The 57,671-nt window shown below is 37.5% G+C and carries 48 protein-coding genes and 3 pseudogenes (2 of these 51 only partly in view); 42 read left to right on the top strand and 9 right to left on the bottom strand.

The annotated features are described in order from the left end of the window. Positions 1 to 594 carry the 3' portion of an ABC transporter permease gene (locus tag C9J35_RS02450; RefSeq protein WP_107923280.1) on the top strand. It extends 171 nt beyond the left edge of the window, so 594 of the gene's 765 nt are visible here — the last part of the coding sequence; its start codon lies off the left edge, out of view; it ends in the stop codon at positions 592 to 594. 141 nt (positions 595 to 735) lie between these two features. Here the strand turns inward: C9J35_RS02450 and C9J35_RS02445 are convergent, their stop codons facing one another. Beyond that, on the bottom strand, positions 736 to 1,176 hold the full coding sequence (locus tag C9J35_RS02445; RefSeq protein WP_054767055.1) for a winged helix-turn-helix transcriptional regulator: 441 nt from the start codon (positions 1,174 to 1,176) through the stop codon (positions 736 to 738). Between the two features lie 126 nt (positions 1,177 to 1,302). On the opposite strand from C9J35_RS02445, the gene C9J35_RS02440 reads away from it, so the two are divergent. The 8 genes and pseudogenes from C9J35_RS02440 to ssuE all read left to right on the top strand — a co-directional run bounded on the left by C9J35_RS02440 (position 1,303) and on the right by ssuE (position 11,405). Next, positions 1,303 to 1,821: a DUF4242 domain-containing protein gene (locus C9J35_RS02440; RefSeq protein ID WP_107923279.1), complete on the top strand. Its 519-nt coding sequence runs from the start codon at positions 1,303 to 1,305 to the stop codon at positions 1,819 to 1,821. A gap of 133 nt (positions 1,822 to 1,954) precedes the next feature. Then, positions 1,955 to 3,013, top strand: a complete 1,059-nt coding sequence (locus tag C9J35_RS02435) for an acyl-CoA dehydrogenase family protein (RefSeq protein ID WP_107923278.1) — start codon at positions 1,955 to 1,957, stop codon at positions 3,011 to 3,013. A gap of 506 nt (positions 3,014 to 3,519) precedes the next feature. Continuing rightward, on the top strand, positions 3,520 to 5,586 hold the full coding sequence (locus C9J35_RS02425; protein ID WP_107923276.1) for a catalase: 2,067 nt from the start codon (positions 3,520 to 3,522) through the stop codon (positions 5,584 to 5,586). Between the two features lie 269 nt (positions 5,587 to 5,855). Next, positions 5,856 to 7,052, top strand: coding sequence for a polysaccharide deacetylase family protein (locus C9J35_RS02420; RefSeq protein WP_107923275.1), 1,197 nt, complete (start codon positions 5,856 to 5,858; stop codon positions 7,050 to 7,052). Positions 7,053 to 7,305: 253 nt separating this feature from the next. Then, positions 7,306 to 8,643 carry a dihydrolipoyl dehydrogenase gene (gene lpdA / locus C9J35_RS02415; protein ID WP_107923274.1) on the top strand — a complete coding sequence of 446 codons (1,338 nt, stop codon included), beginning with the start codon at positions 7,306 to 7,308 and terminating at the stop codon, positions 8,641 to 8,643. A gap of 276 nt (positions 8,644 to 8,919) precedes the next feature. Further along, positions 8,920 to 9,966: pseudogene (locus C9J35_RS02410) on the top strand (LLM class flavin-dependent oxidoreductase). A gap of 11 nt (positions 9,967 to 9,977) precedes the next feature. After that, positions 9,978 to 10,727 (top strand): annotated as a pseudogene (locus C9J35_RS02405) (ATP-grasp domain-containing protein); the annotation flags it as partial. Between the two features lie 144 nt (positions 10,728 to 10,871). Then, on the top strand, positions 10,872 to 11,405 hold the full coding sequence (gene ssuE / locus C9J35_RS02400; protein ID WP_107923272.1) for an NADPH-dependent FMN reductase: 534 nt from the start codon (positions 10,872 to 10,874) through the stop codon (positions 11,403 to 11,405). A 104-nt stretch (positions 11,406 to 11,509) separates the two neighbouring features. Here the strand turns inward: ssuE and C9J35_RS23450 are convergent, their stop codons facing one another. Further along, positions 11,510 to 11,674 (bottom strand): hypothetical protein, encoded by a 165-nt coding sequence (locus C9J35_RS23450; RefSeq protein ID WP_167395907.1) that lies wholly within the window; start codon positions 11,672 to 11,674, stop codon positions 11,510 to 11,512. A gap of 223 nt (positions 11,675 to 11,897) precedes the next feature. On the opposite strand from C9J35_RS23450, the gene C9J35_RS02395 reads away from it, so the two are divergent. The 7 genes from C9J35_RS02395 (at position 11,898) to C9J35_RS02365 (ending at position 24,484) form a co-directional block, all read left to right on the top strand. After that, entirely contained in the window at positions 11,898 to 13,286 is a 1,389-nt protein-coding gene (locus tag C9J35_RS02395; RefSeq protein WP_107923271.1) for an aldehyde dehydrogenase, read from the top strand. 600 nt (positions 13,287 to 13,886) lie between these two features. Beyond that, complete coding sequence (locus tag C9J35_RS02390) at positions 13,887 to 15,353, top strand: UDP-N-acetylmuramoyl-L-alanyl-D-glutamate--2,6-diaminopimelate ligase (protein ID WP_107923270.1); 1,467 nt, start codon at positions 13,887 to 13,889, stop codon at positions 15,351 to 15,353. A gap of 187 nt (positions 15,354 to 15,540) precedes the next feature. After that, the gene (locus C9J35_RS02385; protein ID WP_107923269.1) at positions 15,541 to 17,118 is read left to right on the top strand and encodes a peptide chain release factor 3; all 1,578 of its coding nucleotides are present in this window, start codon (positions 15,541 to 15,543) and stop codon (positions 17,116 to 17,118) included. A 320-nt stretch (positions 17,119 to 17,438) separates the two neighbouring features. Further along, entirely contained in the window at positions 17,439 to 20,492 is a 3,054-nt protein-coding gene (locus C9J35_RS02380; RefSeq protein WP_107923268.1) for an efflux RND transporter permease subunit, read from the top strand. Positions 20,493 to 20,511: 19 nt separating this feature from the next. Then, positions 20,512 to 21,597, top strand: coding sequence for an SDR family oxidoreductase (locus C9J35_RS02375; RefSeq protein WP_107923267.1), 1,086 nt, complete (start codon positions 20,512 to 20,514; stop codon positions 21,595 to 21,597). Positions 21,598 to 22,141: 544 nt separating this feature from the next. Beyond that, a complete protein-coding gene (locus tag C9J35_RS02370) occupies positions 22,142 to 22,906 on the top strand; it encodes a TerC family protein (protein WP_107923266.1) in 765 nt (254 codons plus the stop codon). 222 nt (positions 22,907 to 23,128) lie between these two features. Next, positions 23,129 to 24,484 (top strand): TrkH family potassium uptake protein, encoded by a 1,356-nt coding sequence (locus C9J35_RS02365; protein ID WP_107923265.1) that lies wholly within the window; start codon positions 23,129 to 23,131, stop codon positions 24,482 to 24,484. A gap of 649 nt (positions 24,485 to 25,133) precedes the next feature. On the opposite strand, the gene C9J35_RS02360 is transcribed toward C9J35_RS02365, so the two are convergent. Beyond that, positions 25,134 to 26,873, bottom strand: a complete 1,740-nt coding sequence (locus C9J35_RS02360) for a B12-binding domain-containing radical SAM protein (protein WP_107923264.1) — start codon at positions 26,871 to 26,873, stop codon at positions 25,134 to 25,136. Between the two features lie 235 nt (positions 26,874 to 27,108). On the opposite strand from C9J35_RS02360, the gene C9J35_RS02355 reads away from it, so the two are divergent. Further along, complete coding sequence (locus tag C9J35_RS02355; RefSeq protein ID WP_235616175.1) at positions 27,109 to 28,551, top strand: PAS domain-containing sensor histidine kinase; 1,443 nt, start codon at positions 27,109 to 27,111, stop codon at positions 28,549 to 28,551. A gap of 118 nt (positions 28,552 to 28,669) precedes the next feature. Next, positions 28,670 to 29,116, top strand: a complete 447-nt coding sequence (locus C9J35_RS02350; protein WP_107923262.1) for a MarR family winged helix-turn-helix transcriptional regulator — start codon at positions 28,670 to 28,672, stop codon at positions 29,114 to 29,116. A 218-nt stretch (positions 29,117 to 29,334) separates the two neighbouring features. On the opposite strand, the gene C9J35_RS02345 is transcribed toward C9J35_RS02350, so the two are convergent. The 3 genes from C9J35_RS02345 to C9J35_RS02335 all read right to left on the bottom strand — a co-directional run bounded on the left by C9J35_RS02345 (position 29,335) and on the right by C9J35_RS02335 (position 30,961). Beyond that, positions 29,335 to 30,012: a DUF8580 domain-containing lipoprotein gene (locus C9J35_RS02345; protein ID WP_107923261.1), complete on the bottom strand. Its 678-nt coding sequence runs from the start codon at positions 30,010 to 30,012 to the stop codon at positions 29,335 to 29,337. A gap of 62 nt (positions 30,013 to 30,074) precedes the next feature. Then, entirely contained in the window at positions 30,075 to 30,692 is a 618-nt protein-coding gene (locus C9J35_RS02340) for a CPBP family intramembrane glutamic endopeptidase (RefSeq protein WP_054767059.1), read from the bottom strand. Between the two features lie 80 nt (positions 30,693 to 30,772). Then, positions 30,773 to 30,961, bottom strand: coding sequence for a YkvS family protein (locus C9J35_RS02335; RefSeq protein WP_010858198.1), 189 nt, complete (start codon positions 30,959 to 30,961; stop codon positions 30,773 to 30,775). 125 nt (positions 30,962 to 31,086) lie between these two features. Here C9J35_RS02335 and ykzS point away from each other — a divergent pair, with 125 nt between their 5' ends. The 3 genes from ykzS (at position 31,087) to C9J35_RS02320 (ending at position 32,727) form a co-directional block, all read left to right on the top strand. After that, positions 31,087 to 31,275, top strand: a complete 189-nt coding sequence (gene ykzS, locus C9J35_RS02330) for a protein YkzS (RefSeq protein WP_054767060.1) — start codon at positions 31,087 to 31,089, stop codon at positions 31,273 to 31,275. Positions 31,276 to 31,368: 93 nt separating this feature from the next. After that, positions 31,369 to 31,563 carry an aspartyl-phosphate phosphatase Spo0E family protein gene (locus C9J35_RS02325; RefSeq protein WP_010858200.1) on the top strand — a complete coding sequence of 65 codons (195 nt, stop codon included), beginning with the start codon at positions 31,369 to 31,371 and terminating at the stop codon, positions 31,561 to 31,563. A gap of 297 nt (positions 31,564 to 31,860) precedes the next feature. Further along, positions 31,861 to 32,727: an NAD(P)-dependent oxidoreductase gene (locus tag C9J35_RS02320; RefSeq protein ID WP_107923260.1), complete on the top strand. Its 867-nt coding sequence runs from the start codon at positions 31,861 to 31,863 to the stop codon at positions 32,725 to 32,727. 174 nt (positions 32,728 to 32,901) lie between these two features. Here C9J35_RS02320 and C9J35_RS02315 read toward each other — a convergent pair whose 3' ends face one another. Then, positions 32,902 to 33,294: a DoxX family protein gene (locus C9J35_RS02315; RefSeq protein WP_107923259.1), complete on the bottom strand. Its 393-nt coding sequence runs from the start codon at positions 33,292 to 33,294 to the stop codon at positions 32,902 to 32,904. Positions 33,295 to 33,451: 157 nt separating this feature from the next. Between C9J35_RS02315 and C9J35_RS02310 the strand changes: the two genes are divergently transcribed. The 6 genes from C9J35_RS02310 (at position 33,452) to C9J35_RS02285 (ending at position 42,370) form a co-directional block, all read left to right on the top strand. Next, a complete protein-coding gene (locus C9J35_RS02310; RefSeq protein WP_054767061.1) occupies positions 33,452 to 33,769 on the top strand; it encodes a winged helix-turn-helix transcriptional regulator in 318 nt (105 codons plus the stop codon). A gap of 377 nt (positions 33,770 to 34,146) precedes the next feature. Next, positions 34,147 to 35,469 (top strand): MFS transporter, encoded by a 1,323-nt coding sequence (locus C9J35_RS02305; RefSeq protein ID WP_107923258.1) that lies wholly within the window; start codon positions 34,147 to 34,149, stop codon positions 35,467 to 35,469. 68 nt (positions 35,470 to 35,537) lie between these two features. Then, the gene (locus tag C9J35_RS02300; RefSeq protein ID WP_107923257.1) at positions 35,538 to 36,440 is read left to right on the top strand and encodes a chemotaxis protein; all 903 of its coding nucleotides are present in this window, start codon (positions 35,538 to 35,540) and stop codon (positions 36,438 to 36,440) included. A gap of 171 nt (positions 36,441 to 36,611) precedes the next feature. Beyond that, positions 36,612 to 38,165, top strand: a complete 1,554-nt coding sequence (locus C9J35_RS02295; protein ID WP_107923256.1) for a Ppx/GppA family phosphatase — start codon at positions 36,612 to 36,614, stop codon at positions 38,163 to 38,165. Beyond that, positions 38,155 to 40,311, top strand: a complete 2,157-nt coding sequence (locus tag C9J35_RS02290) for an RNA degradosome polyphosphate kinase (RefSeq protein WP_107923255.1) — start codon at positions 38,155 to 38,157, stop codon at positions 40,309 to 40,311. Before C9J35_RS02295 ends, C9J35_RS02290 begins: the two co-directional genes overlap by 11 nt. 52 nt (positions 40,312 to 40,363) lie before the next feature. Beyond that, positions 40,364 to 42,370 (top strand): putative bifunctional diguanylate cyclase/phosphodiesterase, encoded by a 2,007-nt coding sequence (locus tag C9J35_RS02285; RefSeq protein WP_107923254.1) that lies wholly within the window; start codon positions 40,364 to 40,366, stop codon positions 42,368 to 42,370. Between the two features lie 59 nt (positions 42,371 to 42,429). Here C9J35_RS02285 and C9J35_RS02280 read toward each other — a convergent pair whose 3' ends face one another. Continuing rightward, the gene (locus C9J35_RS02280) at positions 42,430 to 43,056 is read right to left on the bottom strand and encodes a TetR/AcrR family transcriptional regulator (RefSeq protein WP_107923253.1); all 627 of its coding nucleotides are present in this window, start codon (positions 43,054 to 43,056) and stop codon (positions 42,430 to 42,432) included. Between the two features lie 234 nt (positions 43,057 to 43,290). On the opposite strand from C9J35_RS02280, the gene C9J35_RS24010 reads away from it, so the two are divergent. From C9J35_RS24010 to C9J35_RS02260, 6 genes are all read left to right on the top strand, one after another. Next, positions 43,291 to 43,572: an NAD(P)-binding domain-containing protein gene (locus C9J35_RS24010; protein WP_235616174.1), complete on the top strand. Its 282-nt coding sequence runs from the start codon at positions 43,291 to 43,293 to the stop codon at positions 43,570 to 43,572. 181 nt (positions 43,573 to 43,753) lie between these two features. Continuing rightward, positions 43,754 to 43,945 carry an NAD(P)-binding domain-containing protein gene (locus C9J35_RS24005; RefSeq protein WP_235616173.1) on the top strand — a complete coding sequence of 64 codons (192 nt, stop codon included), beginning with the start codon at positions 43,754 to 43,756 and terminating at the stop codon, positions 43,943 to 43,945. After that, entirely contained in the window at positions 43,942 to 44,124 is a 183-nt protein-coding gene (locus tag C9J35_RS24000) for a hypothetical protein (protein ID WP_235616172.1), read from the top strand. The genes C9J35_RS24005 and C9J35_RS24000 overlap by 4 nt, the downstream gene beginning before the upstream one ends. 49 nt (positions 44,125 to 44,173) lie before the next feature. Next, positions 44,174 to 45,694: a CoA-acylating methylmalonate-semialdehyde dehydrogenase gene (locus C9J35_RS02270; protein WP_107923252.1), complete on the top strand. Its 1,521-nt coding sequence runs from the start codon at positions 44,174 to 44,176 to the stop codon at positions 45,692 to 45,694. A 345-nt stretch (positions 45,695 to 46,039) separates the two neighbouring features. Continuing rightward, positions 46,040 to 46,801 carry a 3-hydroxybutyrate dehydrogenase gene (locus tag C9J35_RS02265; protein ID WP_107923251.1) on the top strand — a complete coding sequence of 254 codons (762 nt, stop codon included), beginning with the start codon at positions 46,040 to 46,042 and terminating at the stop codon, positions 46,799 to 46,801. 16 nt (positions 46,802 to 46,817) lie between these two features. After that, positions 46,818 to 48,002, top strand: coding sequence for an iron-containing alcohol dehydrogenase (locus C9J35_RS02260; RefSeq protein ID WP_107923250.1), 1,185 nt, complete (start codon positions 46,818 to 46,820; stop codon positions 48,000 to 48,002). A 363-nt stretch (positions 48,003 to 48,365) separates the two neighbouring features. Here C9J35_RS02260 and C9J35_RS25025 read toward each other — a convergent pair. Next, positions 48,366 to 48,549, bottom strand: a pseudogene (locus C9J35_RS25025) (transposase); the annotation flags it as partial. Positions 48,550 to 48,751: 202 nt separating this feature from the next. On the opposite strand from C9J35_RS25025, the gene fadH reads away from it, so the two are divergent. The 9 genes from fadH to C9J35_RS02210 form a co-directional block, all read left to right on the top strand. Next, positions 48,752 to 49,519, top strand: coding sequence for a 2,4-dienoyl-CoA reductase (gene fadH / locus C9J35_RS02250; protein ID WP_054767062.1), 768 nt, complete (start codon positions 48,752 to 48,754; stop codon positions 49,517 to 49,519). A 70-nt stretch (positions 49,520 to 49,589) separates the two neighbouring features. Continuing rightward, positions 49,590 to 49,829: a short-chain dehydrogenase gene (locus C9J35_RS02245; protein ID WP_107923248.1), complete on the top strand. Its 240-nt coding sequence runs from the start codon at positions 49,590 to 49,592 to the stop codon at positions 49,827 to 49,829. Positions 49,830 to 50,026: 197 nt separating this feature from the next. Next, on the top strand, positions 50,027 to 50,470 hold the full coding sequence (gene cbpB, locus C9J35_RS02240; protein ID WP_107923247.1) for a cyclic-di-AMP-binding protein CbpB: 444 nt from the start codon (positions 50,027 to 50,029) through the stop codon (positions 50,468 to 50,470). A 66-nt stretch (positions 50,471 to 50,536) separates the two neighbouring features. Next, positions 50,537 to 51,424 carry a transcriptional regulator CcpC gene (gene ccpC / locus C9J35_RS02235; RefSeq protein ID WP_107923246.1) on the top strand — a complete coding sequence of 296 codons (888 nt, stop codon included), beginning with the start codon at positions 50,537 to 50,539 and terminating at the stop codon, positions 51,422 to 51,424. Positions 51,425 to 51,625: 201 nt separating this feature from the next. Next, entirely contained in the window at positions 51,626 to 54,019 is a 2,394-nt protein-coding gene (locus C9J35_RS02230) for a DUF8725 domain-containing protein (RefSeq protein WP_107923245.1), read from the top strand. After that, entirely contained in the window at positions 54,016 to 54,951 is a 936-nt protein-coding gene (locus C9J35_RS02225; protein ID WP_054767064.1) for an ABC transporter ATP-binding protein, read from the top strand. Before C9J35_RS02230 ends, C9J35_RS02225 begins: the two co-directional genes overlap by 4 nt. Further along, entirely contained in the window at positions 54,948 to 55,793 is an 846-nt protein-coding gene (locus C9J35_RS02220) for an ABC transporter permease (RefSeq protein ID WP_107923244.1), read from the top strand. Before C9J35_RS02225 ends, C9J35_RS02220 begins: the two co-directional genes overlap by 4 nt. A gap of 12 nt (positions 55,794 to 55,805) precedes the next feature. Then, positions 55,806 to 57,239, top strand: a complete 1,434-nt coding sequence (locus tag C9J35_RS02215) for a DUF8809 domain-containing protein (protein ID WP_107923243.1) — start codon at positions 55,806 to 55,808, stop codon at positions 57,237 to 57,239. Positions 57,240 to 57,250: 11 nt separating this feature from the next. Then, positions 57,251 to 57,671 carry the 5' end (the start) of an AAA family ATPase gene (locus tag C9J35_RS02210; protein ID WP_107923242.1) on the top strand. The gene runs 575 nt beyond the window's last position, so only the first 421 of its 996 coding nucleotides appear in the window; its start codon is at positions 57,251 to 57,253; its stop codon lies beyond the right edge, outside the window.

Below are 57,671 nucleotides of genomic sequence, written 5' to 3'. Positions count from 1 at the left end.
ATTCAAATTAGTCTTTTTCGTTTTTTTAGTGGTTATTTGTTAGCAGTTATCGTGGCCGTTGTTCTAGGCTTGTTTTTGGGCAGATGGCTAAAGATTTGGGCTGTTATAGATCCAATAGTGCAGGTGTTACGCCCGGTATCACCAATTGCTTGGTCGCCATTCATCGTACTTTGGTTTGGAATTGGCAACATGCCAGCCATAGTCATTATTTTTATTGCAGCATTTTTTCCGGTACTCTTATCGACAGTGTCAGCCGTAAAAAAAGTCGATGCTGTATATTTACGCGTGGCAGCTAATTTTGAAATGTCACAGTTTGATTTATTGCGAAAAATTGTTTTTCCTGCTGCATTTCCGATGATTGTAAACGGATTACATATGGCATTAGGTAGTGCGTGGATTTTTCTTGTAGCAGGAGAGATGGTTGGTGCGCAGTCAGGACTTGGTTTTTTAATAGTCGATGCCAGAAACTCACTAAGCCTTGATTTAGTAATGGCTGCCATTATTGTCATTGGTGTACTCGGTTTACTATTAGATAAAGCAATACGCTATTTTGAGACCTGGGTTGCAAAAATTTGGGGCGGTCAAGGAGTCTAGTTACAATTAATGGCTACTTGAGTAAAGGGGTATTAGTGAATGGTTCTACGAGCTGTAAGAGGGATGATAATAGCGCTGTTGAAAGTTTTATTGATGAACTTGCATTATTATTGTCTGTACAAAAAGAACTGCTCCAATAAATTATTGGGCAGCTCCTTTTTGTATCGCACGTATTTGAATTGCTTCGCTACGCTCGCCTGTATTTTTCGAGTAGTAACCTAATTCTACTTTATCACCAGTCTTGGCATCGACGATTTCTTTATAGCAAATATCTAAGTGTTCACTGCCCCATAAAATCATGGCGTTAAATACGGGTTCCAACGCTTTACCAGACTCAGTCAAGGAATAGGCATAGCGGGGTGGATGAGCAGAATAGAGCGTCGATGCCACAAGCCCTGCATCTTCTAAGGATTTTAAACGAGCAGACAATAAGTTTGCAGAGAGTCCCGGCAAATTTAATTTAATATCATTAAAATTTGTTTGTCCGATTAGTAGCTCATGTACAATGAGCAAAGTCCAACGATCACCGATAATATTCAATGTTTGTGCAATATTGCATGGTAAGTCATAACGTGTTTTCATAATACTTCCCTCCATGCAGTAGTGTAGCACAAAATATAATTTTTAGTAAATTCAGTTGTTTTTGTTAAGTGAGTATAATAAAATAACTAACATAAAGAAAAAACAAACTATTCGGAGGTATTTACTATGGGTTTATTTTTAGTAGAATCAACAGTAAGTGATGTATCGAACAAGGAGCAATTTGCAGTATTAGTAGAGCGTGTAGGTCAAAAGCAAAATGTTTCAGTAATTGAAGTACAGGTTGCAAAAGATTTTAGCCGTGCGTACTTTATTGTGGAGGCGAATGAAGTGACTCAAGCAACAGCCGCCTTAACGGAACAAAAAATTCAAGCGGATTTAGTAAAAGAAGTTCGTCTTGTTGGAAAAGAGCTTGAAGATGTGAAACAAAATCAAGAAGTTGTTAACTACTTAGTGGAATGGGAGATTCCAGCGGAAATTACAATGGATCAGTATCTTGCTCGTAAAAAGAAAAACTCAGTGCTTTACGAAGAAGTACCTGAAGTGCATTTCTCTCGCACATATGTATGCGAAGATATGACGAAATGCTTATGCTTTTATGATGCGCCAGACGAAGCTGCAGTGAAACGTGCACGTGATGCAGTTCAAACACCAATTACGTCTTTAACAGAATTAGCCGATAAATAGGAATTATCATCGGTGGGTCTCGATAGATATTTAGTTGAACTGATGGAACATTTGCGGCTGCAAGACTTCTCGTTTTAGCGCAAGAATCTTAGCACTCGGTAGTAATGCGGAAAAAAGGATTGGAGTGGTAACCATGGCAGTAGATGCAGAAGTTTTACAAGCTTTAATTGATGAAAAATTAAAACCGTTGGTAAAAAAGATTGATGAGGAAGCTTATTATGCGGAGGATTTTTTATACGCGCTAGGTAAGGCTGGATTTTTTGCTTCAACACAAAAGGATGAGCAGACAACGCTACTAGATGAGCTAACTATTGTACAAGAGACGGCGAAAGTTTGTATGACAACTGCATTTTGTTTATGGTGCCACCTTGCCGCATTAACTTATATACGTAAAACGGATAATGAACAATTACGTGCTAATATTTTGACACTACTCGAAAGTGGTGATGTACTTGGTGCGACGGGATTATCAAATCCGATGAAATACTATGCTGGCTTGGAGAAGATACATCTATCAGCAGAGCGTGTAGAGGGTGGCTATGTCATAAATGGCGTGCTACCAGCAGTGTCCAACTTAGGGGAAAATCACTGGTTCGGAGCCATTGCACTTAATGGCGAGCAGGAAGTAATGGTGTTCGTCAGTACGGACAATGCAGATATTACGTTAAAAGAGAAAATACACTTTTTAGGCGTCAATGGCAGTGCGACCTATACATGTAAGTTTGACAATGTGTTTGTTGCGGATGACTATGTCGTTACCCATGAAGCGAGCTCCTTTGTCGATATCATTCGCCCGACATTTGTCCTGTATCAAATTCCCCTTGGCTTTGGTGTAGTTGCATCTTCGGTTGAAGGCATTGAAAAGGTCAAAGCCAAACAAAATGGTTGCAATGAATATTTGCAGATACAGGCTGAGGAATTGACAGGGAAATTACAGCATCTGCAAACGACCTTGAAAAATCTCATACAATCGGGTGAGGTAAATTTACAAGCTATTTGCCAAATTCGGTTACAAGCGGTTTATGATACATTAGCAGCGGTGCAAGCGAATATGCTTCATAATGGCTCGGCTGGCTATATTGCTGGCAGTACCCCTTCTCGTAAACTTCGAGAGGCATACTTTTTCGCAAATTTAACGCCAACAGTAAGACAGCTTGAGAAAATGACACAGATCTTAAAGAAAGCTGAATAGAGTAGCAGCAAGGTTTCAGACTGTCAACAAACTTAGAGATTGAGTTTGTTGACAGTCTTTTTCTTTTAAATATAGAAGTATCTATAATGAACTCGTTGATTTTCACTGTGGCGGATGCTTTTCGCGGGCATGGCTTCAGTCTCCTCGACGCTACGTTCCTGCGGCTTCTTTAACTCATGCTATTTCTGTAGAAAGCTTTACTCTGTAGCGAAAACTCGGGTACAAGCAACAATCGCTCAGGTACAAGCAACAATCTTTAAGGTCAACTGTAAGGCTTTAAAAAGTCCATACAGGCGTGTTTCCTGTTGCTGCCATGAATATAAAGAGGCTCAAGTATTTTTGGCAAGTTAGGAGCAGCATAGGTCAGGAAGCTATACAAGTTGATTGGAGTGAACGGCGCGATACTCTTGCAGGAACAGCGGAAGAAAAAAATTCAAGCATGTTTGTTCTAGCGAAACATATAGTGTGTATAGAGCGTAATTAGTACTGGTACGAAAGGGGATTGCGTGGATAAATCTTGGTCAGATCAGCGCAAAGATGCAGATGGCAATGCAAAGGATAAGCAACTAGAACAGTTTCGTATCAATAATGATGGAAAAAAGATGAACACCAATCAAGGTATTAAAGTTTCAAATGATGAGGATTCATTAAAAGCTGGTGTGCGTGGTCCAACCATCATGGAGGACTTTCACTTTAGAGAGAAAATGACACATTTCGATCATGAGCGGATACCAGAACGAGTTGTGCATGCAAGAGGCTTTGCAGCACATGGAGAATTTGAACTATATGAGTCCATGAAAGAGTTTACGAGGGCCAATTTTTTGCAAGACACAAGTAAGAAAACACCGGTATTTGTAAGGTTCTCTACGGTAGTCGGAAGCTTAGGTTCAATGGATACCGCTAGAGATGTTCGAGGATTTGCAACGAAATTTTACACTGAAGAAGGCAATTACGATTTAGTCGGCAATAATATACCTGTATTTTTTATACAGGATGCCATTAAGTTTCCTGATTTAATTCATGCGGTCAAACCCGAGCCACACAATGAAATGCCACAAGCAGCCTCCGCTCATGATACATTCTGGGATTTTGTTGCAAATAATCAAGAAATAGCTCATATGATTATGTGGCATATGTCTGATCGAACGATTCCTAGAAGTTTTCGTATGATGGAAGGCTTTGGCGTTCATACGTTTCGCTTTGTGAATGACAAGGGAAGGTCCCGATTTGTTAAATTTCATTGGAAGCCTGTATTAGGTGTACATTCACTTGTTTGGGATGAGGCGCAAATCATTGGGGGTAAAGATGCTGATTTTCAACGACGTGATTTATGGGAATCCATTGAAATTGGTGATTATCCAGAATATGAGCTTGGAGTACAAATGATTAACAAAGAAGACGAATTCAAGTTTGATTTTGATATTTTAGATGCCACGAAGCTTTGGCCAGAAGAGTTGGTGCCAGTTAAAAAAATTGGAAAAATGACATTGAATCGCAACGTGGACAATGTTTTTGCAGAGACAGAACAAGTCGCTTTTCACCCCGGAAATGTTGTGCCGGGCATTGACTTTACGAACGATCCACTTTTACAGGGACGATTATTTTCTTATATAGATACACAGCTTATTCGTCTAGGTGGTCCAAATTTTGCTGAAATTCCGATAAACAGACCTATTTGCCCAATTCATAACAATCAGCGCAACGGCTTTAGCCGACAAACCATTAACTTAGGGAAAGTGAGCTATCATAAAAATTCACTGGCAGGTAATACTCCCTCAACATCTACCGAAAAAGAGGGCGGTTTTGTCCATTACGAAGAAAAGGTCGAGGGACGTATTACGCGAGCAAGAAGTAAATCATTTGATGACCATTTCTCACAAGCAAGACTCTTCTGGAATAGTATGTCACCACCTGAAAAACAACATATTATCGATGCCTTTAGCTTTGAGGTAGGGAAAGTGAAAAGTAAATCTGTTCGGCAACAGGTAGTTGATATGTTCGTCCATGTGGATAAAGTGATGGCGACCACTGTAGCTGAGAATATTGGTGTTAATCGACCAACTGGTGAACAATCAAAGGTCACAGCCTCATCCCCTGCACTTAGCCAGGCAAATACAATAAAATTACCGCAAACACTAAAAGTGGGTGTACTAATTGGTGATGGATTTGATGCTAATGAAGTGGGAGAGGTACTGAAATTTTTAACTAGGCAGGGTGTTCGATATAGCATAATTTCTGACAAACTTGGTGTAGTTACAGGCAGTAATGGCGTTCAGTTAATGGCAAGTGAAACATTCATCACAACGGATGCAGTGTTATTTGACTCGTTATATGTTGTAGGCGTTCGAGCTGACAATCAGGCGAAATTTAATACACATATTGTAAATTATATAAATGAAGCATATCGACATTATAAACCGATTGGTATTGCCGCTTCAGGTATGACATTTTTTAATATGTCTAATGCGAATGTAGGATCAGGCATAGTAATGGCGACAGGCAACACCAATTTTGCTAAAAAATTTGTAGAAGCTATTGCACAGCAACGTTTTTGGCAGAGAAATATCTATTAGCTCTTTATGACGTTAAATGCTTCATTTTAAAAAAAGTTACGACGAAAATAATGTTTCTAGCAGTGATATAATGTCTGGTCCTATTATTTGATGTGGATGATGTTATAAGGTATCAGAGATAATATAAAAGGGACTATTCGACACTGAACAGTCCCTTTTATAATGACTACGATTTCACCAAAATAATAGGATAGTAAATCTTCCCTATGAGTCTCTACCCATTTCGTATATACTTGTATTGACTATATTTTGAGAAAGGGACCAATATTATGCAATGCGTTAGGAAAGTATTTTTTTATATGGCAGCGCTCTTCTTTTTTGTAGCCATATCTGATCAGGCTCTCGCAGCCAAATCGACAAATTTTTATGAATATAGTAATGCTAAGGGTGTTACGGTCATTAACTATCATTCGTTTGGCGATTACAAAGAAATTGCCAACATTAATATTACAGCAAAGTTATTTCGTGAGCAGTTACAAATGCTAAAGGACAGTGGCTATACGACCATTACTGAAGCGCAACTAATTGCTTATTTACAGGGGCATGGACGCATTCCTGAAAAATCAGTATTTTTAACGATTGATGATGGCTATGAAAGTGTATATACGATAGCTTACCCTATTTTAAAGGAGATGGGCATGCAAGCAACATTATTCGTGATTGTGAATGATGTGGAAACGGGCTTAAGAAAAGGCGTACCCATGTTGAACTGGCAACAAATAAAGGAAATGTCCGACTCATCGATTATTCAAATAGGTAATCATACATATGATTTACATTGGCGTGGCAAAAATGATGCGCCAAAGCACGAGGCTATGATTCTAAATCAAACGAAAGAGGGCAAGTCGCTAACAAATGATGAACGTCGACGTTACATCCTTGAGGACGTGACAAAAGCGCATCAATTAATAGAGAAACATACAGGGAAGGCCCCTACATCCTTTGCCTACCCATATGGTGTATATGATCGAGTGGCTGAGCAAGCAATTAAGGCTGCTGGTTATCAAATCGACTATTCAACACAGGGTGGTTTTAATATGTTCGGTGATGGAACCGTCCATATTAAAAGAATTGATTCTAGTAATCGTGTAAGTGCACAAGACTTAAAAAGGATTTTAGAAAAATATCAGAAACAGGCAGAGCAACATTATAAAAATCGCGATATTCAAGTCGAAGCACAAGTAACAGCCGACAAAGTAGCACTGAAAGCATGGTTGAAGAGTGATATGAAGAATAGTACACTTCAGGCACAAGAAACTCGATTTGAGCTCTATAAAATGGTGAAGGGTGAACGCCAACTACAGCGTAATTTTGGCAGTTATCTTGTAAAAGCGAGTAACAATACAAGGGTCATGTCAACAGAAGAGAATGTAACAAATTACGAAGCTGGTGGCTACTCTGTAAAGATAATTATGTTAAAGCAGAACGGAAGTAAAGAGGTTTTTTGGATTAATTTTAATCGATAAACCAGAAAGGAGAAGTCTCTTATTCGTCTTTTTCAAAGGTGATGAGAGACTTTTCTTGTGCTACTGGATTGTAACCTTGTTAGTGGTCGCTAGATTCTTACAAAATCTGCATGACCAATGCAAAGATAATGCCATTTTGGAGACTAATCAATGTAGTGTTTGCTTTAGACAATCTAAAAGAGGTAGTCATACAAATGGCATCCCATTGCATTGAAATTTTGGAAATGTTAAGGTGAGAGATGAGGTGAATTTAGTGGAAAAGTTTTATATAGCAATTATTGGCGCAGGTCCAGGGGGATATGTAGCAGCCATTCATGCAGCAAAAAGTGGCATGAAGGTCGCTTTAGTTGAACGTGGTAAAGTGGGAGGGGCTTGCTATAATGTTGGCTGTATTCCGTCCAAAATTTTATTAGAGCATAGTAAGCTAGTGCAAGAAATAAAGCGCGGCAATGATTGGGGTATTGAAACAACTACGGTGAATGTGAATTTTGCGCGTTTAATGCAACGCAAAGATATTATCATTGGTGAACTACTAGCGAATATAGAGCGTTTCATTGCGAGTAATGATATTACATTTTATCGCGGCGAGGCAACTGTTGCGAAGGATTTAACGGTAACGGTTGGAGCAGAGACGTTTGCAGCTCATGATGTTATTTTAGCAACAGGCAGTAAACCTTTTGTACCACCGTTGGAAGGCTTAGATTCCTCAACATATTATACGACAGATACCTTTTTTGATATGAAAGAGTTACCTAAGCAATTAACCATTATCGGTGGAGGTGTAATCGCAGTAGAAATGGCATTTAGCTTGGCACCACTCGGAACGCAAGTAACAATGCTGAATCATAGCGCAGATATTTTACAAACGGAAGAATCGGATGCACGACCAATTATTCGTGAAAAGATGAAAAAGCTTGGTATTAAGCTTGTGACAGATTTTCAATTTGAGCATGTTGAAGGCAATGAAATTCACACGTCTAAAGGAATCTATACATACGAAAATTTATTATTTGCCACAGGGCGTCGTCCAAATACAGATATCGCCCAGCAGTTAGCACTTGAATTTGATGGGCGATTAATTGCTGTAAATGAGCATCTTGAGACGAGTCAGCGGCATATTTACGCAATTGGAGATTTAGTGGGTGGTTATCAGCTAGCACATGCTGCGAGTGCGGAAGGCATTCATGTTATTGAGCATATTTTAGGAAACAGACCTGCATTGATTGACCAAGCATTAATCCCACGTTGTGTTTATACACATCCTGAAATCGCCACATTTGGTTTGCTAGAACAGCAAGTTGAAGGAGAATACACGGTAACAAAAATGCCGATTCAGACAAATCCGAAAGCATTGATGGAAGGCAATAACGAAGGTTTTGTAAAGCTAATTGCAACACAAGAAAATGGGCAAATTCTTGGTGCATGTGTAGTTGCAGATGGAGCAACAGAAATGCTGAATGCCATTTTAGCTACGAAGCATGCAGGTGGTTCAGCACGAAACTTAGCTGAAATGATCTTCCCGCATCCAACGGTATCTGAGCATATCGATGATGCAGCGAAAGCTGTATTTAGAAAGGCAATTCATCAATAAAAACAAGAGATTGTTCAAAAGGTCAGCTGTGAATGACTTTGGTGGCGGCCTCTTTTTTATTTTATGAAATGATAATTTATCTTACATCCTTTAAAATATCATGAATACCTATTGACTTTGTAGGATATTGTGATAAATTAAGTTTATAAGATTACTTGGTTTTAGCGTAACGAAACAGGCTGACTAGTCATCTAGAGGCATCTATTTTATACAGGGAATTCCCCTCTATGTATAAAATAGATGCCTCTTTTTTAGGTAAAGGAGGAAAGAAAAACAATGAAGCTAGGATTTTGGCTACCGATTTTTGGCGGATGGTTACGCAATGTAGAAAATGAACATATGCCGGCAACATTTGATGATGCAAAACAAGTAATACAAACAGGTGAAAAGCTTGGTTTTGATGTAACTTTAATTGCAGAGTTATACCTCAATGATATTAAAGGTATTGATGCAGATGCACTTGAAGCATGGTCAACAGCTGCAGCACTGGCAGCAATTACTGAAAAGGTAGAAATATTAGCGGCAGTTCGACATAGTTGTCATAATCCAGCTGTAACAGCAAAAATGGCTGCAAATATCGATCACATCGCCAGAGGTCGTTTTACATTAAATATTGTGTCAGCTTGGTGGGAACAAGAGGCGAAGCAATACGGTGGTTTTTTTACAGAGCATGGTGAACGTTATGATCGCACAGAGGAGTTTGTCACTATTTTAAAGGGTTTATGGACAGAACAATCATTTAGTTATAACGGTAATTATTACAACCTAGAAAATGCACATTTAGCGCCAAAACCAGTGCAAAAACCATTTCCAAAACTGTATGCAGGAGGCGAAAGTGAACGCGGCAAGCAGGCAATTATAAATCAATGTGATGCCTATGTAATGCATGGTGGTACAGTCGGTGAGGTAGCTGAAAAAATAAAAGATATGATAACACGCCGAGAGTCTGCAGGGAAAGCATCATTTGCAACATTTGGAATGGCGGCATATGTCATTGTTCGTGATACAGAGAAAGAAGCACAGGCTGAGCTAGCACGAATTACCAATGTACAAAATACGGCAGGCTATGTAGGCTTTGGCGATTTTACAAGTAAATCAAAACTGGAACAGGAAATTACTTTACAGGATTACTCAGTATCCAACAGGGGCTTACGGCCAAATTTAGTTGGTACACCACAGCAAGTCGCTGAGTGAATTTTAGCGTATGAGGCTGTGGGCGTTAACTTACTGTTACTACAATTTTCACCACAGTTAGAGGAAATGGAACGTTTTGCAAGGGATGTTATGCCTTTAATAAAAAGCAAAACAGCGATCTTACAGTAAGGAGCGACAATATGACGGCCAAAATTTATATACTCCATGAAAATGATGCATGGACAATGCATTTAGTTAAGCGTTTAAAGGAGCAAAATCTTCCTTATGAGACATGGCATCTTGCAGAAGGTTTCGTCGATTTGTCAGAAGAGCCGCCAAAAGGCATATTTTATAGTCGTATGAGTACCTCATCACATACTCGGGGACACACTTATGCACCTGAATTAACAGCAGCACTTCTTGCTTGGCTAGAATTCCATGGTCGAACAGTTATTAACGGTAGTCGCGCGTTACGATTAGAAATTAGTAAAATTCATCAATATACAGCGCTTGAAGCTGCAGGTATTCAAACGCCGAAAACGATTGCAACCGTCGGTAAAAATCAGCTCGTAGCAGCGGCTGAAAAAATTGGTACAACATCGTTCATTACAAAGCATAATCGTGCAGGTAAAGGGCTTGGGGTACAGTTGTTTCATTCAGTAGAAGCACTAGAAGCTTATGCGCATAGTTCTACGTTTGAACCGCACGTAGATGGTATCACGCTAGTACAGCAATATATAAAGGCGCCTGAGCCCTACATTACTCGTTGTGAATTTGTTGGAGGCAAATTTTTATATGCTGTTCGTGTAGATACATCAGATGGTTTTGAGCTTTGCCCAGCTGAAGCTTGTCAAATCGGTGACTTCTATTGTCCTGTGGGAGATTCTTTGCCGCATAGACCAAAATTCAGTATTGTGGATGATTTTTCGAGGGAACTAATAGAGCAATATGCAACATTACAGCAGTATGAAAAATCATTCCAAAGCATGTAAAGATGACTTTTAAAGACAATGCCATCAACAATCAAGTAAATATTTTTGGCATTGGGGAAGACAAGGAAAACAACAAACTTAAATACAAAGGGAGTGGCTAAAGTGACAAAAGTAGTCATTATTAATGGTAGCAATACAAGAGATTCACGTGTTACAGCGATACATGAAAAGGTAGAGCGTTTTTTCAAGGCACAAAGAGTAGCGATACATGCCAATTATGTGCATGAATTACCGACAGCAGATTTAATTAAGGCCAATTTTGCTAGTGAGGCGATTAAAGCGGAAAATAAACAAGTAGAGGAAGCAGATATTGTCGTGATTTTAACGCCGATATATAAAGCCTCTTACACGGGTATTCTAAAAACTTATTTAGATTTATTGCCTCAAAAAGCGTTGGAAGGTAAAACGATTTTACCCATAGCAGTTGGTGGGTCAATTGGACATTTGCTTGCTTTGGAATACGCCCTTAAGCCGGTTTTAGCCGTATTAGGAGCTACAGATATTGCACATTCTGTCTACATTGTTGACAGACAAATTATTCGACTAGAAGACGGAGGCTTTGCAATTGAGGAAGACGCTATTAAACGTCTAGAAGTAGAATTGCACAAGTTACAGCAGATTGCTACCGTTAATTAGCAAAAGTGTGTCTAACATATCCATAAACATGTATCTATTGGATCATGTCTGTGAAATAAAAAAGTAGCGCATCATAGGAAAAATTATCCATGATGCGCTTACTATTAATTTGTTTCAGGTTCATCCAGTAAGGTTTCCTTGTCCAACGTTGTTGTAGAAAGGTATAAGAAAGCTTCATCTTGTAATAACGAGATTTTCTCCTCACAAATACCATGCGCTAATGGTCCTGAAAAAATTGATTCCCACCATGTTCCTGTTGTTGTTGACATTATCTACGCCCCCGTTTCAATTCATCATATGTAATTGTATATTTCCCGAGATCAAAAAAAGTAAAACATACCTTACACAACTTCATTTTTAAATTTTTACACCAACATCACCCATTGCCAAAAGAGGAATTTTGCTCTTCGATGTTGTATCGTATAGACAATGATAGTTTGTTTCAAAAAGACAAAACTATGTATGCCATTATAAAAAAAAGGGGTGTTTTTTATGAATTTTACAACACAAGATGTTGAAAATATGATTGCAGAGCAACGCACATTTTACTTCTCACGCGCGACAAAAGAAGCAAAGTTTCGAAAAGATCAATTAATGAAATTAAAGAAAACCATTTTAAAATATGAAAAAGATGTATTGAATGCTTTGTATTTAGATTTACGAAAAAGTGAGTTTGAGGCATATGCAACAGAGGTTGGTATTGTTCTCGATAGCATTTCATATATGGTGAAGCATGTGGAAGAATGGATGAAGCCGGAAGCTGTAAAAACCCCAATTCAGTATCAGATGGGGAAAAGTTTCATTGTTCGAGAACCATATGGTGTTACATTAATTATTGGACCTTTTAATTATCCATTTCAACTCGTGATGGAGCCATTAATTGGCGCGATCATTGGCGGGAATACGGCCATCGTAAAACCATCTGAAACATCGGTGCATACAGCAGTAATGATAAAAAAAATAATCGAGGAAACATTTGATTCCTCTTATATTCGTGTTGTGGAAGGTGAAAAGGAAGAAGTAACAGCACTTATTCATGCCTCCTTTGATTATATCTTTTTTACCGGAAGCGTAGCAGTTGGGAAAGTAGTAGCAAGAGCAGCAGCTGAACGTTTAACGCCAATTGCACTTGAGCTTGGTGGAAAGAGCCCAGCGATAGTGGATCAAACAGCTAATTTAGAAGTAGCTGCAAAAAGAATAGCATGGGGTAAATTTACAAATACGGGTCAAACTTGTGTAGCTCCAGATTATGTGCTTGTTCATAAGGATGTCTATGAAAAATTTATAAAATTATTAAAAGATACAATTCGTTCTTATTATGGAAAAAATGCTTTGAAAAGTCCTGATTACGGTCGCATTGTGAGTATGAGACAATTTGATCGCCTGCACCAAATTTTAGTGGAAGAGCGTGATGTGATAACATACGGCGGTCGATCAGATCGCGATGATTTATATATTGAGCCTACGATTATTGAACAGGTAAAATGGTCAAGCCCTTCGATGCAAGATGAACTATTTGGACCGATTTTACCAGTTATGGTATATGATGATTTGCGACTTGCTATCCATCAAATTCGGCAATTACCAAAGCCATTAGCTGCATATTTTTTCTCGGAACATGAAAAAGCCATTCAATATTTTTTAGAAGAGCTACCGTTTGGAGGCGGCTGTATAAACGATACAATTACACATGTCGGAAATCTACATTTGCCGTTTGGCGGCGTTGGTCCTTCAGGAGTAAAAGCCTATCATGGTAAGGCAAGCTTTGAAAACTTTACACATCCAAAATCCATCTTGAAGAAATCATCGAAGCTCGAAACGAATGTTCTGTTCCCACCTTATAAACAAAAGGTGAAACTTGTCCGTACCATTATGAAATAATATGAATGGAGGTGTCTTTGCACTATGCTTGCGACGCCTCCATTGTTAAGTTACTATAGGAGTCATTTTATTTTTGCCACATTGTATCTCACTTCAATGGCAATAGTTTGCCGTGATCCTGGGTAATCTTATTTGTAATCAGTATTTACAAGACTTTTGCTAATTTTCCGTTAGTAGAATAAAAAGATTGCTAAATATGTCTTATTCCACTTAAATGACAACCAATACCATTATTTTATAGTAGAGCTACTGAAAGGTTTCTTCAATTTTTCTGCATAAATAATAAATTCTCCGTTAGAATATACATTTCAATGACGTTTTTGATGATATTTATAAATTTTTGTTGTATAACAATATGTACCAACATACACGATTTGGCGTTGTCGATAAATGGCGATTTATGATAACTAAGGCTAAATTCAATATATTATCAAAATGGTAGCGTTTTCATTGAAAAAACGTATCGTGAAGCATTTCATTTATAGGTGAATAAGTAGTAAAATAAATTTATTAGAATGTGGGGGTATTCATTTTGTCATTTTATGTCGAAAAAACAACAGATGATGAAATGAGTGTTGAGATTGATTGGAGGACTATGAAATGTATGCAGAGGAATTGTTAAGTGCATTACCTTTGAAAAAAATTATTGGTGAGCTACCAGACCAAGTCAGTGATATTGTGATTGATTCGCGTAGTGTGCAACCCAATAGTATGTTTGTTTGCATAAAAGGTTACACAGTAGACGGTCATGACTATGCTGAGAAGGCTGTAGAAGGTGGCGCAACGATTGTGTTAACGGAACGTCAATTACCGTTAGCGAATTCCATTGCACAAGTTATTGTAAAAGACACGGAACGGGCAGTTGGCTTACTAGCGGCTAAGTTTTTTGATTATCCCTCGAAAGATATCACAATGATTGGTGTGACAGGGACAAATGGTAAAACATCAGTGACGGGAATAATTCAAAATATCATGCATGGTATGGGCGAGAAGTCTGCACTATCTGGAACAATTGGTTTTAATTTAAATGGTATTTTATATGAATCTGCAAATACGACGAGCGATGCATTATCGACGCAACAAATGATTTTCCGTGCAAAAATGGAGGGCTGTCGTTTAATGACGATGGAAGTTTCTTCGCATGGTTTAGCACTTGGACGTTTAGCTGGTGTCGATTATGATGTAGCTATCTTTACGAATCTTACACATGATCATCTTGATTTCCATGGTACGATGGAGGAATACGGCCATGCAAAGGGCTTATTATTTTCTCAACTTGGACAAGATTTAGAAAAGAATAAATATGTGGTGTTAAATGCTGATGATGCTTGGTCTGAGCGCTATGCAGCGATGACACCTTTCCCAGTATGGACATATGGTCTAAAAAATGAAACGGCCGATTTTCATGCCATTAACTGTGAGTATCATGACTACATGACCTCTTTTGACGTGGTAATGCCTGAAGGCACATTCCCTGTCAAAATGCAATTGCTTGGTGAGTTTAATATATACAATGTACTTGCAGCGATGGTTGCATTTTATGGTCGTGGCTACTCTATGGAAACAATTATTGAGCAAATTGAACAACTACCACCAGTTAAAGGACGAATGGAGAAAGTTTGTTCAGATTTACCCGTACAAATTTTTGTTGATTACGCTCATACTCCTGACGCTATTGAAAAAGCGATTGCAGCGGCTGAGCCTTATAAAAAAGGCAAGTTGATTTTCTTAGTTGGCACAGGAGGTAATCGAGATAAGTCAAAACGTCCAGCGATGGCGGAGAAAGCATCAGCAGCAGATTATGTGATTTTAACGACTGATGACCCTCGCTATGAAGATTACGATAGCATTACTGGGGATCTTGCAAAAGGAATGCTACATAAGAATTATGCATGTATTGGTGATCGTGCTGAAGCAGTCCGTCATGCAATTGCAGTAGCTGAACCTGGTGATATAATTATTTTTGCTGGAAAAGGGCATGAAGATTATCAAATTATTAAAAATACAAAATTTCCACATAGCGATGCTGAAATTGCTGTAGAGGCAGGACGTTTGAAATTTGTCTAATGCTATTTCGTTCAGATGCTATGAGCAGAGGACGCCAATTATTTTTTGTTAACGCCTTTGAATTTTTTTCGAAACCTTTTAGTTAGTGACTAAGAGGTTTTCTTTTTGGAGAATTCATGTAAAAAGGTTGTACGAAAGGCAAGTCTTCTTTTATTATTAGTAGGTATGAAAAAAGGAGAATGACGAGATGACTTCAAATTTAGAAAAAGATATATTATCAAGACGAACGTTCGCTATCATAAGTCACCCAGATGCAGGGAAAACAACGATTACAGAAAAACTTTTACTATTTGGTGGTGCGATTCGTGACGCAGGGACGGTAAAAGGGAAAAAGTCAGGGAAATTTGCAACATCTGACTGGATGGAAATCGAGAAGCAACGTGGGATTTCGGTAACATCTTCAGTTATGCAATTCGATTATAGTGGCTCACGAGTGAATATCTTGGACACACCAGGGCACCAAGATTTCTCAGAGGATACGTATCGTACATTAATGGCAGTGGACAGTGCTGTCATGGTTGTCGATGCAGCAAAAGGGATTGAGGCCCAAACATTAAAACTATTCAAAGTTTGTAAAATGCGCGGTATCCCTATTTTTACCTTTATCAATAAATTGGACCGTCAAGGTAAAGAGCCACTTGAGCTGATTGAAGAGCTAGAAGAGGTACTTGGCATTCATGCTTACCCTATGAATTGGCCTATTGGTATGGGGAAAGAGTTCCTTGGTATTTATGACCGTTATAATAAGCGTATCGAGCAGTTCCGTACAGAAGAGGGAGACCGATTCCTGCCAATCGATGAGGAAGGCGCTCTAGCTGTGGATCACCCGATGAAAGTCACTTCCTATTACTCTCAAGCAATGGACGATATCATGTTACTTAATGAAGCGGGTAATGAATATTCAGAAGAAAAAATTCGACGTGGAGAATTAACACCTGTTTTCTTCGGTTCAGCCTTGACGAACTTCGGGGTACAAACATTCCTAGAGACCTATTTACAATTTGCACCAACACCACAACCACGTATCACTGAGGATGAGCAATTTATAGATCCAGTGGAGTATGGGGAATTCTCGGGCTTCATTTTCAAAATTCAAGCCAATATGAATCCTGCACACCGTGACCGTATTGCCTTCGTACGTATTGTATCAGGGAAGTTTGAACGTGGTATGAATATGACCTTATCCCGTACAGGTAAATCTTTCAAAGTAACACAATCTACACAATTCCTAGCGGACGACCGTGAAACGGTTGACGAAGCAGTGGCTGGAGATATCATTGGTTTGTATGATACAGGTACGTATCAAATTGGTGACACAGTCGTAGGCGGCAAGAAAACATTCCAATTTGAAAAATTACCACAGTTTACACCAGAACTATTTGTCCGTGTGACGGCGAAAAACGTCATGAAATCGAAGCAATTCCATAAGGGGATTCTACAATTAGTGCAAGAAGGTGCGATTCAATACTACAAAACGTTGCATACAGAAGAAGTTATTCTTGGTGCAGTCGGTCAATTACAATTTGAGGTATTCGAGCATCGCATGAAAAACGAATATAATGTTGAAGTAAAAATGGAGCCGATTGGTTCAAAAATTGCACGCTGGATTGAAAACGAGGACGAGGTCAAAGAGTCAATGTCTTCAGGACGTTCTATGCTTGTAAAAGATCGCTTTGACAATTATGTATTCCTATTTGAAAATGAATTTGCTATGCGTTGGTTCGCTGATAAAAACGAGCACATTAAATTGTATAGTCTATTGTAAAATAACAACACGAATCGACATTTAAGCGATTCGTGTTTTTTTACAAGGAAAAAAGGGGATATGTGTTGAATATATACAGTATTAGGAATACCTATCGGGTGCCAATCTTCAACTTACAAGATACATGAAGATTCCATTACCTATAAGTGCTTACTATAGAATACATACATTAACTCTTCGCTTCACATCAGTGGCATGTGGGACGTACTTAACGTTCCTAACTATTTACAATGTCTCCGCCGATTTTAATTTCACTTTATAAAAAATTCTCCTTTTCGGCAATAGTAATAAGGAAGAGAAGAAAAAGGAGTTTATACAACATGAACATTAGTGATTTTTCGATTAAAAGGCCAGTTTTCACCATCGTTACGATGTTGCTCGTTATTATTTTAGGTGGCGTATCATTACTAAAAATACCAATCACGCTTATACCTGAGCTAAATCCACCCATTGGTGTCGTTGTCACAACCTATCCGGGGGCAAGCCCAACAGAGGTAAATGAGAAAATAACTAAGCCACTAGAAACAACATTGGCTACTTTACCAGGTATAAAAAAAATTCAGTCTACCTCACAGGAAGGGGCAAATTTAATTGTACTAGAGTTTAATTGGTCAACAAATATAGAGGATGTTCAGCTAGATATTTTGCAACGTATTGATATGACACCACTACCAAATGATGCAGAGAAACCAAGTTTTCTAAAATTTGATCCGTCGCAATTTCCAATAATCCAGCTTTCTTTACGTGCTGAAAATGACAATGTGGACGTGCGCGTTTTGGCGGATGCTTTGGAAAAAGAGCTTCGTCGTACAGAAGGGGTTGCCAGTGTAAATGTGTCAGGTAAGCTGGTAGAAGAAGTACAAGTAACATTGGATGAAGCGAAACTGAAGGAAAGAGGTTTAACGCAGGCAGATATTATTCAAATTATTCAAATGAATAATATTTCACTTCCAGGTGAACCGGTATCGACTGCAGATGGAAAGATGCTGACGACACGAATTATTAGTACGTTAACATCACCGGAAACTATTGCTGATTTAATCGTTTCGGTAAATCCCATAGACGGACAGTCCTTAACAGTAGGAGATGTAGCGACGGTTGAACGTACGGAACAAAAATCTATCACAGAAACACGCGCTAATGATCATCCAGCAGTATTAATGTCCGTTCTACAAGAATCAGGCGCCAATACTGCTGAAGTGTCAAGAGCCTTTCAACAGGCATTAGAAGATCTACTCGCGCAAGAAAAATATAATGATGTAGTAGCCGATGTGTTAGTAGATCAAGGTAATTATGTGGATGCAGCAATTCGTAATATAAGCACTTCACTGCTAGTTGGTGGCCTATTTGCAATGCTTGTTTTGTTTGTCTTTTTACGTGGTGTGAAAAGCCCAATTATTATTGGGATTGCTATTCCGTATTCGGTTATCGTTACATTTGTTTTAATGTTTTTTGCCAATTTCTCACTTAATATTATGACGTTAGGAGCATTAGCACTCGGTATTGGGATGCTAGTTGATAATGCCATCGTCGTGATTGAAAATATTGAACGCCATTTAGGCCTTGGCAAAGAGCCAATAGAAGCGGCTAAGCAAGGGACGAAGGAAGTGGCGTTAGCAATCACTGCATCTACATTGACTACAATAGCTGTCTTCATTCCTGTTATGTTTATTGAAGGCTTAATTGGGCAAATTTTTACGGAATTTGCACTTACAATTTCCTTTAGCCTAATTGCCTCATTGACGGTCGCATTAACGGTCGTACCGATGCTGGCAAGCCGTTTTTTAACCAAGAAAATCAAAAATATTAATGAGCTTCGTCAAGAATCTTCATTTTATAAGCGTTACAAGGCATCCGTTATATGGGTATTGCAGCATCGAATACTTGTACTAATGACGACTATTTTTCTTTTTGCCTTATCATTATTTGGTTTAATGAAAATCGGTACCGAGTTTTTACCAGCAACAGATGAAGGGTTTGTATCTGTGAACGTGAATCTTGAAAAAGGAGCCGCAGTATCAGAAACAGAAAAGGTTGTTGCTAAAATCGAGAGTCGCTTGAAAGAAGAGCAAGATGTTGATGTATATGTCAGCCTAATTGGTGGTACCCAACAATCGCAATCTCGAGGACAGACAAGTGCCAACCAAGCAGAAATGTATGTGAAACTGGTGCCACTGGCAAATCGACAACGCTCAATTTTTGAATTTGTTGAAGAGGTTGAGAAAGATTTAAAAACAGAGCTTGGAACGCAAGCTGATATCACCTTCAATGTATCAACGACTTCCGGCTCATCGCCGAATACATTAACGTTCCGTTTAACGGATTCAAATGAGCAGAGTCTTCATAAAGCGGTTGAAAAAGTACAGAAGGAGCTCTTGAAAATTGAGCCAGTTACAAATGTTATGACTGATTTGGATAATACGGTACAAGAAATTCAAATTGAAGTCGATCGTGAAAAGGCAAAGGACTATGGCTTCTTACCGGCACAAATTGCACAAACCGTTAATCAAATGACAAAAGGTCAATTTACCTCGCAAATGATTGCTGAGGATGGAGCAGTATTATCAATCTTTACAGGCTTTGGACAGGCTTTTAATGACAGTGTCGACTCATTAAAGGCGATGCAACTTCGTTCACCTGCAGGACTTTTTGTCAAACTAGAGGATATTGCATCAGTGTCAGTGCAGGAAGGACCGATATCCATTCGACGTTCCGATCAAGCGGCTGCAGTAGCATTTTTTGTTGACTATGAAACGAAGGAGTCACTTGGCAGCATATCAAATAAGGTTGATGCAGCTTTGGAGAAAGCTAAATTACCTTCTGAAACTCAAATTGTCTTTAGTGGGGATCGAGAGCTTTATGATAGTGCCATCGATGATATGCTTTTAGCGGTTGCACTTGCAGTAGTGCTAGTTTATATTGTCATGGCTGCGCAGTTTGAATCCTTTAAATATCCATTCGTCATAATGTTCACGGTGCCATTGATGATTATTGGTGTGGCGATTGCGATGTTTGCTACGAACACATTAATCGGTGTGACATCTGTGATAGGTATCTTAGTACTTGTCGGCATTGTCGTGAATAATGGGATTGTACTAGTCGATTATATCAATCAGCAAAAGGACAGAGGATTGGCTCCCTATGAGGCGATTTTACTTGCCACCCAAGATCGCCTTCGCCCAATATTAATGACTGCACTTACAACTATTCTAGGGTTACTACCGCTTGCATTTGGCATTGGTGAAGGAGCAGAGATGAATCAACCGATGGGCATCGCTGTCATTGGGGGACTTGTGACATCCACTTTGCTGACTTTATACATTGTGCCGATTGTTTATAGCTTGATCGATAAAGAAACAAGAAAAATGCAGTAGAGACAAGGGGGAATGGGAGATGAGTGTTCATTTTTTTACAGGCTTTCCAGGGTTCATCTCAAGTCAGTTAATTCGTGAGTTATTTCGAAAAAATAAAACACAAAAAGTCATCGCTATAGTCTTAACAGGAGAATTACCAAAGGCTGATCTAGAAAAAAATGATATACTGGCAGACTTTCCAAATTGCTCGATTCAGCTGATAGAAGGGGATATTACGCTCCCAAACATTGGGCTTGAAAATCAAATAATGCAGGAGATTTTACCACAAATTGACGTGATGTGGCATTTAGCGGCTATATACGATTTAGCAGTACCACGTGATATAGCCTGGAAGGTAAATGTTCATGGAACTGCGATGGTCAATGATTTTGTGCGGATACTACCCAATTTAAAACGCTATATGTATTTTAGTACGGCATATGTAGCGGGGTCACGAGAAGGGGTTTTACGTGAGAATGAGCTAATTCGACCGCGTGCTTTTAAAAACTATTATGAGGAAACAAAATTTGAGGCTGAACATCGTGTGGAAGATTTAAAATTGGAAATTCCCATAACAATTATTCGCCCTGGCATTGTACGAGGACATTCTGAAACAGGCGAAACGATTAAATTTGATGGCCCGTATTTCTTTTTAAATATGGTAGATAAGTTAAAATGTTTACCGTTCATTCCGTATATCGGAGATTCTAATTCATCGATAAATGTCGTACCAGTGGATTATATTTTAAAAGCCTCTATATTTATAATGGATGAAAAAAGCGCTGAAGGGAAAACCTTGCATTTGACAGACCCTAATCCTCATCCTGTACAGGAAGTGTATCGTACAATGGTAAAACTAGTGACGAATCACTATCCAAAGGGACGATTACCCCTGTTTCTTGCAAAAAAATCGTTGCGAGTACCATATGTTCGCAAAAAGTTAGGCGTTGAGCAAGAAACTTTAGATTATTTAACATGGAATGCTCTATTTGATACAACAGAAGCCGTTACTATTTTACAAAAGGGCGGTATAACATGCCCTGACTTTATACAGACTATGCCAAAGATGGTTGATTTTTATTTAGCCCATAAAGAAGATGAAAGCTTTCAAATACAGATTAAATGATGCTAGATATTTTTGTCAGCAATAAATGATAGTGCTATAATAAACACGACAGAAGAAAACCTTTTGACATTTGTCAAAGAGAAGTAGCGAGCAGATGCGAGTGATGTATCTAGATTCACATTCGTCAACAGAAGGTGAAAACCATCGGGTGTGAGAGCACATGACTGAAGTGAAGATATAAAACCCACAAATAGTGGAGATTTATGCACTAAAAGCGAAGTAACAGGTATAAATTGCTTAGCAAGGGAGGTGTCTCAAAGTCATTTGAGACACCTCCTTCTGTGCGGCGGACATAGTGATGTACTAAAATGGCCTAGTTATCATGGGCATCAAAATATACTCTGCATAGTAACGGTAAGGAGAGGTACCCCTCAAGCTGAACAAGAAGAACCTAGTTAGCTAGGGGACGATTGACTGACCGTAAAAGCCCGATTGGTACAGCTAACATTTATCGCATTTGGCTTATTAGGAGCTTCCTTTTCTTTTGCAATCTATAGTAATTGTGAGTTATTAGGGTATACAAAGCTTAAAGGAGGCACATTTAATGGAAGCAATATTATTACAATATGGCTGGGTACTCATTGTACTAGTAGTATTAGAAGGATTATTAGCAGCAGACAACGCGGTTGTAATGGCTGTAATGGTAAAACACTTACCACATGAACAACAAAAGAAAGCATTATTTTACGGATTATTTGGGGCATTAATATTCCGATTCTCTGCGCTGTTTGTTATTACAGTGTTGGTAAATTACTGGCAAATCCAAGCGGTAGGAGCAGCCTATTTACTATTCATGTCTGCCAAAAATATTTATGACTTGAAAAAACACAAAGACGAGCCTGAAGAAGAATATGAGGGGAAACCTAAAAAAAAGGGTTCTGGTTTTTGGATGACTGTTATTAAAGTAGAAGCAGCAGATATAGCTTTTGCCATTGATTCTATGCTAGCTGCAGTGGCGATAGCTGTGACATTGCCACATTTGGGTAATTTTGATATAGGGGGTATTAATGGCGGACAATTTATTGTCATGTTACTTGGAGGCTTTATTGGGGTTATTATGATGCGATTTGCAGCACAATGGTTTGTGAAAGTATTAAATGATTATCCTTCACTTGAAACAGCCGCATTTTTAATTGTTGGTTGGGTAGGTGTGAAGCTTGTTGTTTTAACATTAGCGCATAAAAATGTGGGTGTTTTACCGGCGGATTTCCCACATTCAACAGCATGGGAATTAACCTTCTGGATTGTTTTAATAGCAATAGCATTAGGTGGATACTTAATAGGGGTACGAAATAAAAAAGGTAACTAAATAATGTTATGAGGCTGTCCCAAAAATCGCCAAACTCTAAGGGGTGCTGCTCGCTTTCTATCGGCAATGCACGAGCCCACAGAGTCTCTGGCTAAAAATAGCAGCATGCTATGTGTATTCTTAGCATACTATTTTTACTTTTAGGACAGCCCTTTCTTTTTATAACTATTTTTTCTATACTAATATCAAGTTTGTCATCAAGAGGTGGAAGGGGTTGGTGAGGTGCCGTGGAAAAAATCATCGAATAAACTCGTGACACCGTTTCAGGTACTTGTTTCTTATTATTTTATAGCAATAGCGATTTCCTTCCTGTTATTAAGACTTCCTGGCGTACATAAAGCTGGTGTGGATGTTTCACTACTAGATAGCTTATTTACGGCAGTGAGTGCTGTTAGTGTGACAGGTTTGACGACATTTAATATTTCAGCAACCTACACAACATTTGGCCTTGTCATGGTTCTTGTGATTTTGCAACTAGGTGCAATTGGTATTATGTCACTCGGTACCTTTGTTTGGTTGCTTGTAGGGAAAAAAATTGGGATGCGTGAGCGTCAATTGATTATGATTGATCATAATCAGTACAATTTATCAGGTGTTGTCCAGCTTATTCGGGAAATTTTGAAAATCTTAATTGGTATTGAATTAGTAGGAGCTATTATCTTAACGGCTCATTTTATGAATTATTTCGATACGTTTGAGGAAGCACTTATTCACGGTGTCTTTGCCTCGATTTCAGCTACTACGAATGGTGGCTTTGATATTACGGGGATGAGTTTACAGCCATTTCATAATGACTATTTTGTGCAATTGGTAACGATGGTGCTGATTGTTTGTGGAGCAATAGGATTCCCAGTGTTAATTGAAGTGAAAACATTTTTACTCAATCGACACCCAAATTTCCGATTTAGCCTATTTACAAAAATTACAACATCGACATATGCGATTTTATTTGTTGTGGGAGCGCTAGTTATTTTATTGCTGGAGTCATTCCATTCCTTTAAGGGGATGCCTTGGCATGAGGCTATTTTTTCAGCAATGTATCATTCTGTTTCGACTCGTTCAGCAGGACTGACAACGTATGATGTTACATCTTTTAGTGAAGCTACGGATATTTTTATGAGCTTTTTAATGTTTATTGGTTCGTCTCCAAGTTCAGTTGGGGGAGGCATCCGAACGACGACTTTTGCCATTGCGATTTTATTCTTAATCACGTTTGCACGAGGAAGAGAGGATATTCAAGTATTTGGCCGTGAAATCCATCTAATCGATGTTTTTCGCTCATTTGTCGTTATTTTATTGGCATGCTTTATGGTGTTAACTGCCACAATTGTTTTACTGATTACGGAACCACATGCGACACTTATTCAAATTATCTTTGAAATTACCTCAGCGTTTGGAACATGTGGGATGTCCTTAGGAATCACTTCAGATTTATCGGTAATCGGTAAATTTATTATTATTATTTTAATGTTTATTGGCCGAGTCGGTTTAATATCTTTCCTTTATACACTCGGTGGTGGCGGAAGAGCAAAAAAATCAAGTTACCACTATCCTAAGGAAAGAGTCATTATTGGGTAAAAGCCTAAATCATTGGTAAAAAAAAATTTGTGGGGGGTGTATTCTTGAATTGCCCCCCTATAGTAAACTTAACGAAAGCTATTAAACAAAAAAATAATAAATTGATTTCATTAATGAAATACGCAAAAAATACATAAGAATCCCTCGCTAAAATAAGAGTCAATATTCAGTAAATATTTGCATTGATTTTTCTATTTCTTTTAGGAAGTAGATTAAAATTCAGTGGGGGGGGTAACTCACTGTATTTAATCGGTCAAAATGCATTTTGTGGTTCATTTTTTACTTGAAAGTGGCAGCTCTATATTTAAAAATCAGTAGCAGAAACAATGGTGCAATCCCCCGATGATCAATTTTGATAAATAATTTTCTAAAAATTTAAAAAAGTTTACAGCATAATTCCCGATTGTGGTTTCTTTTAATGGGTATTATTTACAATGTATACACCTTATCGCGTTAAGGATTTTGCACTAAGTTTTTTTAGTATAGTAAGAACCTCTACTAAGGAATTGTTAGGATGATAAGGTTTAATTTCAGAACCAATATTTAGCTATGCTCGCTTTAAAGAATTGTAAAGTTTATGAATAATATATGAATAACATATAAAAAAACGCTATTCCCTTTATTTATTATGGGAATAGCGTTTCTTAAATTAAAGTGAATGGATTGTTGCAAAGTATGGAGCCTGACCATGACGGAAGTAGGTTAATAAGTATCCATGTTTTTGTATTATTTTGCCTTTTGTAAAATTATGGTAATCTAAGTGGTGCGGGATAACAAGTGTATGTTTGAATAATTCTTTCTCAGATAGTTTGAAGTTAGCAAATTCTTCGCCGGCGATTTCAGGATTTTCACGTAAAGCATTATAAATAGCTTTTTGTTGTTCCTCAGAAGGCCGTTCTTTCCACCACAATTTTCGTGGCTGAAATTGTTGTGCTTTTAAATAATCAAGTTGCATTAAGCTTTGAATAATTTGTAAATCAGCATTGTCCACAGTGTCTAAAAACTCAAGTAAACGTTGGAATAGATCCTCAAGTTGATGTCCAATGCGTGACCATCCCTTAGTTTCCCAATACGTCCCAAAATTTTGGAAGAAATCAAATGGCGTTTCAAAGACTGTTGTCACTAAGTATTCAATCGTATGATCCATGCGGTGAGCGTTCCAATATTTCTCTAGCACATCCTCTGCATGCTTAATACGAACAATATCATCGAAGGTTAAAACATTATTTGAGAAAATTTCATATGGTGATAAATCCACATATGTGTAGCCAAACTTTTCAGCCTCTAAACGAAGTCCAGTACCGCGTAATAATTTCAAGAAACCAAGCTGTAACTCCTCAGGGCGCATCGCAAAGACATCATTAAAAGTTTGGCGGAAGCTTGTATAATCCTCTTCCGGTAGACCAGCGATTAAATCTAAATGCTGATCTATTTTTCCGCCTTCTTTGACCATCGTCACCGTGCGCTTTAGCTTTTCAAAGTTTTGGCGTCGTTGTACGAGCGTATTCGTTAAATCATTTGTCGACTGTACACCAATTTCAAAGCGGAATAAGCCTACAGGTGCGTTATCATTTAAAAATTGGATAACTTCAGGTCGCATGATATCGGCGGTAATCTCAAACTGGAATACAACGCCTGGCTGATGTTCATCAATTAAAAATTGGAACATTTCCATTGCATAGCTACGGCTAATATTAAAGGTACGGTCAACAAATTTAATAGTTCGTGCACCGTTATTCATTAGGAATCGAATATCTTCTTTAATTTTTTCACGGTTAAAGTAGCGCACACCTACTTCAATAGAAGATAAACAAAATTGGCAGCTAAATGGACAGCCACGACTTGTTTCGATGTATTGGATACGCTTGCTAAGATGTGGAAGATCCTCTTCAAAACGGAACGGACTCGGTAATTCACGTAAATCTATTTTTGGTGCTTGTGCGTGAATTCGTACCTTGCCATCTTCTAAATAACAAATGCCTGGTACATCTTCCAAAGCAATTTCTCCATTTAAATGGCGTAGTAATTGTTTAAATGAAGTTTCTCCTTCCCCCATCACAATGAAATCAACTTCTTCTATACGACGTAACCAATGATGGGAATCATAAGAAACCTCGGGCCCACCTAGCAAAATTTTAACATTCGGGCACACCGTTTTTAACATTTTAATTACGTGGATAGTTTCTTCAATATTCCAAATATAGCAACTAAATCCCACGATATCAGGTTTTTTTTGAAACAAATCTGATACAATGTTAAAAGCAGGGTCTTTAATTGTGTATTCTGCAATTATGGGATTAAATTCTGGTAAAGCAGCACCTTTTAAATAACGTAAGGCTAAATTTGTGTGGATATATTTTGCGTTCAATGTAGTTAAAATAGTATTCATGCACTTATCTCCTTTTCAACTTCTAATTGTAACAGTCAAATAGCTGACAAACAATATAATCCTTTTTGCCTATTTATTTTGTTAACAGTTCGTGAAATAATTTTAAATACTTAAATTTACTAAATTTTGTAATAATAGAATTGTACAGTCATAAAGTATAGTAAAGGCTCAAATTTGGAATTAGAGGTTTTTTACTCTTGTGAAAGGTTCGGTGAGAAAGTTGAAGCAAAATGATATGAATCAATGTTTTGGAAATCTTATGAAAAGTACTTCGTCACCAACACTTATTCTTAATAAAGCAGGAAAAATTTTAAATGTGAATGAGGCTGCTATTAAACTTTTTAATCTTAATTTAACCTATATTGGCTATTTATCAATGGACGAGCCATCTAATTTAAAATGGGCAAAATTCGTCAACCAACTACAAAGTGATTTAAGATCAGAAGAAATATTTAATATTCGAACGGCTAGTAATGATTTTGAAATGATGTCCTTTAAATGTTTTTATGATCCGAACACAGAAGAAATTGTCGCACAAATTTCTACATTAAATTATGATATGGCCCATGAATTATATGTTAGTCAAGAGCAGGAAAAGTCACAATCTTTCAATGCTTATGATCACTTACCCTATGCTGTTATTGTGAGTGATGCTAGCGGTATTATTCTTGGGCTAAACAAGTATGCTGAAATGTATTTAAAAATAGAAAAATCTCAGCTTTTGCATAAAGCTCATCAACATATATTCGATTCATTTTCAATGAAGAATGGGCAAATTACAACTTATCTCTCCAAGCTTATGGGGGAGAAGCATGCCAATATCCATGTTGTAGATGAAACACAAGTGGGTAGCACTTGCTACTATGAAATCTCCAGCATTTTTGACGAGTATAACAACATTATTGTCACAGTAATTAATGATGAAACTGAAAAGAAACAATTACAGCATAAAATTGAACATCAACAAGCTTTAAATGTTGTTGGTCAAATGGCAGCTAGCATTGCTCATGAGATTCGTAATCCGTTAACTTCTTTAAAAGGCTTTACGGAATTGCTAAAGCTCAATGCAGATGAAGAATCACACATGTATTTATCTGTAATAGATAGTGAGTTACAACGGATGGAACAAATTTTATCGGAGCTGTTAGTATTGTCCAAGCCGACTAGTATGAAGGTGGAGTTAATCGAATTAGATCATATTGTGAAACAAGTAATAGAATTTATGTTACCAGATGCACTTATGAAGAAAATAATGATTCAATATATTTCCTCATCTACTCAAGTGTATATTGGTGGTAATGAAAATCGCTTAAAGCAAGTATTTATGAATCTTATAAAAAATGCGATGGAATCCATGCATAACGGCGGAACAATAACGGTAGAAATGAATACTATAGACTGTGCAATCGTTGAATTAATGATTAAAGACGAAGGAATTGGGATGGATAGCACTACGATTCAAAATTTATTTCAACCTTTTTACACGACAAAATCAACAGGGACAGGTCTGGGCCTTGCTTTCGTGAAAAAAGTGGTTGAAGAGCATGAAGGTGTTATAGATGTGAACAGTGAAATTCAGAAGGGGACATGCTTCCATATGCAATTTCCAATTTACACATTCAACCAAATTGATTCGTTAGAAGTTTCTACAAAAGATTCTGCTTATTTAGTAACATAGTGAAAGTAATAATGTTTGTATAGGCACTAACTAGATATGAAATGATGAAGCTTTTGACAATACTTTTCTAAAGTCGCTATAATGGCAATTATAAAGTGCGAATTGAGAGGAAAAGGCTATGACGTCAGAAGATTTAAAGCAATCTTTAAAATTATTTATTGTATTATCACGTGCACATAAAGCAATTACTGAAACAACTAATCACTTTTTTCAAGCAAATGGATTAAATCCTACTGAGTTTGCGGTTTTAGAGCTTCTTTATCATAAAGGACGACAACCGTTACAGCAAATAGGAAATAAAATACTACTTGCAAGTGGTTCGATTACGTATGTAATTGATAAGCTTGAAAAAAGAGGTTATTTATTGCGTGTTTCTTGTCCATCAGATCGCCGAGTTACCTATGCAGAAATTACTGCTAAGGGAGAAACTTTTATGGGCGAATTATTCCCAGAGCATGAACGGCATTTGCATAAATTGATGAGTGCACTGTCAGAAGAAGAAAAAGATGAAGCCATTGCATTATTAAAAAAATTGGGTTTATCGATTAAAGATTTGTCTTATTAACAGGAGTTGTCTCAAATGAACTTTTGAGGCAACTCTTTTAGTATGCGTTCAAACAAACAATGTATTGATGGTGATAATTCACGTGGAATGTCCGTTAGCATCCATTTTTAACACGTTAGAAGGTCTTAAAATGCATGTAACAATCCATTGAGTAATTTTCCATACGAAGCAAAAAAGAGGTCTTAGAAAGACTTCTAAGACCCCACAGGGATTGCATATTATTTTTTAGATATAGTAGCTGCCATGGCAAGCATTGCGGCTGTTAAGTCTTGTTCATCATTATCATGAATCGTAATTTTTGAAATAAGACCATCTTTCTCGAACACAACACCGATTACTTTTTCTGTATCAAAGTCTACAACATAACTGTCAATGTTTTTAACATCTTTGAAAACTGCAAGTTCTTCAGCAGATAATGCTACTGTAGTTCCAACTGCATTCATGTAGTCTTGCATAGATGTTTTCACAGCATCATAACTTGTTTCAGATGCAGTAGTAGTTTCGACGCGCATAAATACTTCATCATCTTCGTTTGACACTAGCATATCTTTACCTGGTTCTTCTTGTGAAAGTGTAAATCCTGGTAACTGTTGTAATTTATAGCCTTGGTCAACGCTTTTTGATTCAGTTGCAGTTGCTGATTTGTCTACGCCTTTTTGTACGTAATTAATTTCTTGTTCTACTTTAGCCTCTGCATTTGTTTTTGAGTCATCTGTAGTAGGCGTTTCTTGCTCTTTGTCTGCAGTTCCACTCTCAGTAGGTTCTTGTTCAGTCGCTGTGTTTGCTGGTTCATTTTGTGCAGCATCTGATTCCTCTGTTTTATCTGTAGTGTTACACCCCACAAATAAAACGGCTGTTAGTAATAATGCAATCATTGAAAATAATTTTTTTTGCATGAAAAGCCCTCCTTTTCTATATTAAACGTTGGTAAAAGATAAAATGTTTCCTAAATTTTTTGTTATGATGTTAAAGGCAACACCAAAAACAATAATAGTACAAAAACGACATGAGCGACAATAACTAACGGCATACTTTTACGCCATTCATATAAAAAGCCCCAGATTAGACTGGCTACAAGTGACGCAATCATCCCAAGCATAAAGCCACTTAAAGCGAAGGACATGGCACATAGTAATGCAGTTAATAGCACAGCGAAACTAGGACGCATAAAGCGTTTAATTTGTTGCTGTACATAACCACGCCAAAATAGTTCTTCACCGATGGCTACAATGAATACAAGTAAAATGTAATGCCAAATATTTTGTGGGCCATAAATCGTTAAAAACTTTTGTACGGACTTTACTAACTGGTCATTTATGAATGGAGCGAGCCAATAACCAAATCGTATAATGCCATATGTGATTGTGCCGTAACCGATACCAAAAAGTAAAAATTGCCAAGTAGGTAACTGATCTTCAATTTTACCAGCAAGAATAGCAATGGCAATGCATACGAGTAAGGTGAATGCATATAAGTACCAAAATACAGCCGGGTTAGCAAAAGTATAAGCAAGCATGCCATAAACGAATAATAAAGAAAGGAGAAGTATTATTGTTTGTTTCGAATTTGTAAGCATAATTCGACCTCCATACTTTAATATTATCAAAAAAAAAGTCCCTTATCATCTATTAAGACAAAAAGGGACTATTCAGACTATTAGGCTTCACTTGCATTTAGAATTTTGTAGCGTTTATGGTTGATGACCGTCTTCTCTTCAATTTCAAGGGAATCAAAATTCTCCATATATGTTAAATCAACGATCACCGAATTTTCATTTACTTTTTCAACAATACCTTGTAAACCATTTTTAAACTCGATAATATTTCCAACTTCAGCTATTTTCACAGACAGTCAGCTCCTTCATCGACTAATAATATACAGTTTGCATCAAAAAAAGGGAAACGTAAAGCTTTTTTTGAATAATTCATAATTAATTACACAAAATAAGAAATAAGAAGGGAATAGTAAAAATGGATAAATATGAAAATATGCTTAAACAATTACAAAATGGGGAAATAGACAGTATCGAAATTGATAAGGACGCGTTTTATGAGTTTCGTGAAGTACTTGTTAAACACCCTTTCTTTAAACATTTTAGAGGTGATGCGAAACAAAATGGACGAATAATATACACGTATTTGGAAATACCTAGAAGTTAATTTGTCGAACATTGTCGTAAGTTAATGCTGTAAGAAATGAAATATAAATGTATAATAATGGTATGATTATTTGTATGTTGGAGGGTTGTATGAATGGTCAATCTACTCTTGAAACAAATGGAACAAACTCGTGAGATGATGATTCGCTCCGGTGTAGAAAACGGGTTACAAAATGCAAAAACCATTCAACTGAGCCGCAGATTAGATCAGTTAATGAATACTTATTATAGACAGACAGCATTTGAAGAAAATGAAGACCATGATGATTTGTTTCAGTATTCAGAGTAAAAAAACTTTTTAAATAAGATGTTTAAAAAGCATTTATTGGGGAATAAATATATTGAACACAGCAACATTCTCATTTCCCCCTTTAGAGCAGTGATAACCCATCACCTGCTCTCTTTTTTTTGCTTATTCGGTATATATGCAATACGCAAAAATTTTAGTACAAGTCAATGTGAAGAGTTTGAATTATTGCACTAATTCAACTACACTAAAAACACATAAAAATTGCTAATTCGATTGTTTCTGAGATTTGTCGGGAGCCGGGAATTTGTCGAATAGTATTCAAAGGAGTTATTACATATGGGAAAAGAACGTATTGCATTTATTGGCGCTGGTGTTATGGGTGCTAGCATCATCAAGCATTTACTACTAAATGGTCATGCAGTATCCGTCTATACGCGAACGAAAGAAAAAGCACAGCCACTTGTAGCACTAGGCGCTAGATGGGCAAGTTCGCCTGCCGAAGCATTTAAAGATATGGATATTGCCTTAACAATGGTAGGGTATCCAACAGATGTTGAAGAAGTTTATTTTGGAGACAATGGTTTATTTCAAACTGCTGAGGCGGGCAATATTATGATTGATATGACTACTTCAGAGCCGACGCTTGCCAAGAAAATTTTTACACATGCACAGACCCTAAACGTCGAGGCATTAGATGCACCTGTTTCTGGTGGGGATATTGGTGCTCAAAATGGTACATTGTCGATTATGGTAGGCGGGAATCAGGCTACATTTAATAGTGTTTTACCAGTGATGAGCCATTTTGGTGCAAATATTGTTTATCAAGGTGAAGCAGGGGCTGGACAGCATGCAAAAATGTGCAATCAAATCGTTATTGCTTCTGGCATGATTGGTGTGTGTGAATCACTTGCTTACGGTTTAAAGGCTGGGCTTGATTTACCAACAGTATTACAGTCGATTTCTTCCGGTGCCGCTGGATCATGGTCTTTAAGTAATTTGGCACCACGTATGATTCAGGAAGATTATGCTCCAGGTTTTTATATCAAGCATTTTGTAAAAGATATGAAAATTGCTTTAGACGAAGCACAAAAAATGGGAATTATGTTACCGGGCTTAGCGCTTGCTTATGACATGTATGAAAAGCTAATTGAAGCAGGTTATGGTGACAATGGCACACAGACGCTAATAAAGACTTATAGATAAATGCCTGAAAGTTAGCGATGAAGGATCTTCGCACGTTCATCACATATATTAAAGTTAGATTTTAAGACAATAAATTAAAACCCGAAGTATCATCTCAAACGAAGAGGGATGCTTCGGGTTTTTATATAGAAAGCAACTCACTACCACACAGAAAATAGCGAGCTACAAGAAGCATTACTCTTTATCAAACAGTTTTGCGTCTATAGAATAACTAGAAGCCCCTGCAAGTGCAAAGTATAAAGCCATTGCAGCTAAAGCTAAATCTAATTCATAACCAGCCAAGCCATTTGCCCCAATAAAGCCAACGCTAAGTTTTGCTGTAAAGATTGCAACAACCATTGTAATTGTCAGTAAAGCGCCAAAAATTCTTGTACCTAATCCTAAAATAATGGCAATACCTCCGACAAGTTCTATAATGGCAACAATATAAGCCATAAAGCCAGGTATACCAATCACATCAAAATAATCTGCTGTGAATCCAATACCCCCCTGAAACTTTTGAAATCCATGGACTGCAAAGATAATGCCAAGTACGACACGTAAAATAGTTGAACCGATATTTTGCATAGTGATTAACTCCTTTTTGTTTTTAGACTTACATTTCGTAACTTAGTTTATTTTTAAAAACAACTTTTGTCAAGTAACTAAATTTTATTTTCGGGAATGGTTTTCGGAAAAATGATATACTGTTATATAGGAACAAAATAAAATGGAGGCAGGTAAATTGGAGCAAAGAAAAATTTGTCCACGATTTGAAAAGGCATTAAAAATATTAAATCACCGTTGGAATACCTTGCTTATTTATCAGTTATTAGAGGGTCCTCAACGATTCTCAAACATTAAGAGTAAATTGAATATTAGCAGTCGGGTGTTAACGGAGCGATTAAAAGAATTAGAGATTGAGCACATCGTGATACGTACAGTTATTCCATCCACTCCCGTAGTGATCGAGTATGAGCTGACAGCAAAAGGACATGCACTCGCACCAGTTCTTCAAGCTATTGAACAATGGTCTTCTATGTGGATTGACACGGATGAATAGTGCAAAGGATATCCAAGTGAAGGGGTCTTGGATATCTTTTTTCTTAAGAAGTCATCATCATAAAATATTTAAAGCTTACGGCCTTACTAAAACAAAGGTGTCAGACATAATCTTTATAAAAGCATAATGGCACATTTCCAAAGCTAATTACTTACTAAATGTTTAAGACTAATTGTTAATAAAAGAGAATCCTAATGCAGACTTTCAGTAGCTATCTTTCTAACTGGAAAAGTTTTTTCGTTATTGAATTTTGAAAATTCTGTAAATAACAAACCTTATTATATTGTAAATAATATTAATTTTAGTTAAACAAAAGGTATTTTTTAATTCATAGTGGAATTAATTTAATATTATAAGAAAAGAAAAGGAGGAGTTTAATGAAGCAGAGGCCAGCAGGGGAAGCACAGCATCGAAGTCAGCTAGCACTCTATTTATCATTGCCAATATTATCTTGGGCATTTTATGATTTTGCTAATACGATATTTTCTTCAAATATAAATACTATATTTTTCCCATTTTATATGGATGAGGTTTTAGGAACAAATGAAGTGATGCAACAAGTGACCAGCACATTTATTTCTTATGCCAATGCCATAGCAAGCTTTTTCCTTGTGGTGTTTTCACCATTATTCGGGGTATGGATTGATAATACAGGCTATAAAAAAAGATTTATCGTGTGGTTTGCCTCTATCTCTATTTTCTTTACCTTTATGATGGGTATATTTGCTAATTTACAATCGACCCCGAATTTTTCGGGCGTACCGCTTAGTTTATTTTTAGTTGTAGCCAGTTTTGTCATTGCGAAATTCTTTTTTAATTCTAGTCTTGTATTCTATGATTCGATGATGGGTGATTTGGGTACAAAAGCAGAAATGCCACTTATTTCTGGTTATGGAGTGGCAATAGGTTATTTAGGCACAGTATTTGGCTTACTCGTTTATTTATATGTTGGTAGTAGTGATTTCCATCGTGCATTTATTCCAACGGCGATTTTGTATTTATTATTTTCATTGCCATTATTTTTTATTAATAAAGATACGCCAATTCCAAAAGAACAGCGCAAAAAAATTAAGTTTATCGATGGCTATAAGGAAATTATCCAAACTTTTAAGGATATGAAACAATATAAAGCGATTTTTACTTTTATGATTGCTTACTTCTTTATAAATGATGCCATTGCCACGACTATTGCTATGATGGCTGTCTATGCAACAACGATTGTTGGCTTTACTTCCGGCCAATTTATCATACTCTATTTAGTATCTACGTTGTCTACAATTATCGGCTCGCTGGCATTTGGTTACATTACGAAAGCGATTGGTGCTAAACGAGCAATTACGTTGGTAGCACTGTTAATGATTATTGCTTTAGTCTTTGCTGTCTTTGCTACAGAACAATGGATGTTCTGGATCGCAGGCAGTATGTTTGGTATATCGTTAGGCTCAATGTGGGTAACATCTAGAACATATATTATTGAACTATCACCGATTGAGAAACGTGGGCAATTTTTCGGATTGTTTGCTTTTTCGGGTAAAGTATCCTCAATTATAGGACCAGCTGTCTATGGAACGGTCACACTATGGATGAAGGACTACGGTACTTTAGCTAGCCGTGTTGCATTGTCCACATTAATTTTAATGACGGTAATTGGGCTATTGGTTCATCTAAAAGTTAATGATAAAAATGGAAATAGCAAGTAGGAGAAATGTATTGCCTATGATACAATTGAATTATTAATAGAAGTTGAACAGAAAGGAGCGGGGTTGCTTTGGAACATAAAGGCATATTATTAGAAAGTGGCACAAATGAGCTAGAAATCGTTGAATTTGAAGTAGCTAACAATAAATTCGGTATTAATGTAATTAAAGTGAAAGAAATTATTCAACCCATTCAAGTAACATTTATTCCACACGCGCACCCGCATGTAGAAGGAATTATACAATTACGAGGTGAGGTATTACCGGTTGTAGATATGCTGCGAGTGCTGGGCATTGAAAATGCAGTACGGAATCCGCAACAAAAATATATTGTTGCTGAATTTAATAAACAACGCGTTGTATTCCATGTAGATAATGTAACGCAAATTCACCGTATTTCATGGAATCAAATCGAAAAACCATCAGATATGTATCAGGGAGGTACTTCACAAGTAATCGGTGTCATTAAGCAGAATGAACAAATGATTCTATTACTTGATTTTGAGAAAATTATGGTGGATATCAACCCTGATTCAGGCATTAGTGTAGATTCAGTGAAAAAATTGGGTAAACGAGATCGTTCAGAAAAACGTATTTTAATTGCTGAGGATTCACCTTTACTACGTAAATTATTATTCGATACGATGAATGAAGCAGGCTATGTGAATGTCGAGTTCTTCGAAAATGGCCGTGATGCTTATGATTACTTAGAATCACTCGCAAAAAGTGGTAATGATGTAACGGAGCATATTCAATTAGTTGTAACGGATATTGAAATGCCACAAATGGATGGTCATCATTTAACACGTAAAATTAAAGAACATCCAGACTTGCAAAAACTACCTGTTATTATCTTCTCAAGTTTAATTACCGATGACCTTCGTCATAAAGGTGACCAAGTTGGGGCAGAAGACCAAATTAGTAAACCAGAAATTGCAGAGCTTATTTTACGCGTAGATCAACTCATCTTATAGAGTTGGAGAAAAGATACTTCACAATTTTAATAATGGGTATCCTGAAAGTATATTAATAAACAAAAGTAAGTCGGATACCTTTTAGGTTCCGACTTTTTTGTATAGATCATGGTATTTCTAACACATGATAATAAAACTAGGATGATTTTCCGCGTAAAGGAAGTGTATTATTTGGATGGTTTGAAAACGGCAATTATCGATATTGGCTCGAATACCATTCGTTTAGTCCTTTATCAATATGATAATGAGGAAGGACTGCGTGAGCTTGGAAATATAAAAACGGTTGCTCGATTACGTACATATTTGCAACCATCAGGTGAAATGTCAGAAGAGGGCATTCAGGTATTAACAGAAACTTTATTGACCTTTAAAGCAATGCTTGACGATTTTGAGGTTGTCGATGTAAAGGCTGCTGCTACTGCGGCAATTCGCCAGGCCACAAATAGAGAGAGCATTATTACTCTAATGCTGGAACGGACAGGCATTCAAATTGAGCTGTTGTCTGAGCAAGAAGAGGCTTACTATGGCTATGTTGCTGTCGTACATTCCATAGGAACACAATCTGCAGTGACCATTGATATTGGTGGCGGTAGTACGGAAATAACCCTCTTTGAACATAAACAGCTCAAAAAAACATTTAGTTTTCCATTTGGCACAGTGTCTTTAAAACAACGTTTCGTAAAAGGAGACATTTTGAATAGCAGTGAAAAGAAAGAGCTCATTACGTTTGTGAAGGAGCAGTTTACATCGCTGCCTTGGATTCAACAGGTAGGTTTGCCGATAATAGCAATTGGTGGTAGTGCGCGAAACATCGCTCAAATCCATCAACAACAGCGTGAATATCCTATCGCTAGTGTGCATGGCTATGAAATACCAAAGCAGGATTTAGAAAAGCTAAGTATGTATCTAGGAAATTTAAGTTTTAATGAATTGAAACAGTTAGATGGACTATCCTCTGACCGTGCCGATATTATTGTGCCGGCATTGGAAGTATTCCGTGTACTAATGGAAGTTGTAGGCAGTGAAGTGTTTCAGCTAACAAAAAAAGGTTTACGAGAAGGGCTAATTATTCACCGTATTTTACAAACTGATGATAGTGCTTTTGATAAAAACAATGTTTTTGAGGGAAACGCTAGAAGGCTAGCAAGGCAATATGGGCGCACCGAGGCAGAAGTGGATTATTTAATGCATTTGGCAGATCAATTGTACCGTGAGTGCTGCCATTTAAGTTATTTACAATTTGACGGTACGGACTTGCAATTATTAAGGAAAGCAGCAAAGGTATTTAATATTGGAGAATATATAGAATTAAGTTCTGCTAGCCAACATACTTTTTATTTAATTGCCAATCAATCGATTGATGGTTTGAATCATAAAGAACGTGTAAAATTAGCCCTTTTAGCTTCATATAAAAATAAAGATTATTATCAGCGATTTGCTGCGCCATTTACAGAATGGATGAGCCGTGAGGAATATCGAAAAATACGTGAACTAGGTGCGCTTTTAAAATTCGTCTATTCATTAAATGTATCAAAACGTAATATCGTACACGCAATTGAGCTGCATAAAAAGGAAAGTTTTGCACAACTTGATGTCTATGTGAAAAATAATGCTGCTGCCGAAAAATATCAAGCGAATCGCCATAAAAAGCATTTAGAGCGTACATTAAAGATACCTATCAAAGTGAATTTTATTGAAGAAGGGTGGAAAAGTAATGACAACTGAAGTAACGAACGATCGCTTACATGAAGAAGAACATTCAGAAACATATAACCGATTATTAGAGGAAATTGCAAAACCTCAATATTACAATAATCGGGAATTAAGCTGGCTTGCATTCAATGAACGTGTTTTAGAAGAGGCAGAGGATGAAAATAATCCTCTGCTAGAGCGTTTGAAATTTTTGGCGATTTTTAGTTCGAATTTAGATGAATTTTTCATGGTACGTGTGGCGGGTCTTCAGGATCAGGTCCGAGCTGGTTTTCATAAGCCTGAAAATAAATCTGGCTTAACACCAAAAGAGCAATTAGCAAAGATAGCGGAGCGCACGCAAGCTTTAGTTCGTCGACAAACTGAAGTATACCGACATTTAATTTATGATTTACTACCACAACATAATGTACATATTGCAGACATGAAGGATTTAACAAATACACAAAAGGCCTTCATCAATGAAATGTTTGCTGAAACAATCTTCCCAGTGTTAACACCGGTAGCTGTGGATGCATATCGTCCGTTCCCGACGCTTCTAGGGAAGACATTAAATTTACTTGTTCTATTAGAGCAAGATGAGTCAAATGCAGAAAATCATGAAAGAGTAGCGATTGTACAAGTCCCATCTGTTTTAGATCGTTATATTAAAGTACCCTCTTCAGAAGGTGAAACAGTCGTTGTATTACTTGAGGATGTTATTGTAGCGCATATCGAAAAATTATTCTATGGCTATAGTGTCAAGTCAGCACAAGCTTTCCGCTTAACACGTAATGCAGATTTAACAATTCACGAAGAAGGCGCACGGGACCTACTGGTAGAAATAGAAAAAGAGTTAAAGAAACGTAAATGGGGTTTAGGAAGTCGTCTAGAAGTACGCGTAGGCGAAATGAATGATGAGGTACTCGCTTACTTATTAGAGGAATTTGAAATTGAAGAAACAGATGTTTTTCATATTGATGGCCCGTTAGATTTAACGTTTATGTTCTCGTTTGTAAAAGGTATTGCTGTAGGGCGTGAACATTTAGAATATGAAAGTTTTATCCCACAACCGCCATTAGATTTACAGTCTGATGAAAATATTTTTGAAAAAGCATTACAGCAGGACATTTTTTTCCATCATCCATACGAGTCATTCGCACCAATAGTAGATTTTATAACGGAGGCTGCGGTCAATCCCAACGTATTAGCGATAAAACAAACATTATACCGTGTGAGTGGAAATTCTCCGATTATCCAGGCATTAAAGCTAGCGGCGGAAAATGGTAAGCAAGTGACTGTGTTAGTAGAGCTAAAAGCACGTTTCGATGAAGAAAATAATGTGCACTGGGCGAAGCAACTTGAACAAGCTGGATGTCTGGTCATTTATGGTATGAACAATTTAAAGACGCACTCCAAAATAACGCTTGTTGTCAGCCGACGAAACGGGAAAATAGAACGCTTTGTACATCTTGGTACAGGGAATTATAATGATGCAACTGCAAAAATTTACACAGATATGGGCATAATAACTTCGGATAAGGAATTTGGCATTGATGCAACTAATTTCTTTAACTATTTAAGCGGTTATACTGAGAAGCCAACCTTTAATCATTTAGTTGTAGCGCCATTTGATATTCGAGATGAATTTATTCGTCTAATGGATGAGGAGATTGCTTGCCATAAGAAATACGGAAACGGTTTTATCCGCGCGAAAATGAATTCATTAACGGATAAGGATTTGATGATGAAGCTATATGAGGCATCTATTGCAGGGGTGAAAGTAGAGCTCATTATTCGAGGTATTTGTTGTATTCGACCTGGCATTCCAGGAATTAGTGATAACATAACCGTAACAAGTATTGTTGGTCGTTTCCTTGAACACTCGCGTATTTATTGGTTCCACCATAATGGGGAGAACAAGGTTTATCTGTCTTCAGCGGATATGATGACGCGTAATATGATTAAGCGTGTAGAAATTTTATTCCCTGTATATGCAAGTGAAGCAAAAGCTCGTATTATTGACATTATGAACAAACAATTGGTGGATACGGCAAAATCACGTATTCAAGACTCGAATGGAAAATATCATTATAAAGAGTTTGACCGCGGTGAGGACCCCATTAACAGCCAGGAAATATTTTTAAAGGAAGCATTAAAGCCAACGCTAGATGAAGAATAACTTACATTTTGGATATTGAATAGAGCAAACACGCTACTTAGTGAGGGATATAATGAAAAAAAATAAAGAGAATGTAGCGCAATTTGCAAGCTATCATCAAGTGTTACAGCTCAATCCATTTGATGCAGTAGTATGCTTGAGAAAAGTTGATACAATAGCGTATGAAATCGTAGATTATAATGACAAACTATCGTCTTTTATTGAGCTACAGGATGCAAATGCCATACAAGCACACTGTTTTTTTACAGAGCAAAGCTGGCAGCAATTATTGAATATTTTACAACAAGAATTTAATGTTGTTCGAACGTTGGACCACTATACGGGACGCAAATCAAAAACATTTGCAGTTAGTGTACAACAACTAGCGGACAAAATTGTCGCGATTATACTACGTGAAGAACAGAACGATTCTAAGCCGTATTTGCAATTTGTAGAACAGCATGTAAGTCCAGTGCTAACGACTGATTTACAGGGTCGTATTATTCATCAAAATATTGCGGCTACTTCCCTCTTGCCAAATAAGCACCACTGCCTGATAGGATTAGATATTTTTTCATTAGTAGAGAGTGAGTATTTAAACGAATTTAAGTTGTTATTTTCGAAAACTATTAGGGGTTCTGCTTTTGGTATGCCAAAATGTTTATTTCAGGATCAAATGTTGAGTAACGAACCATTTTATTTACGTACGCACCCTACGTATTATAAGGGTGAAATAGTTGGTGTGCACTTATTTGTGAAAGATGCGAATTCATTTATAAATGAGCAAGAGGCGTTCTATTATCTTGCACTAATGGATGAATTAACAGGTATTTGGAATCGCAAGGCATTTAAAGAACACTGGCTCCTTCATTTGAACGATAAGAAGAATGTTAATAGGCAAGCAGCACTTATTTTAGTGGACATAGATCGTTTTAAAAAGTTCAATGAATCTCTTGGTGAGGGAAAAGGCGACGAGCTTATGCGCAAGTTCAGCCAAAGGTTAAGTGAGCTCTGTCACTCAAAATGTTCGCTTTATCGCTATAATAGTGATGAATTTATTTTCATTCTAAAAGATGCGTCGATTAGTAAAATTGAGCATATAGCGAATTCAATTTTAGAGGTGTTAAAACAACCATTCATGATTGATGGCCAAGAATACTTTATTAGCGTTTCAATCGGTATTTCGCTTAGCCCAGCGGATGGAAATGATATAGAAACACTAGTTCGAAAAGCAGATCAAGCACTATTTTCAGTTAAAGAGCATGGACGTTCACATTTCCGTTACTATCGAGAAGATATGACAACTGTTTTTCCAAATGAGGCATTGATGGAGGCGCATTTACGCCGCGCTATTGAATTTAATGAGTTAAGTATCCATTTACAACCACAAATGGATTTAAACAATAATAGCATCAATAGCTTTGAAGCATTGTTACGATGGAACAATCGTAAATTTGGTTTTGTTTCACCTGCACAGTTTATCCCGATTGCAGAAGCATCAGGCTTAATAATAGAGATAGGTGATTGGATTATTGATGAGGTATGTCGCTATCAAAAAGAGTGGCATATGAAAGGGTATCGTCCAGTACGTATTGCCATTAATATTTCACCGAAGCAATTTAGAAAAGAAAACTTTGCACGGAAAATTAAAGCAACTTTAAAGAAGTATAATGTATCGCCTGAGTTAATAGAGGTAGAGATTACGGAAAGCTCAATGACAAATGTCCATGAAACGTTTTCCATCTTAACGGAATTGAAGCAGTTAGGTGTTTTTGTTTCGGTGGATGATTTTGGCACAGGATATTCGTCACTTAGCTATTTAAAACGGTATCCAATTGATATTATAAAAATAGATCAGTCATTTATTGCCGACATTGAAAAAGATGATAAAAACGAAGCGATAATTAAGGCTATTATTTCAATGTCTCATAATTTAGGGCTTGAGGTTATCGCAGAGGGCATTGAAGAACCATCACAAGTTGCCTTTTTAAAACGACATCATTGTCAAAAGGGGCAAGGATATTTATATAACAAGCCATTGCCTGTAGAATCTATAGTTAAAAAATATTTTGTAAGTTAATACACATAAATAACAGTAGCACTTCACCAAACAGCATGGGAGGAGTGCTACTGTTGTTTTCATGTTACTTCGTCTGTTGCTTCAACTTTCATGCCATTTAATACAACTGCTGTAAAGTGTGCCATCTCTGCTACTAAATCAAAATCTTCATTATGAATTAACCAATCATACACATTTGCTCGCATACAACGTTTGATAATGGTTTGCATTTGTGTTGCTTGTAAATCTTTACGAAACTCTCCTAGTTTAATTCCTTCCTCAATATATGTATTAAGGATTTGGAAAATTTTACGCTGGGGGCTAATTAAATAATGATCTTTTTCCACTTGATTGGTCATTGCAGCCGTATATACAGTACGCAATAAATCCTTGCCAACGATGTTTGTTAAATACAGCATTTGTTCTCTGTAAAGCAATAGTATTTTTTCACTTGCCGGCATATTGCCATCAATACTTTTCTCCACGGTGCTATAAAAATTGTCGAGCTCTTTAAATTTTTCTAAAATAACATCGTATTTAGAAGGGAAATGTGTATAGAATGTCCCTTTTGAGACATTACATGCCTTGGTAATCTGTTCGACTGACACATGCTCAAATCCATGTTTATTAAATAAATCTAGCGATGTTTTTAGTAATTTTTCTCGAGTCTCTAATGCCTTCTTTTGGCGAGTCGTTAATGAATTCATACTCCTTTTCCTCCAAATATAGATATACTCTAATAATTTTAATTCTATTTTTTCAGAAAATAAAAAAATTTTAATTGACGAGATAGATTGCGTTTGATTATGATTTAAATGACCGCAGTCAATGACCGTAGTCGCCTAATTTATCTCGTTATTGATGTTACGACAAAAAAATGAAGTTGGCTAGTGTATCATTCAGCTTTATTTGTGAATTTTTAAGAAACGGGGGGATATCGAATGAAAGAGAAATTAGGGTTTATCGGCTTAGGTAATATGGGATTACCGATGTCGATAAATTTCCTACGTGCAGGTTATGAGGTATTTGGTTTCGACATAAATGCTAAGGCAATAGACCGATTCATCGCAGAAGATGGAGTTGGTTTAGCTACTTTACAGGATGTCATTAAACAGAGTGATGTTATTATGACAAGCTTGCCGACCCCACAAGCAGTCGAGCAAGTATACAAAGCACAAGATGTGATTTTACAACATGCGAAACAAGGAACTTTATCTGATTGACTTCAGCACGGAGAATCCCCAATTAAATGATTTGCTACATAAAGAAGCGCAATCGTTGGGGTTACGCTACCTTGGCACCTGTAAGTGTGAGTGTCATTGGTGCTACTCGTGCAACGCGAACAATAAATGGTAGGCGGAGAGCGAGAAGATTATCAAAGTGGATCTGGAATTTTCAGAATAGTTGGTAAAAATATTTATTATCTTGGTACTTCTCCTAGCGTTGGTACCCGCGATAGGATTCTATACAGAGGCAGTAGCAGAAACAATCGTGTTAGGGGAAACAATGGATATTACAGCAGATACGCTTTATGAAGTGTTAAGTAATAGCTATGGTCAAAGTCGAATTTATGAACGCAATTACTTGGATATATGAAAAATGAAAACTATCAGCCTGACTTCTCAACAAATCGTTTATTAAAAGATTTGAAATCAGCTAAAACCTTGGCAGACGAAGCAGGTGTCCCACTTCGTATTGGCGAACAATTAGTGAATCTTTACAGTGATATTTCAATAGAGGGCTATGGAGAAATGATATGTCAGCTGCATATTTAAGTTTAAAAGGAAAATGTTACATTAAACAACTTTGAAGGAGGAAAAAACTATGACAACAGCACAAGAAGTAAAAACATTAACGCATTTTATAGGTGGTGAAATGACGAAGGGAAAAAGTGGTCGTTACGGTTCAGTATATAATCCAACAATAGGTGAGGTTATCGCAAAAGTCCCCTTAGCAACAGTAGAAGAGACACGTGAAGCCATTGCGAAGGCACAGTCAGCGTTTCCAGATTGGCGTGATACATCAGTATCTAAACGAGCGGAGATTATTATAAAATTTCGTAATTTGATCACTGACAATATGGATGAATTATTACAAATTATTTGTAGAGAAAGCGGTAAAACTGTAGAGGATGCAAGAGGTGAGATCACAAGAGGACTTGAATCTGTAGATTTAGCTATCGGTGTACCTCATTTGGTTAAAGGTGAGTATTCTGTCAACATTGGAGGTCAAATAAACGCCTATTCAGCTAAATATCCACTAGGGGTTGTAGCGGCCATTTCGCCATTTAACTTCCCGATTATGGTACCGTTAGCGCAAACAAGTATGGCAATTGCAGTGGGGAACGCTGTTGTGTTAAAAGCATCTGAACGTGTACCAATGACTTCGTTGTATGTCAGTGAATTATGGAAAAAAGCTGGCTTACCAGATGGTATTTGGACAGTTGTAAATGGTGATAAAGATGCAGTAAATGAAATATTAGAAAACCCGACAGTACAAGCAATTTCATTTGTAGGGTCAACACCGGTTGCTAAATACATTTATGAAACAGGAACAAAATACGGTAAACGTGTTACTGCACTTGGTGGTGGTAAAAACAATATGGTTGTAATGCCCGATGCAGATTTAGAACAAGTAGCCAACGCATTTATTGGAGCGGCTTACGGTGCCGCTTCACAACGTTGTATGGCCATCTCTACAATTATGCCTGTAGGGCAAGACACTGCAAATCGTCTTGTTGCTATTTTAAAGGAAAAAATTTCTGCATTAAAAGTGGGTTCATATACGGAGCCTGATACTGATTTTGGCCCAGTAATTTCCCAACAATCCAAAGATGCCATTTTAGCAGCGATCGAACGCGGAGAGTCTGAAGGTGCGACTGTCGTATGTGATGGTCGTGACTTAGCAATAGTTAAAGAATCAAAAGGTTTTTTTGTAGGTCCAACATTACTGGATAATGTGAAACCGGGTATGGAGATTTATGAACAAGAAGTATTTGGCCCTGCTCGTAACATTGTTCGTGTCGATTCTTTAGATGAAGCGATTGCATTAATCAACCACCATGAACTTGGAAATGGCGTAACAATCTTTACGAATGATGGTTTTGCAGCTCGTAAATTTACAACTGAAATTGATGTAGGAATGGTTGGTGTGAATGTACCGATTCCGATACCAGTGGGTTATCACAACTTTGCAGGATTTAAAGGGTCTCGCTTTGGCGAAGGTCATATGTTTGGTCCAGATCAAGCACGTTTCTTTACTAAAACGAAAACCATTTCAGAACGCTGGATGACAAGTAATGTGTCCACAGCATCAACATTTGCATTCCCAAGTAATAACGACTAATCAATAGAAGAAGCTGTAACTCTTGATTAATGAGTACAGCTTTTTTTTACAAAGGCTTGCTATGCTTCGGTTGTTATAAATTGGTGGCACTTTAGTTATGACAGAGTTAGTATCGGGTGGTCAAACGAGTGCAATGCCTTTACTAGCACCCCATGGGATTGATATGAATGTTGATATGTAGGTATACACCGCATAATTGCGATAACATTGGGCTTCTTTACCACGTGGGGCTATAACGATTACCTCTGTTTGTAAAAATAATAAGCTGCTTATTTACTATTTGGTGCATTGGCCGTCATTATTGCAATACTACAATTCTTGCTTGGTACGTAGGAGGGATATAACGTGAATGGAAAAACAGTATTTATTACCGGTGCGGCACGTGGAATTGGGCTCTCGTTAGCACAAGCATTTGCTGAACAAGGTGCGAATGTAGTGATTACGGATATAAATGAAAAAAGTTTGATCGCGGCAGTTGAACAAAATCCTTTATTAACGGCATATACCTGTGATGTAACGGATGAGCGGGCGATTCGTGAAGCGATAGATTTCACAATCCAAAAGTTCGCGACAATAGATGTTTTAGTGAACAATGCAGGATTCCAACATGTTTCATTCATTGAGGATTTCTCGACAAATACTTTTGAGCTAATGCAAAAAGTGATGCTAACTGCACCATTTATAACGATGAAATATGCATTGCCACATATGAAGAAAAATAACTTTGGCCGTATTATTAACATGGCGTCCATTAATGGGGTTATTGGATTTGCAGGTAAGGCAGGATACAATGCAGCTAAACATGGGGTAATAGGTTTAACAAAAGTGGCTGCGCTTGAGGTAGCAAATGAAGGCATTACGGTAAATGCTATTTGTCCAGGTTACGTTGATACAGATTTGGTACGTAATCAGTTTATAGACTTAGCGAAGACAAGAGGTATCAAGGTAGAGGAAGTACTTGAACAAGTTCTTTATCCACTTGTTCCACAAAAGCGCTTGCTAGATGTATCTGAAATTACAGGACTAGCGCTCTATTTAGCAAGTGATGTGGCAAAAGGTCTAACGGGTCAAGCGATTGTATTGGATGGCGGCTATACTGCACAATAGTTAAGGGGGAGACGGAATGATTCAAACTAAAACAATTTTCACAGTAAATTCTCCAGTGACGATGATTTATGGACGGGATTCTTTTGAAGAAGTAGGGGTTCATGCAAAAAAATTAGGGACGAGAGCATTGATTATTAGTGATCCCATCATGGATAGTTTAGGATTTGTCAATCAATGCAACTTATTATTGAAAATGCAAGGATTGGAAACAGTTTCATATTTAGGGGTAACAACTGAACCAATTGATTCGTTTGTAAAAGAAGGGCTTGAAGTTTTGCAAGCGCAACAATGTGATGTCATCATTTCACTAGGCGGTGGAAGCTGCATTGATACAGCGAAAGCCATTGCAGTGGTCGCAACAAATGGTGGTTATATTGGGGACTACATGAAAATGCAAAAAGTCGCTGATAAAACACCTATTCCACATATCGCGATACCAACAACTGCCGGGACAGGATCTGAGGCAACGGATGCAACTGTTATTACAAACACGACAAATGAAGTGAAAATGATGATTAAGCAACCGGCATTTATGCCAACGATTGCAATTGTTGATCCTATTTTGACCATCACTTCGCCATCAGCAATCACTGCGGCTACTGGTATCGATGCACTGAGTCATGCAATCGAGAGTTATTTATCACGCTTAGCACATCCCTACTCTAATGTACTTGCGTTATCAGCGATGGAGTTAATTGTCAATAACATACTAAAAGTTTATGAACATGGAGATGATATTGATGCCCGTGAGGCTATGTCACTTGGTTCTATGCAAGCAGGCCTATCGTTCTCAAATGCTTCTGTCGCTTTAGTGCACGGCATGTCTCGTCCTATCGGGGCACTATTCCATGTGCCACATGGAATTTCTAATGCAATGTTACTACCCGCTGTACTAGAGTACTCAAAAGATGCCTGTGTAGATCGATTAGCTGACATTGGTAATTTTTTTAATAAAGAAGGAAAGTATTTAACACAAGAAGAACTTGCCGATTTAGCCATTGTTTCGATAAAGGAATTGTGTAAGAGAATGAACATTGGTAATTTACAGCAATGGGGTATAGAAAACGATGCATACTATGCGGCTATTCCAAAAATGGCTGTGGATGCAATTGCAAGTGGTAGCCCAGGGAATAATCCGAAAGTGCCAACATATGAGGAGTTAATGGAGCTATATAAAATGGCTTATCATTATGAATTTTAGAAAGGTCCTAAAAAAGATGATATCTTTCAGACAGTAGACAAACTCAAAAAATGATTTTGGTTACTGTCTTTTTCTTTTAAACATAGAAGTATAAGTATCTATATGAATCCGTTATTTTCGTTACCGGCAACCGCTTTTCGCGGGCATGGCTTCAGTCTCCTCGTCGCTAAGCTCCTGCGGGGCCTTTAGCTCATGCTATTCCCACAGAAGTCGCCGCCTGCGCTCCAGTTAATTAGTGTCGTCTATAAATAATTGAAGCGACATCTGCTGACATCGGAAAATCATTGAACGTGCTATATGAATTTTATCAGAAATAGAAGTTTCAAATAGCCCCTATTAACAAGAGTAGTACGCTACGAGCAATTATTTTCTGCCATTTTTGGACGTTGCCATTAGCTGCCTCGTCAAATACATGGCAGCAAAAATAAACAGCGCCAGCGACAATTTTAATCCATCGTAAGGTGGTCCAACGTATATCATGGTTTTTCTTACGCATCGCAAATACACGATCAATCGTTTCTTTTCGACGTGCATAGATGTGAGTTATTTGATGATTGTTGCGTTGAATAGTCGCTTTTTTGATTGATTGCGTTGTTTGAAGAGTAGGAAGTTTTATTTTATCCCGCAAGCGGTCAGTATGACGCCAACTAATTGAAGTTTTCTCTTTGTAGAATTTATATGACATTTTCGAGAAAATATAGTAGAATTTATGAATGAATGGTTATTCATTTTGTAAAGGGGGAAATAGTATGTTGCAGGGGAAAACAATACTTATTACAGGTGGCTCAAGTGGGATGGGGCTGTATATGGCGAAGCAATTCGTTGCAGAAGGGGCAAATGTAATTGTTACAGGCCGTAATGAAGAGCGTTTGAAAGAAGCAAAAGAATTTATATTAGAATCAGGCACGACAATTGAAACATTCCAAATGGATGTCCGAGTGCCAGAACATGCAGAAGCGATGGTTGCGTTTGCCGTTGAAAAATTTGGAAAAATTGATGGACTTGTAAATAATGCCGCGGGTAATTTTATTGTTCGCGCAGAGGATTTAACGCCTAACGGTTGGAAAGCCGTAGTAGATATCGTATTAAATGGTACATTCTATTGTTCATCAGCAGTTGGTAAGTACTGGATTCAAAACAAGAGTCAAGGTTCTATCCTTAATATGGTTGCAACCTATGCTTGGAATGCAGGCGCTGGCGTTATCCATTCTGCAGCAGCAAAAGCAGGTGTATTATCAGTAACAAGAACGTTAGCGGTCGAATGGGGCAAACAATATGGAATTCGTGTAAATGCAATTGCTCCAGGTCCAATCGAACGCACAGGCGGAGCGGATAAATTGTGGGAGTCAGAAGCGGCGGCCGCTCGAACAATTGATTCTGTACCATTAGGTAGAATTGGTACACCCGAGGAAGTGGCCGACTTAGCAACATTTATGATGTCGGATAAGTCACGCTATATGAATGGTGAATGTGTCACACTTGATGGTGGACAATGGTTAAATCAACACCCATTTTAATCAATAATTTTTTTGCATAATGAGGAGCTGGATTGACGCATACTAAGGGTAAAGAAAGGAGTCTTGCCTTATGGGTATGTGGTTAATACCAGCTCTTATTGCGATAACCATCATTGCTGTCATTTCCTTCGTTTCCACTTTACGCATTGCTAAAATGACAACGGAACGAAAATCAGAAAAAGATACACCAATTTCAGAAACTGTGGAAGAATATGCAACAATGTTGAATCCAATTGTTTGGGTGTATGCTATTTTCTTACTTTTTTTAGGCATTGTTATTTTTTACTACTGGAGTCAGGCAGGGTATTAAATGTATGAGTTAAAAACTAAGTATCAAATTTGCGTGAGCAGATTTGATACTTAGTTTTTGTTTAAAATGCTAAAATAATTCGTTGTTCTTCAAAAACTCTTCTCGACCTTGTCGTGGTCATATACGGAAAAATTATGATATGATAAAAGGGAAGCATCCTGTTCTGCAAAGCAAGGACAGAAAAGGAGAAGAAGTTCATGATTTCAACTAACAGCAAAGACTTATTAGCAATGCCAATTAGTGAATTTGTTATTTCATCCGAAAAGGTTGCACATGTACAGATTGGAAATAGTGCAGAACATGCACTCCTTGTACTGACACGTACAGGATATTCATCAATTCCTGTACTAGATTTGAAATATCGACTTCAAGGGTTACTCAGTATAAAAATGATTACAGAAGCGATTTTAGGGCTCGAGCACATTGAATATGAAAAATTACCTGATATAAAAGTGGATTCGATAATGGATAAAAATTTAGCTGTTATCAAGCTGACAGATACATTTCAACGTGCTTTAGATTTAGTCATTAATCATGCCTTTTTATGTGTAGTGGACGATGAAGGTACATTTGCAGGAATTTTAACGAGACGAGTTATATTAAAACAATTGAAAAAATATATTTATCAAACAGAAAAGTAGTTTAAGAGGGGACTCAGGTGTAAATCGTGTGGCCCCCTTTGCTTGTATTGGAGGTTTAGGTAATTGATGGCAACGGAAGCAGAAATATTAAAAATATTAGCTGAGGAACGTAATATGCGGAAAGCAGCCGAACGGTTGTTTTTATCGCAGCCAGCGCTTTCTCAACGGTTGCAATCGATTGAAAAAGAATGGGGTGCACAGCTTTTTATTCGTTCACAGAAGGGACTAACTGCGACACCTGCTGGAGAACTAGTTATTGCTTATGCAATAGATATGCTAGCAAAAAAAGAAGAAATTTTCGAAACGATTCAATCATTAACAACAAAAGTAAACGGAACACTCAAAATTGCTTGTGCATCCATTGTCGGGCAAAATTGGCTTCCGAAAATATTAAAGGATTTTGTGTCTAAATACCCGGAAGCAAAAATTTCGCTTATGACTGGCTGGAGCTCGGAAATTGTCAAAGCCTTGTACGAGGGTGAAGCACACATTGGCATTGTACGTGGACAGGTTGATTGGAAGGGGGAAAAGATTCATCTTTTCCGTGACACCCTTTACTTAGTCGATCAAGAATTGAAAACTATTGAAGACGTACTTACGACGAATCGACCATTTATTCAATTCAAGAGTGATTCGAATTATTATCAAGAAATTCAACAATGGTGGCAACGACATTTTGCATCGAATCCGAGACGACAAATTTTGGTGGATCAAATTGAGACGTGTAAACAGATGGCTTTGAATGGGATTGGTTATGCCATTCTCCCTTCCATCACATTAAACGAGCATGATGGCATAAATAAAATTGCGCTGACTAACAATGAAAAAGAATTTGGCTTAACGCGTGATACGTGGTTAATAGGCTACGAATCTTCTTTTGAGTTACGACAGGTAGAGGCTTTTGTAGAAGTAGTACAAGATCATGCGCGTTGCCTGTTTGATTATACAAAATAGGATATAGCTTCACAAAAAACACGGGCAGCCCCAAGTGATTCATCCATCACTTGTAGGTTTGCCCTTTTTGTTGTTGACCTGTCTAAATCTTAAGAGTTTATGAATATTCATGAAGATATCATAAGAAATGGAACAAAATGCAATTTAAAACGTATAATTATGTAATCATCTATATGTTAAGTAAAAAAAGGGGTTGAGTTTTTGAAAAAATCGAGTATAACGGCACTTATAGTTCTATTAATGTTTGTTATGAGCTTTATGCTACCTGTATCGCAGGCAAGCGCCGCACCAACCTTAGAAGTGCAAGCCCATGCGGGAATGGCGGGAAAAGCAAAATATCAATCTGTTGTGCCATTACAAGTAACAGTGAAAAATAATGGAGCTGATTTTTCAGGAGACATGGCGATAAATGCGTCAAGTTCCTTTGAGGCTGCATCAGCGCTTGTACTACCGCTAGATATAGCAGCAGGTGAAGAAAAAACAATTGAGCTATATTTGGATGGACTAGCAGATTATAGCTATTCAGAAGCAGATTTGTTTGCCTTTTATGAGGGGAGCATTGAAAAAGGAAAAAAGGTTGCTTATAAAGGAACAAAACGTTTACAAGCAAACTTTTTAGATCCTTCCACAACATTTATCTATACATTAACGGATAAAAGTGACCGCTTATCTGCTTATTTGCGGTTATCACAGTTTTCTTCGTCTGGTAATGTAGAAATTTTTAATTTGAATCAACTAAAAGACTTTACTTTGCCGGAGGATGCACAAGGCTATGCGATGGCGAATATTATTGCAGTCGATGAAATCTCTATTGCCGACCTATCTCAAAATCAACAGGAAGCTTTATTGAAATGGGTACAGGATGGAGGTACTTTATTACTTGGTGCTTCTGATCAAGTACTGACAACTGCGGGCATCTTTAAAGATTATTTACCACTGACATTATCACAACAAATGAAGACGGTTTCAGCAGGAAGTTTAACAAAATTATCAGGTGGAGGTATCTTTACAAAAGATATTTCCGTTTATACAGCAACCGATAATCAAGGAAGCGTTGCTATTTTAAAAGAAAATGACACAACACTAGCTGCAAAGAAAAAGCTTGGTAGTGGGGAAATTGTGCAAACAACATTCTCATTAGGAGATCAGCCTTTAGCATCAATGGATGGATACGCCGCATTAACTGCAAAAATGTTAAATATCCAAACCTTGTCCCAACAAGGGATGATGCAAGGACAATCCACAATGGATCAAATTTCATATGAACTGCGTTCCATTAATGAATTATTCCCCTCATTTGAAGTGTCTGTTAGCTATATGTTAATCGTCATTATTTTGTATATTTTAATTATCGGACCTCTTCTTTATTTTGTCCTGAAAAAAATGGATAAACGTGAACATGCGTGGTGGTTAATACCAGCTATTTCAGTTGCAATCTCGATTGCGCTCTTTATTTTTGGTGCTAAAGATCGTATCGTACAACCACAAGTACAGCAATCAGCCTTCTATAAAGTAAATGAGGATAGTAGTATAAATGGCTATTATGTTGAATCGATTTTAACGAATCGTAGTGGAGATTTTGTTGTAGAGGCAGATAAAAATACAACTGCACTGGCATTACGGAACAATAATAATATCACTGGTACGGTAGGCGATTTACATGAAACATCGTATATTAAGGAACACGCTAATGGCTCGACATTAACATTACGAAATTTAAGCTATTGGTCTGTTCAATCATTTGCGGGGAAAACAACTGCAAAAGACATCGGTAAGATGGATATCGATATTACACTTAAAAATGAAAAGCTCTCTGGGACAATTAAGAATAATTTCCCGTTTGAATTAAAGGATGTCACGTTAATTTCAGGAATTAAAGAAGTAAAGCTTGGGGATATCGAGCCGAACGGCACACTAAAAGTGGACAAGGAACTGAAGTCAACGGTACTGCAAAAGCCATCTTCGTTTAATAATTACAATTATAATTATCCAAAGAAGAAAGAAGATGTAGATCCTCTTCGTATCGAGCGTATGAAATCGTTCGCACTGCCGCTTGCAGAAAAAGACAAGCAACCAGTAATTGCTGCTTGGGCAGAACAAGCAGTTGTCGGGGTAGAACTTGAGACAAGTGCTAACATGTCACCTATTTCATATTTCATACAGCCATTTGAAGGAAAAGTGGATTTAACAGGTCCATTTACAATGAAGCGTACAAACTTTACTTATACAGTGAGTCCACAATCAGCGAATGCCTATTTTGACAAAATAGACGAACAACTAAATAACTGGTACCTATCAGACGGTTTATATGAAGTTACAATGGCCATGCCAGATAATTTTATGGCATCTGTTCAATCATTAAATGAACTTGTTATTTCAAATCTGGATGTCAAGCGCATGCAACTTGCTCTTTGGAATAATGAAACGAACATCTTTGAGCCTATGGTTGATACAAAGCAAACGTTTACGGACAATATTATGCAATACGTAAATGAAAATGGTGAACTACGCGTACAAATTAAGTTTGGACCGGATCAAACAGGTGAGCAAACAAAATTACCAAATATTGAGCTGAAAGGAGTGGCGAAGGAATGATTGAAATTCGTGATTTAACAAAACGATATGGCTCCTTTACAGCGTTAGACCATTTAAACCTATCACTTGAGGAAGGAATTGTGTTCGGCTTTGTTGGCGCAAATGGTGCTGGGAAATCGACAACATTTTCGATTTTAGCAACATTACTCTCCCCAACTTCTGGCGATGCCCTTATCAATGGAAAAAGCGTTATCAAAGAACCAAAGGAAGTACGCAAGCAAATAGGTTATATGCCGGATTTCTTTGGTGTATACGATCAACTAAAAGTAGATGAATATTTAGATTTTTATGGTGCGAGTTATGGCATTGGCGCGACGGAGCGTAAAGTATTAATTCCACAGTTGTTAGAGCTTGTGAATTTAACAAATAAGCGTTTTGACTATGTAGATTTACTATCACGAGGCATGAAGCAACGTTTATGTCTTGCACGCGCTTTAATCCACGATCCAAAAGTATTGATATTGGATGAACCAGCATCAGGACTTGATCCACGTGCTCGCGTAGAAATGCGAGATATTTTAAGAAATTTAAAATCAATGGGAAAAACCATTTTAATCTCCTCACATATTTTGCCTGAACTTGCAGAAATGTGTGATGAAATAGGTGTTATTGATAATGGGAAACTAATCGCTCATGGTAATGTTGCAACAATACAAGCGCAATTACAGGGAGAGAAGCGCATTGTCATTAAGGTAGCGGAACGTTTAAGCGAGGTACGTGCATTTTTAGAAGAAGATCCCCTTATTTCTTCCATTGATGTAATGGATAATCGCTTAGAGATAGCCTTTAATTACCGTGGAACTGATGCGCAACAAGTAACACTACTGAAAACAGCAATCCTTGCAGATTTACCGATTTATGCACTAAGTGAAGAAGAAAAGGATTTAGAGGACGTCTTTATGGCGATTACGAAAGGAGCGGACAATCAATGATGGAGCGATTTTATAATCCCGTACTCGTTAAAGAATTGAAGTTACGCTTCCGTTCTTTTAAAAGCTTTTCAGGTTTGATGTTTTATTTAGCAGTTATTTGTATTTTTATCGCAGGTTTTTTACTACTGACAACTGAATTTACAGGCAAGGGTTTCTTTAGACCTGAGATAAGCTTTATGATGTTTGCTGTGTTAACGATATTGCAAATGGCACTGGTTCTATTTATCACACCAAGTTTAACGGCTGGTGCTATTAGTAGTGAACGTGAAAAGCAAACATTAAATATTTTATTGACTACAACACAAAGTTCAACACAAATTGTGATTGGAAAGTTATTTTCTTCGGTGGCATTTTTAGTGCTAATGTTAATCGCAGGACTACCTTTGTATAGTTTAGTGTTTTTATTTGGTGGGGTATCGCCTTCTCAATTAGTTGCTATCTTTTTATTTTACTTAGTGACTGTCATTGCGATTGGTAGTATCGGGGTGATGTTCTCTACCATTACAAAAAAAACAATTGTTGCGATGATTGCAACGTATGGCTCGATAATCTTTTTAGGCGGGATCACTGCATTTTTCTTCTTTTTAACAATGGCCTTTCATCAAATGGGGAATGCCATAGGGACGAGTGTTTCCTATATGACGTATTTCTGGGCATCCATAAACCCAGGTGCATTAATGTTGACACTTATTTCTTCAGACATGGGGGACGCTTTAGCAGAGCTTTCAGGTGTGGATTTCCCAGTGTGGATTACTTATTTACTAGTGTATATAGTCATTATTGTTCTTAGCTTAACAGTTGCTATTAAAAAATTACGTGCCAATATGAAAAGCAATCGATGAGGAGGAAACCCTATGGAGCGTCGTAAGCAATTACAAAAATATATACAGCGTGCAAAAACGAGTCTAACATTCGAAAAAAGCATTCCTATTGCACAGTACGGCTTGTTTTTGGCATTGCTTTCTAGTGCTTCCCTCATCCTTATCTCTAGGCTATTTGTCTGGCCGTATTACCGTCAAACGGCATTGGTTGTCTTTCTAGTTGGGATAATTGCAACAATTGTCATCATGTGGTGGAAGCGTGTAAGTGAGAAAGAGGCATTACACACACTCGATTATTATTTCTCGCATAATGAACTGGTTACAGCTTTGTCATTTAAAGAAGATGAAGATCCATTGGTTCAATCACTACTTGCAAAAGCAGTCCAAAAGGCAGAAAAAGCATTCTCTGAATTTAAAGTTCGAAAGAAAGCTTTGTTTCGACCTCCAGCATTTATTGGACTATTTACAACAGCTGTTGTGTTAGCGGTGCTCTATATGTTCCCAGCTACTACACAAATTGAAGCGATAGAGGTAGAAAAAGAAAAGGCGGTCATCGAGGATATAAAAAAAGAAGTTGCTAAATTAGAAAAAAAAGCAGAAACAAAAGAAGTGAAAGAGCAGATAAAAGAATTACAAAATATATTAAAAGAGACAGATACAGCTGAAGAAGCACTACGTGAAGTCGTGAAAAAGCAAAAAGAACTTGCGTTAAAGGAACAACAATTAAAGGATAAGCAAACGGCTAGTGAAGACGGTGCATCTGAGGGGCAAGGCTTATCTAAAGAACAACTTGAACAATTGAAGGAGCTTGCTCAAATGCAGCAAGAGCTAACGCAAAATGCGAATACTACTCAAACAGCAATGAGTAAGCTCGGCAAGCCAGCAAGTAATTCATTACAAAATGCCATTGCAAGTGCCAATAGCGCAAATAGCAATCAACAAAACAGCACCAATGCGAATACCAATCAAAATCCTGCTGGTAATGCGCAGTCAAACAATCAACAAGGTGGGCAGCAGGGGCAAAATAGCAATGGGCAAGCGCAAGGGTCTAGTCAAAGTAATCAGCAAGGACAGGGCAATGGTCAAGGCCAAGGACAGGGCCAAGGACAGGGCCAAGGACAGGGACAAGGCCAGGGTCAAGGTCAAGGTCAAGGCAGTGGCTCTGGTCAGGGTTCAGGTTTAGGAAACGGTGCAGGAACAGGACAAGGTGGCCGAAACCTCTTAACAATGCCTGAGCGGTTAGGTGGTTCAAGTGAAACCACTGTAGATGGAGGAGCATTAGGAGACGGCTCACATGTTTCGGAGCAGCAAGGAAATGGACCGATTACAAAAGGTTCGATTCGTCCATATGATGAAGTTTTAGGCTCTTATAAAGACAGTTATTTAGAAAGCTCAGAGCGTTTACAATTACCGAAGGATTTACAAAATGTCGTGCAATCTTATTTCACGTCAATTGAGTCGCAGTAGGAGGAAAAGAAATGGCATTTACAGAACAACAATATATGGAAATGAGTACGAATTTACAACAAGTCAAAGCAGAAATTCATCGCTTTATAGTTGGTCAAGAGCAAGCGATTGATTATACATTGTATGCTGTTCTTGCAGATGGTCATGCGCTGTTAGAGGGACTACCAGGCTTAGGGAAAACAATGCTAATTCGCACAATATCAGAGGTGTTGGATTTATCCTTCTCGCGTATTCAATTTACGCCAGATTTAATGCCTGCCGATATTACAGGAACGAGTATGATTGAGCGCACAGCAGATGGTAAACAACAATTTACGTTCCAGCCAGGGCCAATTTTTAGCCAAATGGTATTAGCAGATGAAATTAACCGTGCTACACCGAAAACACAAAGTGCACTGCTTGAGGCAATGGGGGAAAAAACCGTAACAATTT

It is taken from the genome of Lysinibacillus parviboronicapiens (assembly GCF_003049575.1).
In the GTDB taxonomy this organism is placed as follows: Bacteria; Bacillota; Bacilli; order Bacillales_A; family Planococcaceae; genus Lysinibacillus; species Lysinibacillus parviboronicapiens.
The sequence above is the reverse complement of the archived record's forward strand: the minus strand, read 5'-3'. Positions and strand labels throughout refer to the sequence as shown.

Excerpts from the sequence above, each read along its gene's own strand:
- C9J35_RS02260 (WP_107923250.1), top strand. The coding sequence starts at position 46,818 with ATGATTCAAACTAAAACAATTTTCACAGTAAATTCTCCAGTGACGATG.
- C9J35_RS02325 (WP_010858200.1), top strand. The coding sequence starts at position 31,369 with ATGGTCAATCTACTCTTGAAACAAATGGAACAAACTCGTGAGATGATG.
- C9J35_RS02390 (WP_107923270.1), top strand. The coding sequence starts at position 13,887 with ATGTATGCAGAGGAATTGTTAAGTGCATTACCTTTGAAAAAAATTATT.
- C9J35_RS02385 (WP_107923269.1), top strand. The coding sequence starts at position 15,541 with ATGACTTCAAATTTAGAAAAAGATATATTATCAAGACGAACGTTCGCT.
- C9J35_RS02285 (WP_107923254.1), top strand. The coding sequence starts at position 40,364 with ATGAAAAAAAATAAAGAGAATGTAGCGCAATTTGCAAGCTATCATCAA.
- C9J35_RS02220 (WP_107923244.1), top strand. The coding sequence starts at position 54,948 with ATGATGGAGCGATTTTATAATCCCGTACTCGTTAAAGAATTGAAGTTA.
- C9J35_RS02245 (WP_107923248.1), top strand. The coding sequence starts at position 49,590 with ATGGGTATGTGGTTAATACCAGCTCTTATTGCGATAACCATCATTGCT.
- C9J35_RS02270 (WP_107923252.1), top strand. The coding sequence starts at position 44,174 with ATGACAACAGCACAAGAAGTAAAAACATTAACGCATTTTATAGGTGGT.
- C9J35_RS02345 (WP_107923261.1), bottom strand. The coding sequence starts at position 30,012 with ATGCAAAAAAAATTATTTTCAATGATTGCATTATTACTAACAGCCGTT.
- C9J35_RS02420 (WP_107923275.1), top strand. The coding sequence starts at position 5,856 with ATGCAATGCGTTAGGAAAGTATTTTTTTATATGGCAGCGCTCTTCTTT.
- C9J35_RS02370 (WP_107923266.1), top strand. The coding sequence starts at position 22,142 with ATGGAAGCAATATTATTACAATATGGCTGGGTACTCATTGTACTAGTA.
- C9J35_RS02355 (WP_235616175.1), top strand. The coding sequence starts at position 27,109 with ATGAATCAATGTTTTGGAAATCTTATGAAAAGTACTTCGTCACCAACA.
- C9J35_RS23450 (WP_167395907.1), bottom strand. The coding sequence starts at position 11,674 with ATGTCAACAACAACAGGAACATGGTGGGAATCAATTTTTTCAGGACCA.
- C9J35_RS02445 (WP_054767055.1), bottom strand. The coding sequence starts at position 1,176 with ATGAAAACACGTTATGACTTACCATGCAATATTGCACAAACATTGAAT.
- C9J35_RS02305 (WP_107923258.1), top strand. The coding sequence starts at position 34,147 with ATGAAGCAGAGGCCAGCAGGGGAAGCACAGCATCGAAGTCAGCTAGCA.
- C9J35_RS02225 (WP_054767064.1), top strand. The coding sequence starts at position 54,016 with ATGATTGAAATTCGTGATTTAACAAAACGATATGGCTCCTTTACAGCG.
- C9J35_RS02340 (WP_054767059.1), bottom strand. The coding sequence starts at position 30,692 with ATGCTTACAAATTCGAAACAAACAATAATACTTCTCCTTTCTTTATTA.
- ccpC (WP_107923246.1), top strand. The coding sequence starts at position 50,537 with ATGGCAACGGAAGCAGAAATATTAAAAATATTAGCTGAGGAACGTAAT.
- C9J35_RS02360 (WP_107923264.1), bottom strand. The coding sequence starts at position 26,873 with ATGAATACTATTTTAACTACATTGAACGCAAAATATATCCACACAAAT.
- C9J35_RS02215 (WP_107923243.1), top strand. The coding sequence starts at position 55,806 with ATGGAGCGTCGTAAGCAATTACAAAAATATATACAGCGTGCAAAAACG.
- C9J35_RS24000 (WP_235616172.1), top strand. The coding sequence starts at position 43,942 with ATGAAAAATGAAAACTATCAGCCTGACTTCTCAACAAATCGTTTATTA.
- C9J35_RS02320 (WP_107923260.1), top strand. The coding sequence starts at position 31,861 with ATGGGAAAAGAACGTATTGCATTTATTGGCGCTGGTGTTATGGGTGCT.
- ykzS (WP_054767060.1), top strand. The coding sequence starts at position 31,087 with ATGGATAAATATGAAAATATGCTTAAACAATTACAAAATGGGGAAATA.
- C9J35_RS02280 (WP_107923253.1), bottom strand. The coding sequence starts at position 43,056 with ATGAATTCATTAACGACTCGCCAAAAGAAGGCATTAGAGACTCGAGAA.
- cbpB (WP_107923247.1), top strand. The coding sequence starts at position 50,027 with ATGATTTCAACTAACAGCAAAGACTTATTAGCAATGCCAATTAGTGAA.
- C9J35_RS02375 (WP_107923267.1), top strand. The coding sequence starts at position 20,512 with ATGAGTGTTCATTTTTTTACAGGCTTTCCAGGGTTCATCTCAAGTCAG.
- C9J35_RS02380 (WP_107923268.1), top strand. The coding sequence starts at position 17,439 with ATGAACATTAGTGATTTTTCGATTAAAAGGCCAGTTTTCACCATCGTT.
- fadH (WP_054767062.1), top strand. The coding sequence starts at position 48,752 with ATGTTGCAGGGGAAAACAATACTTATTACAGGTGGCTCAAGTGGGATG.
- C9J35_RS02395 (WP_107923271.1), top strand. The coding sequence starts at position 11,898 with ATGAATTTTACAACACAAGATGTTGAAAATATGATTGCAGAGCAACGC.
- C9J35_RS24010 (WP_235616174.1), top strand. The coding sequence starts at position 43,291 with ATGAAAGAGAAATTAGGGTTTATCGGCTTAGGTAATATGGGATTACCG.
- C9J35_RS02350 (WP_107923262.1), top strand. The coding sequence starts at position 28,670 with ATGACGTCAGAAGATTTAAAGCAATCTTTAAAATTATTTATTGTATTA.
- C9J35_RS02435 (WP_107923278.1), top strand. The coding sequence starts at position 1,955 with ATGGCAGTAGATGCAGAAGTTTTACAAGCTTTAATTGATGAAAAATTA.
- C9J35_RS02315 (WP_107923259.1), bottom strand. The coding sequence starts at position 33,294 with ATGCAAAATATCGGTTCAACTATTTTACGTGTCGTACTTGGCATTATC.
- C9J35_RS02290 (WP_107923255.1), top strand. The coding sequence starts at position 38,155 with ATGACAACTGAAGTAACGAACGATCGCTTACATGAAGAAGAACATTCA.
- C9J35_RS02440 (WP_107923279.1), top strand. The coding sequence starts at position 1,303 with ATGGGTTTATTTTTAGTAGAATCAACAGTAAGTGATGTATCGAACAAG.